This is a genomic window from Streptomyces sp. NPDC001393, assembly GCF_053597455.1.
The window spans coordinates 1-52995 of sequence record NZ_JBSFIH010000004.1; the positions used below are offsets into that span (position 1 = coordinate 1).

The 52995-nt window shown below is 70.8% G+C and carries 66 protein-coding genes, 4 tRNA genes and 1 pseudogene; 32 read left to right on the plus strand and 39 right to left on the minus strand.

Features of this window, described 5'->3' with window-relative positions; translation table 11 throughout:
• Positions 1-435: 435 nt before the first annotated feature.
• The 3 genes from ACWC2T_RS06665 to ACWC2T_RS06675 form a co-directional block, all read right to left on the minus strand.
• Positions 436-1095 carry a LuxR C-terminal-related transcriptional regulator gene (locus ACWC2T_RS06665; protein WP_450669590.1) on the minus strand — a complete coding sequence of 220 codons (660 nt, stop codon included), beginning with the start codon at positions 1093-1095 and terminating at the stop codon, positions 436-438.
• Positions 1096-1230: 135 nt separating this feature from the next.
• Positions 1231-2565, minus strand: coding sequence for a sensor histidine kinase (locus ACWC2T_RS06670; protein WP_450669357.1), 1335 nt, complete (start codon positions 2563-2565; stop codon positions 1231-1233).
• Positions 2566-2799: 234 nt separating this feature from the next.
• Positions 2800-3981: a sensor histidine kinase gene (locus ACWC2T_RS06675; RefSeq protein ID WP_450669358.1), complete on the minus strand. Its 1182-nt coding sequence runs from the start codon at positions 3979-3981 to the stop codon at positions 2800-2802.
• A gap of 202 nt (positions 3982-4183) precedes the next feature.
• On the opposite strand from ACWC2T_RS06675, the gene ACWC2T_RS06680 reads away from it, so the two are divergent.
• The 12 genes from ACWC2T_RS06680 (at position 4184) to ACWC2T_RS06735 (ending at position 15478) form a co-directional block, all read left to right on the plus strand.
• Positions 4184-4603 carry an NADH-quinone oxidoreductase subunit A gene (locus tag ACWC2T_RS06680; RefSeq protein ID WP_450669359.1) on the plus strand — a complete coding sequence of 140 codons (420 nt, stop codon included), beginning with the start codon at positions 4184-4186 and terminating at the stop codon, positions 4601-4603.
• Positions 4594-5196, plus strand: a complete 603-nt coding sequence (locus ACWC2T_RS06685) for an NADH-quinone oxidoreductase subunit B (RefSeq protein ID WP_450669360.1) — start codon at positions 4594-4596, stop codon at positions 5194-5196. The genes ACWC2T_RS06680 and ACWC2T_RS06685 overlap by 10 nt, the downstream gene beginning before the upstream one ends.
• A complete protein-coding gene (locus tag ACWC2T_RS06690; RefSeq protein WP_450669361.1) occupies positions 5193-6593 on the plus strand; it encodes an NADH-quinone oxidoreductase subunit C in 1401 nt (466 codons plus the stop codon). Before ACWC2T_RS06685 ends, ACWC2T_RS06690 begins: the two co-directional genes overlap by 4 nt.
• Positions 6590-7558: a complex I subunit 1/NuoH family protein gene (locus tag ACWC2T_RS06695; protein ID WP_450669362.1), complete on the plus strand. Its 969-nt coding sequence runs from the start codon at positions 6590-6592 to the stop codon at positions 7556-7558. The genes ACWC2T_RS06690 and ACWC2T_RS06695 overlap by 4 nt, the downstream gene beginning before the upstream one ends.
• Complete coding sequence (locus tag ACWC2T_RS06700) at positions 7558-8133, plus strand: NuoI/complex I 23 kDa subunit family protein (protein WP_450669363.1); 576 nt, start codon at positions 7558-7560, stop codon at positions 8131-8133. The genes ACWC2T_RS06695 and ACWC2T_RS06700 overlap by 1 nt, the downstream gene beginning before the upstream one ends.
• A gap of 53 nt (positions 8134-8186) precedes the next feature.
• A complete protein-coding gene (locus ACWC2T_RS06705) occupies positions 8187-8786 on the plus strand; it encodes an NADH-quinone oxidoreductase subunit J family protein (protein ID WP_450669591.1) in 600 nt (199 codons plus the stop codon).
• A complete protein-coding gene (gene nuoK, locus ACWC2T_RS06710) occupies positions 8786-9160 on the plus strand; it encodes an NADH-quinone oxidoreductase subunit NuoK (protein WP_450669364.1) in 375 nt (124 codons plus the stop codon). Before ACWC2T_RS06705 ends, nuoK begins: the two co-directional genes overlap by 1 nt.
• Positions 9157-11172 (plus strand): NADH-quinone oxidoreductase subunit 5 family protein, encoded by a 2016-nt coding sequence (locus ACWC2T_RS06715; protein ID WP_450669365.1) that lies wholly within the window; start codon positions 9157-9159, stop codon positions 11170-11172. The genes nuoK and ACWC2T_RS06715 overlap by 4 nt, the downstream gene beginning before the upstream one ends.
• A 6-nt stretch (positions 11173-11178) precedes the next feature.
• A complete protein-coding gene (locus ACWC2T_RS06720; protein WP_450669366.1) occupies positions 11179-12753 on the plus strand; it encodes an NADH-quinone oxidoreductase subunit M in 1575 nt (524 codons plus the stop codon).
• Positions 12750-14270, plus strand: coding sequence for an NADH-quinone oxidoreductase subunit N (locus ACWC2T_RS06725; RefSeq protein ID WP_450669367.1), 1521 nt, complete (start codon positions 12750-12752; stop codon positions 14268-14270). Before ACWC2T_RS06720 ends, ACWC2T_RS06725 begins: the two co-directional genes overlap by 4 nt.
• Positions 14271-14505: 235 nt before the next feature.
• Positions 14506-15369: a zinc metalloprotease HtpX gene (gene htpX, locus ACWC2T_RS06730; protein WP_450669368.1), complete on the plus strand. Its 864-nt coding sequence runs from the start codon at positions 14506-14508 to the stop codon at positions 15367-15369.
• Between the two features lie 34 nt (positions 15370-15403).
• On the plus strand, positions 15404-15478 hold the full coding sequence (locus ACWC2T_RS06735) for a hypothetical protein (protein WP_450669592.1): 75 nt from the start codon (positions 15404-15406) through the stop codon (positions 15476-15478).
• A gap of 294 nt (positions 15479-15772) precedes the next feature.
• Here the strand turns inward: ACWC2T_RS06735 and ACWC2T_RS06740 are convergent, their stop codons facing one another.
• The 3 genes from ACWC2T_RS06740 to ACWC2T_RS06750 all read right to left on the minus strand — a co-directional run bounded on the left by ACWC2T_RS06740 (position 15773) and on the right by ACWC2T_RS06750 (position 18297).
• Positions 15773-16174: a YccF domain-containing protein gene (locus ACWC2T_RS06740; RefSeq protein ID WP_450669369.1), complete on the minus strand. Its 402-nt coding sequence runs from the start codon at positions 16172-16174 to the stop codon at positions 15773-15775.
• A gap of 178 nt (positions 16175-16352) precedes the next feature.
• Entirely contained in the window at positions 16353-17600 is a 1248-nt protein-coding gene (locus ACWC2T_RS06745) for an APC family permease (RefSeq protein ID WP_450669370.1), read from the minus strand.
• Between the two features lie 208 nt (positions 17601-17808).
• Complete coding sequence (locus ACWC2T_RS06750; RefSeq protein ID WP_166001462.1) at positions 17809-18297, minus strand: YajQ family cyclic di-GMP-binding protein; 489 nt, start codon at positions 18295-18297, stop codon at positions 17809-17811.
• Positions 18298-18543: 246 nt separating this feature from the next.
• Between ACWC2T_RS06750 and ACWC2T_RS06755 the strand changes: the two genes are divergently transcribed.
• Positions 18544-18625, plus strand: a tRNA-Tyr gene (locus ACWC2T_RS06755).
• 154 nt (positions 18626-18779) lie between these two features.
• Here the strand turns inward: ACWC2T_RS06755 and ACWC2T_RS06760 are convergent.
• The 25 genes and pseudogenes from ACWC2T_RS06760 to ACWC2T_RS06880 all read right to left on the minus strand — a co-directional run bounded on the left by ACWC2T_RS06760 (position 18780) and on the right by ACWC2T_RS06880 (position 33537).
• Positions 18780-20144 carry a tyrosine-type recombinase/integrase gene (locus tag ACWC2T_RS06760; protein ID WP_450669371.1) on the minus strand — a complete coding sequence of 455 codons (1365 nt, stop codon included), beginning with the start codon at positions 20142-20144 and terminating at the stop codon, positions 18780-18782.
• Positions 20141-20350 carry a helix-turn-helix transcriptional regulator gene (locus ACWC2T_RS06765; RefSeq protein WP_071373403.1) on the minus strand — a complete coding sequence of 70 codons (210 nt, stop codon included), beginning with the start codon at positions 20348-20350 and terminating at the stop codon, positions 20141-20143. The genes ACWC2T_RS06760 and ACWC2T_RS06765 overlap by 4 nt, the downstream gene beginning before the upstream one ends.
• A gap of 238 nt (positions 20351-20588) precedes the next feature.
• Entirely contained in the window at positions 20589-21956 is a 1368-nt protein-coding gene (locus tag ACWC2T_RS06770; protein WP_450669372.1) for a DNA primase family protein, read from the minus strand.
• Positions 21953-22906: a bifunctional DNA primase/polymerase gene (locus ACWC2T_RS06775; RefSeq protein ID WP_450669373.1), complete on the minus strand. Its 954-nt coding sequence runs from the start codon at positions 22904-22906 to the stop codon at positions 21953-21955. The genes ACWC2T_RS06770 and ACWC2T_RS06775 overlap by 4 nt, the downstream gene beginning before the upstream one ends.
• 88 nt (positions 22907-22994) lie before the next feature.
• Complete coding sequence (locus ACWC2T_RS06780) at positions 22995-23483, minus strand: single-stranded DNA-binding protein (RefSeq protein ID WP_450669374.1); 489 nt, start codon at positions 23481-23483, stop codon at positions 22995-22997.
• A gap of 5 nt (positions 23484-23488) precedes the next feature.
• Positions 23489-23680 (minus strand): hypothetical protein, encoded by a 192-nt coding sequence (locus ACWC2T_RS06785; protein ID WP_450669375.1) that lies wholly within the window; start codon positions 23678-23680, stop codon positions 23489-23491.
• Entirely contained in the window at positions 23677-23931 is a 255-nt protein-coding gene (locus ACWC2T_RS06790; protein WP_450669376.1) for a hypothetical protein, read from the minus strand. The genes ACWC2T_RS06785 and ACWC2T_RS06790 overlap by 4 nt, the downstream gene beginning before the upstream one ends.
• Positions 23928-24095, minus strand: coding sequence for a hypothetical protein (locus ACWC2T_RS06795; protein ID WP_450669377.1), 168 nt, complete (start codon positions 24093-24095; stop codon positions 23928-23930). The genes ACWC2T_RS06790 and ACWC2T_RS06795 overlap by 4 nt, the downstream gene beginning before the upstream one ends.
• Before the next feature lies 1 nt (position 24096).
• Positions 24097-24696, minus strand: a complete 600-nt coding sequence (locus ACWC2T_RS06800; RefSeq protein WP_450669378.1) for a hypothetical protein — start codon at positions 24694-24696, stop codon at positions 24097-24099.
• 13 nt (positions 24697-24709) lie between these two features.
• Positions 24710-24904 carry a hypothetical protein gene (locus ACWC2T_RS06805; protein ID WP_450669379.1) on the minus strand — a complete coding sequence of 65 codons (195 nt, stop codon included), beginning with the start codon at positions 24902-24904 and terminating at the stop codon, positions 24710-24712.
• Positions 24901-25098: a hypothetical protein gene (locus tag ACWC2T_RS06810; protein WP_450669380.1), complete on the minus strand. Its 198-nt coding sequence runs from the start codon at positions 25096-25098 to the stop codon at positions 24901-24903. The genes ACWC2T_RS06805 and ACWC2T_RS06810 overlap by 4 nt, the downstream gene beginning before the upstream one ends.
• A gap of 17 nt (positions 25099-25115) precedes the next feature.
• Positions 25116-25370, minus strand: coding sequence for a hypothetical protein (locus ACWC2T_RS06815; RefSeq protein WP_450669381.1), 255 nt, complete (start codon positions 25368-25370; stop codon positions 25116-25118).
• Between the two features lie 141 nt (positions 25371-25511).
• A complete protein-coding gene (locus ACWC2T_RS06820; protein WP_450669382.1) occupies positions 25512-27752 on the minus strand; it encodes a cell division protein FtsK in 2241 nt (746 codons plus the stop codon).
• A 211-nt stretch (positions 27753-27963) separates the two neighbouring features.
• Positions 27964-28281, minus strand: a complete 318-nt coding sequence (locus ACWC2T_RS06825; protein WP_450669383.1) for a hypothetical protein — start codon at positions 28279-28281, stop codon at positions 27964-27966.
• Between the two features lie 65 nt (positions 28282-28346).
• Positions 28347-28676 carry a hypothetical protein gene (locus ACWC2T_RS06830; protein WP_450669384.1) on the minus strand — a complete coding sequence of 110 codons (330 nt, stop codon included), beginning with the start codon at positions 28674-28676 and terminating at the stop codon, positions 28347-28349.
• Positions 28673-28834 carry a hypothetical protein gene (locus ACWC2T_RS06835; RefSeq protein WP_270086704.1) on the minus strand — a complete coding sequence of 54 codons (162 nt, stop codon included), beginning with the start codon at positions 28832-28834 and terminating at the stop codon, positions 28673-28675. The genes ACWC2T_RS06830 and ACWC2T_RS06835 overlap by 4 nt, the downstream gene beginning before the upstream one ends.
• A gap of 23 nt (positions 28835-28857) precedes the next feature.
• Positions 28858-29355 (minus strand): hypothetical protein, encoded by a 498-nt coding sequence (locus ACWC2T_RS06840; RefSeq protein WP_450669605.1) that lies wholly within the window; start codon positions 29353-29355, stop codon positions 28858-28860.
• A gap of 121 nt (positions 29356-29476) precedes the next feature.
• Positions 29477-29896, minus strand: a pseudogene (locus tag ACWC2T_RS06845) (DNA cytosine methyltransferase); the annotation flags it as partial.
• A complete protein-coding gene (locus ACWC2T_RS06850; protein ID WP_450669385.1) occupies positions 29893-30543 on the minus strand; it encodes a GGDEF domain-containing protein in 651 nt (216 codons plus the stop codon). The gene ACWC2T_RS06850 and the pseudogene ACWC2T_RS06845, both read right to left, overlap by 4 nt.
• A complete protein-coding gene (locus ACWC2T_RS06855) occupies positions 30540-31556 on the minus strand; it encodes a DUF2637 domain-containing protein (RefSeq protein WP_450669386.1) in 1017 nt (338 codons plus the stop codon). Before ACWC2T_RS06855 ends, ACWC2T_RS06850 begins: the two co-directional genes overlap by 4 nt.
• The gene (locus ACWC2T_RS06860; protein ID WP_450669387.1) at positions 31553-31876 is read right to left on the minus strand and encodes a hypothetical protein; all 324 of its coding nucleotides are present in this window, start codon (positions 31874-31876) and stop codon (positions 31553-31555) included. Before ACWC2T_RS06860 ends, ACWC2T_RS06855 begins: the two co-directional genes overlap by 4 nt.
• Positions 31873-32166, minus strand: a complete 294-nt coding sequence (locus ACWC2T_RS06865; RefSeq protein WP_450669388.1) for a hypothetical protein — start codon at positions 32164-32166, stop codon at positions 31873-31875. The genes ACWC2T_RS06860 and ACWC2T_RS06865 overlap by 4 nt, the downstream gene beginning before the upstream one ends.
• A gap of 163 nt (positions 32167-32329) precedes the next feature.
• On the minus strand, positions 32330-32779 hold the full coding sequence (locus ACWC2T_RS06870) for a transcriptional regulator (protein ID WP_450669389.1): 450 nt from the start codon (positions 32777-32779) through the stop codon (positions 32330-32332).
• 5 nt (positions 32780-32784) lie between these two features.
• Positions 32785-33015 (minus strand): hypothetical protein, encoded by a 231-nt coding sequence (locus ACWC2T_RS06875; RefSeq protein ID WP_450669390.1) that lies wholly within the window; start codon positions 33013-33015, stop codon positions 32785-32787.
• Between the two features lie 153 nt (positions 33016-33168).
• Complete coding sequence (locus ACWC2T_RS06880) at positions 33169-33537, minus strand: hypothetical protein (RefSeq protein ID WP_450669391.1); 369 nt, start codon at positions 33535-33537, stop codon at positions 33169-33171.
• Positions 33538-34141: 604 nt separating this feature from the next.
• On the opposite strand from ACWC2T_RS06880, the gene ACWC2T_RS06885 reads away from it, so the two are divergent.
• The 4 genes from ACWC2T_RS06885 to ACWC2T_RS06900 all read left to right on the plus strand — a co-directional run bounded on the left by ACWC2T_RS06885 (position 34142) and on the right by ACWC2T_RS06900 (position 37172).
• Positions 34142-34492: a winged helix-turn-helix domain-containing protein gene (locus ACWC2T_RS06885; protein ID WP_450669593.1), complete on the plus strand. Its 351-nt coding sequence runs from the start codon at positions 34142-34144 to the stop codon at positions 34490-34492.
• 234 nt (positions 34493-34726) lie between these two features.
• Complete coding sequence (locus ACWC2T_RS06890) at positions 34727-35740, plus strand: AAA family ATPase (RefSeq protein ID WP_450669392.1); 1014 nt, start codon at positions 34727-34729, stop codon at positions 35738-35740.
• 11 nt (positions 35741-35751) lie between these two features.
• Entirely contained in the window at positions 35752-36324 is a 573-nt protein-coding gene (locus ACWC2T_RS06895; protein ID WP_450669393.1) for a guanylate kinase, read from the plus strand.
• Positions 36321-37172: a DUF1932 domain-containing protein gene (locus tag ACWC2T_RS06900; RefSeq protein WP_450669394.1), complete on the plus strand. Its 852-nt coding sequence runs from the start codon at positions 36321-36323 to the stop codon at positions 37170-37172. Before ACWC2T_RS06895 ends, ACWC2T_RS06900 begins: the two co-directional genes overlap by 4 nt.
• On the opposite strand, the gene ACWC2T_RS06905 is transcribed toward ACWC2T_RS06900, so the two are convergent.
• Both ACWC2T_RS06905 and ACWC2T_RS06910 read right to left on the minus strand, forming a co-directional pair.
• Positions 37169-37408, minus strand: a complete 240-nt coding sequence (locus tag ACWC2T_RS06905) for a hypothetical protein (RefSeq protein ID WP_071373385.1) — start codon at positions 37406-37408, stop codon at positions 37169-37171. The two genes, ACWC2T_RS06900 and ACWC2T_RS06905, sit on opposite strands and share 4 nt — an antisense overlap.
• A 38-nt stretch (positions 37409-37446) precedes the next feature.
• On the minus strand, positions 37447-38091 hold the full coding sequence (locus ACWC2T_RS06910) for an HAD family hydrolase (protein ID WP_450669395.1): 645 nt from the start codon (positions 38089-38091) through the stop codon (positions 37447-37449).
• Positions 38092-38256: 165 nt separating this feature from the next.
• Between ACWC2T_RS06910 and ACWC2T_RS06915 the strand changes: the two genes are divergently transcribed.
• Positions 38257-38493: a hypothetical protein gene (locus ACWC2T_RS06915; protein WP_450669396.1), complete on the plus strand. Its 237-nt coding sequence runs from the start codon at positions 38257-38259 to the stop codon at positions 38491-38493.
• Between the two features lie 354 nt (positions 38494-38847).
• Here the strand turns inward: ACWC2T_RS06915 and ACWC2T_RS06920 are convergent, their stop codons facing one another.
• The gene (locus ACWC2T_RS06920) at positions 38848-39330 is read right to left on the minus strand and encodes a carboxymuconolactone decarboxylase family protein (protein ID WP_450669397.1); all 483 of its coding nucleotides are present in this window, start codon (positions 39328-39330) and stop codon (positions 38848-38850) included.
• A 174-nt stretch (positions 39331-39504) separates the two neighbouring features.
• Between ACWC2T_RS06920 and ACWC2T_RS06925 the strand changes: the two genes are divergently transcribed.
• From ACWC2T_RS06925 to ACWC2T_RS06935, 3 genes are all read left to right on the plus strand, one after another.
• Entirely contained in the window at positions 39505-39858 is a 354-nt protein-coding gene (locus tag ACWC2T_RS06925) for a DUF6233 domain-containing protein (protein WP_450669398.1), read from the plus strand.
• 44 nt (positions 39859-39902) lie between these two features.
• Positions 39903-40127 (plus strand): hypothetical protein, encoded by a 225-nt coding sequence (locus ACWC2T_RS06930; RefSeq protein WP_351612174.1) that lies wholly within the window; start codon positions 39903-39905, stop codon positions 40125-40127.
• Between the two features lie 66 nt (positions 40128-40193).
• Positions 40194-40406: a hypothetical protein gene (locus ACWC2T_RS06935; protein ID WP_450669399.1), complete on the plus strand. Its 213-nt coding sequence runs from the start codon at positions 40194-40196 to the stop codon at positions 40404-40406.
• Positions 40407-40534: 128 nt separating this feature from the next.
• Here ACWC2T_RS06935 and ACWC2T_RS06940 read toward each other — a convergent pair whose 3' ends face one another.
• Positions 40535-41191 (minus strand): SDR family oxidoreductase, encoded by a 657-nt coding sequence (locus tag ACWC2T_RS06940; RefSeq protein ID WP_450669400.1) that lies wholly within the window; start codon positions 41189-41191, stop codon positions 40535-40537.
• Between the two features lie 327 nt (positions 41192-41518).
• The gene (locus tag ACWC2T_RS06945) at positions 41519-42784 is read right to left on the minus strand and encodes an amidohydrolase family protein (protein ID WP_450669401.1); all 1266 of its coding nucleotides are present in this window, start codon (positions 42782-42784) and stop codon (positions 41519-41521) included.
• 370 nt (positions 42785-43154) lie between these two features.
• Between ACWC2T_RS06945 and ACWC2T_RS06950 the strand changes: the two genes are divergently transcribed.
• The 8 genes from ACWC2T_RS06950 to ACWC2T_RS06985 all read left to right on the plus strand — a co-directional run bounded on the left by ACWC2T_RS06950 (position 43155) and on the right by ACWC2T_RS06985 (position 48274).
• A tRNA-Thr gene (locus ACWC2T_RS06950) sits at positions 43155-43227 on the plus strand.
• A 46-nt stretch (positions 43228-43273) separates the two neighbouring features.
• Positions 43274-43346 (plus strand) — tRNA-Met (locus ACWC2T_RS06955).
• A gap of 90 nt (positions 43347-43436) precedes the next feature.
• Positions 43437-43601, plus strand: a complete 165-nt coding sequence (rpmG, locus tag ACWC2T_RS06960) for a 50S ribosomal protein L33 (protein ID WP_003948671.1) — start codon at positions 43437-43439, stop codon at positions 43599-43601.
• A gap of 186 nt (positions 43602-43787) precedes the next feature.
• A complete protein-coding gene (locus ACWC2T_RS06965; RefSeq protein WP_450669402.1) occupies positions 43788-44240 on the plus strand; it encodes an FAS1-like dehydratase domain-containing protein in 453 nt (150 codons plus the stop codon).
• Positions 44241-44247: 7 nt separating this feature from the next.
• Complete coding sequence (locus ACWC2T_RS06970) at positions 44248-44676, plus strand: MaoC family dehydratase (protein ID WP_388619550.1); 429 nt, start codon at positions 44248-44250, stop codon at positions 44674-44676.
• Positions 44677-44789: 113 nt separating this feature from the next.
• Positions 44790-45359 carry a TetR/AcrR family transcriptional regulator gene (locus ACWC2T_RS06975; protein ID WP_450669403.1) on the plus strand — a complete coding sequence of 190 codons (570 nt, stop codon included), beginning with the start codon at positions 44790-44792 and terminating at the stop codon, positions 45357-45359.
• A gap of 88 nt (positions 45360-45447) precedes the next feature.
• Entirely contained in the window at positions 45448-46944 is a 1497-nt protein-coding gene (locus tag ACWC2T_RS06980) for a DHA2 family efflux MFS transporter permease subunit (protein ID WP_450669404.1), read from the plus strand.
• Between the two features lie 274 nt (positions 46945-47218).
• Complete coding sequence (locus ACWC2T_RS06985; protein ID WP_450669405.1) at positions 47219-48274, plus strand: UDP-N-acetylmuramate dehydrogenase; 1056 nt, start codon at positions 47219-47221, stop codon at positions 48272-48274.
• 19 nt (positions 48275-48293) lie between these two features.
• Here the strand turns inward: ACWC2T_RS06985 and ACWC2T_RS06990 are convergent, their stop codons facing one another.
• Positions 48294-48926, minus strand: coding sequence for an NAD(P)-dependent oxidoreductase (locus ACWC2T_RS06990; protein ID WP_450669406.1), 633 nt, complete (start codon positions 48924-48926; stop codon positions 48294-48296).
• Between the two features lie 105 nt (positions 48927-49031).
• Between ACWC2T_RS06990 and ACWC2T_RS06995 the strand changes: the two genes are divergently transcribed.
• The gene (locus ACWC2T_RS06995; protein WP_450669407.1) at positions 49032-49643 is read left to right on the plus strand and encodes a TetR/AcrR family transcriptional regulator; all 612 of its coding nucleotides are present in this window, start codon (positions 49032-49034) and stop codon (positions 49641-49643) included.
• 153 nt (positions 49644-49796) lie between these two features.
• Here ACWC2T_RS06995 and ACWC2T_RS07000 read toward each other — a convergent pair whose 3' ends face one another.
• Together ACWC2T_RS07000 and ACWC2T_RS07005 are read right to left on the minus strand one after the other, a co-directional pair.
• A complete protein-coding gene (locus tag ACWC2T_RS07000) occupies positions 49797-50837 on the minus strand; it encodes an adenosine deaminase (protein WP_450669408.1) in 1041 nt (346 codons plus the stop codon).
• 147 nt (positions 50838-50984) lie between these two features.
• Positions 50985-52211 carry a pyridoxal phosphate-dependent aminotransferase gene (locus ACWC2T_RS07005; RefSeq protein WP_450669409.1) on the minus strand — a complete coding sequence of 409 codons (1227 nt, stop codon included), beginning with the start codon at positions 52209-52211 and terminating at the stop codon, positions 50985-50987.
• A 262-nt stretch (positions 52212-52473) separates the two neighbouring features.
• On the opposite strand from ACWC2T_RS07005, the gene ACWC2T_RS07010 reads away from it, so the two are divergent.
• Both ACWC2T_RS07010 and secE read left to right on the plus strand, forming a co-directional pair.
• Positions 52474-52546, plus strand: a tRNA-Trp gene (locus ACWC2T_RS07010).
• A 106-nt stretch (positions 52547-52652) separates the two neighbouring features.
• A complete protein-coding gene (gene secE / locus ACWC2T_RS07015) occupies positions 52653-52940 on the plus strand; it encodes a preprotein translocase subunit SecE (protein WP_132857187.1) in 288 nt (95 codons plus the stop codon).
• The last annotated feature ends 55 nt before the right edge of the window (positions 52941-52995 follow it).

The window sequence follows — 52995 nt, forward strand, 5'->3', positions numbered from 1 at the left end:
CCGAGGTGAACCGGTCACCCGTGAGCTGCATACCGTCACCCGAGTCCCCCGCGAACCGGATGATCACCCGGTCCAGGCGCCGCACATCCTTCGCGCCGCCCGGTTTGCGCTGCTCTCCGACGACGGCTCCGTCGGTCTGCTCCGCCTGGCTGCTGACCTGGCTGGTCACTGAACTGGACCTCCTTCGAGGCGGCTGTCCGGGGCGTGGTCGTCCCACGGACCATCCCAGGATCAACCCTACGTCGGTTAGGGTCGCCTTCCCGAGGCCATCCACAGATTGGACGACATCGAGTCGGCCTGTGGCGCTTCGGGTCGGCAGGGCGCTGCGGTGTCAGGGCGGTCCTTTCCCGGTTCGTCCTCCGGTCCTCTGTCCGGGTACCCGTCTTCCCACAGAAGCCGGATCCTCTGACGCCCTGCTGACACAGTGTGTTTTGGTCAGGAGTTCAGATAGGTCAGTACGGCCAGAACACGCCGGTGGTCCCCGTCGCTCGGCGCCAGACCGAGCTTCAGGAAGATGTTGCTGACGTGCTTCTCCACGGCACCGTCGCTGACCACCAGCTGCCGGGCGATCGCCGAGTTCGTGCGCCCCTCCGCCATCAGCCCCAGCACCTCGCGCTCCCGCGGGGTCAGCCCCGCCAGCACGTCCTGCTTGCGGCTGCGGCCGAGCAGCTGCGCGACCACCTCCGGGTCCAGCGCCGTACCGCCCCCGGCCACCCGCACCACCGCGTCCACGAACTCGCGCACCTCGGCGACCCGGTCCTTGAGCAGATAGCCCACCCCCCTGCTGGATCCGGCCAGCAACTCGGTCGCGTAGCGCTCCTCCACGTACTGCGAGAGCACCAGCACACCCAGCCGCGGATGGGCCTTTCGCAGCCGTACGGCCGCCCGGACGCCCTCGTCGGTGTGCGTCGGCGGCATCCGTACGTCCGCCACCACGACGTCGGGCAGCTCGCCCTGTGCGTCCAGGTCGGCGATGGTCTTCACCAGCGCCTCCGCGTCCCCGACGCCCGCCACGACATCGTGCCCGCGGTCGGTCAGCAGCCGGGTCAGGCCCTCCCTGAGCAGCACTGAGTCCTCGGCGATGACCACCCGCACCCTGTCCTCCACGATCTTCCGGCCCCCCCCAAGTCCCCTACACAGGTCCCGTACGGAGGTCCAGCATTCCAGCATTCGGTACGCGCCGCTCGCCGCGTCGGCGCGATTCCGTCGCCGGAGGAGGGCGGCCGGGCGTCAGGTCCGCCAGGGCAGTTCCGCGATCACCCGGGTGGGGCCGCCCGCCGGGGAGTCCACCACGAGGACGCCGTCCACCGCGTCCAGGCGGCCGGCGAGACCGGCCAGACCCGAGCCGCGGGAGACGTCCGCGCCGCCGACGCCGTCGTCCATCACCTGCAGCATCAGCCGGTCCTCGGTGCGCCACACGTCCACCGAGGCGGAGCGGGCCCGGCTGTGCTTGCTGATGTTCTGCAGCAGCTCGGAGACGGTGAAGTAGGCGATGCCCTCGATGGCCGGTGCCGGTCGGGCCGGCAGATCGACCTCCACCCGCACCGGTACCGTGCAGCGGGAGGCGACCGAGGACAGGGCCGCGTCCAGGCCCCGGTCGGTCAGCACGGCCGGATGGATGCCGCGGGCGAGGTCGCGCAGCTCCTGCAGTGCCGTCTTCACCTCGCCGTGCGCCTCGTCCACCATCCGCGCCGCCGCCTGCGGGTCCTCCCGGAGCTTCTCCTTGGCCAGCCCCAGGTCCATGGCCAGGTTGACCAGCCGCGCCTGGGCGCCGTCGTGCAGGTCCCGCTCGATGCGCCGCAGATCGGCGGCGGCCGCGTCGACCACCACCCCGCGGTCCGACTCCAGCTCCACCACCCGCGCCGACAGCGGCGACGGCCCCAGCAGGCCCCGCACCAGCAGCCCGTCCACCGTCGTCAGGGCCCGTACGATCCACGGCGTGGCCAGCGTGAACAGCAGCCCGACCAGCGAGGTCACGGTGATCTCGAAGGGGTTGTCGAGATAGACGCTGTGGTGCTCGTCGCCGTACAGCTGAAGCCCGCCCTGGCCGCCGTACATCGGGAAGACCCAGAACCACAGCGGGTAGGTCAGCAGCATCCAGCCGAGCGGCCACAGGGTCACCGCAACCGTGAACGAGAACACGGCCCACGGGAACTGCACCAGCGCGTACAGCAGGTTCCGCCAGGAGGTGCCGCTCTTGAGCACCGCGCCCATCCAGGCCGGCGCGCCCGGCTTGCGCACCCGCAGCGGCTCCGGCTCGGCCACCTCCAGCCGCAGCAGCCCGCGCGCCCGCGCCCGCTCCAGCGCGCCGAAGCCGCGACAGCCGGCGAGCGCCGCCGCGAGCACCGGAACGCCGAGGAAGGTCACCAGCAGGCCCGAGCCGAGCGACGCCATGGTCACCGTCCAGGTGAACAGCACGATCGAGATCGGCAGGCTCAGCAGGACATAGCCGAACTCACGCCAGCTGCGCGCCTCGAACGGCGCCCGCAGGGCGGGGGGGAGCTGAAAGCCGGTGCGGGTCCGTTCGTCCCCCCGCCCGTATCCGTGTCCGTACTCCATGGCCATCGATCTCGTCCCGTTCTCGTCGTGTGAGCGGCGGTTCAGCTTCTCGTCGTGTGAGCGGCGGTTCAGCCGTGTTCCCAGGGTCGTGCGCCGGGTGTTTCCGGGCCATGGAGGTCGTCGGCGTCTTGGGGCGGGGGTTTTCCCCACCATGGCCTCCGGCGGGTTGGCCGTTCTGTTTTCGGTGCCGGTGGTTTCTTGGTGCCGTCGGTTGCCGGTACTTGCGTGAGGAGCCGTTGGCTACTCCGTGCGGTTCCGCCACGGCAGCTCCGCCGTGACCACCGTCGGGCCGCCGGGCGGTGAGTCCAGTACGAACAGGCCGTCCACCGCGCCCAGTCGGTCCGCGAGGCCGCGCATGCCGGTGCCGCCCTCGAGGCGGGCGCCGCCCCGGCCGTCGTCCCGGACCTGGATGAGCAGCCGGTCCTCGGTGCGCCACACGTCCACCGAGGCGGAGCGGGCCCGGCTGTGCTTGCTGATGTTCTGCAGCAGCTCGGAGACGGTGAAGTAGGCGATGCCCTCGATGGCCGGGGCGGGCCGTTCCGGCAGGTCGACGGTCACCTTCACCGGCACCGTGCAGCGGGTGGCGACCGAGGACAGGGCCGCGTCCACGCCCCGGTCGGTCAGTACGGCCGGGTGGATGCCGCGGGCGAGGTCGCGCAGCTCCTGCAGGGCCAGCTTCACCTCGCCGTGCGCCTCCTCCACCATCGCCGCCGCCGAGTCGGGATCCTCCAGCAGCTTCTCCTTGGCCAGACCGAGCCCCATGGCCAGGTTGACCAGCCGCGCCTGGGCGCCGTCGTGCAGGTCCCGCTCGATGCGCCGCAGATCGGCGGCGGCCGTGTCGACCACCACCCCGCGGTCCGACTCCAGCTCGGCGATCCGGCGCTCCAGCTCGTCCGAGGGCGACAGCAGCCCGCGCACCATGAAGCGGTCCACGTTCGCCAGACCCCGCGCCAGATACGGCAGCACCGGCCACAGCACGAACAACGAGGTCAGCACGGTGCAGAAGGTGAGGATGCCCCAGGGCAGCCGGATGAGGTCGTACAGCAGCGTCCGCCAGCCCACCGGGTCCTTCAGCGCCATCCACACCCGCTGCGCCGGCCCGCCGCTCCTCGCGAGCGGCAGCGGTGTCGGCTCCTCCACCCGCACCCCGAGCAGCCACCGCGCGCGGGCTCGCTCCAGCTTCCCCAGCTGCCGGGAGCCCAGCAGGCCGAGGGCCAGCAGCGGCAGGCCGACGACGGTGATCGTCAGGGCTCCGCCGACGGACAGCGCAGTGATCGCGTAGACGAAGCCGAACACCGTCACCGGCAGGTTCAGCAGGAGATACAGGATCTCCTTCCACGTGTGCGCGTCGTACGCCGGCCGTATCGGCGGCAGCCGGTCGGGGCCGTCGGCCCGGCCGACGGCGGAGCTGGTAGCGGTCATACCGGTCAGCCTGCCGTGCCCGGCACCCTCCGCGCCATGCGGTATGCCGCCCTCCGCCGACGGGGGAAAACCCCACCCCGCACACGTCGCCCGTCGCCGTCACCTGTCTCACGGCGTGACTGGCTGCTTACCAGCTCTTTATCAGGGCCTAGACTCCCGTGCGTACAGATCGTCGAATGGTGTCAGGGAGCGAGGTCGGACGGTGCGGGAGACGTTGGGGGACTCGACGGCCGCCGCGGCGCACGTCATCGCGGACGGTTACTTCCGGTCCTACTCGGTGGTGGGCCTGCTCGCCCTCGTCGGCGTGCTGTTCGTCGCGGTCGCGTTCGGCGCGGGCCGGCTGCTGCGCCCGGTCGTGCCGACCCCCGAGAAACTCCTGACCTACGAGTGCGGCGTCGACCCCGTCGGCGAGGGCTGGGCCCACACCCAGGTCCGCTACTACGTCTACGCTTTCCTGTACGTGATCTTCGCGATCGACTCGATCTTCCTCTTCCCCTGGGCGACGGTCTTCGCCGCCCCCGGCTACGGCGCGACGACGCTTGTGGAGATGTTCGTCTTCCTCGGCTTCCTCGCCGTGGGCCTGCTGTACGCATACAAGAAGGGCGTCCTGGCATGGACGTGAACCCGGAGCCCGTGTACCTGCCGGAGCCGAAGCGGCTGGGTGCCCTGGCCCGCCTGGCCCCCGAGCCGATGAAGGTGGTCCTGAACTGGGGTCGCCGCTACTCGCTCTGGGTCTTCAACTTCGGCCTCGCCTGCTGCGCGATCGAGTTCATCGCCGCGTCGATGGCCCGCCACGACTTCATCCGCCTCGGCGTGATCCCGTTCGCCCCCGGTCCCCGCCAGGCCGACCTGATGGTGGTGTCGGGCACGGTCACGGACAAGATGGCCCCGGCCGTGAAGCGCCTGTACGAGCAGATGCCCGAGCCGAAGTACGTCATCTCCTTCGGCGCCTGCTCCAACTGCGGCGGCCCGTACTGGGACTCGTACTCGGTGACGAAGGGCGTCGACCAGATCATCCCGGTGGACGTGTACGTCCCCGGCTGCCCGCCGCGCCCCGAGGCGCTGCTCCAGGGCATCCTCAAGCTCCAGGAGAAGATCGCCCGCGAGTCGCTGGGGGAGCGGTACGGCGCCGGTTCCGCCCGGCCGTCCGCGGCCGCCCTGACCAGCGACCTGGTGAAGCCGCCTGCCCCCGCCGGTGAGGGGGACACCCGATGAGCACCGTCGGCTGGCTGCCCGCCCCGGTCGAGGACCTCTTCGGTACGGACGCCACGGCCGAGGCGTCGTACGACCTCCTGACCGTGGACGTACCCCCGTCCTCCTGGCTCACCGCCCTGGAGACGGCCCGTACGACCCTGGGCTGCACCTACTTCGACTGGCTGAGCGCGGTCGACGAACCGGGCACGGGTTTCCGCGTCTGTGCCCACGTCGTCGCCCTGGGCCCGGTCCGCCGCCTCCTCGTCCGTACGACCGTCCCGCACGAGGCACCGACGCTGCCCTCCGCCGTCGGCGTCTACGCGGGCGCCGCCTGGCACGAGCGCGAGACCCACGAGATGTTCGGCGTGGTGTTCGAGGGGCACCCTGGTCTTGAGCACCTGCTCCTCCCGGAGACCTTCGAGGGGCACCCGCTGCGCAAGGACTTCGTCCTCGCCGCGCGCGTCGCCAAGGCCTGGCCCGGCGCGAAGGAGCCCGGCGAATCCGAGCACGGCGGCCCGAAGCGCCGCCAGATGCTCCCTCCGGGCGTCCCGGACCCCAACGAGTGGGGCCCCCTGAAGGGCCAGCTGCCCCCTGCCCCGGCCCGTCCGGCGCGCGGCGCGGCCCGCGCGGCGGGCGAGCGTCCGGCAGCCCGCGCGGGCGCGGCCGGGGACCGTCCGGTACGGCGGACCCGCACGGCGGCGGAGGGCTCGGCGAGCCAGACCGCCGAGACCGCTGCCGCTACCGGAGGTGCCGGGGCTGCCGGTCCTGCTGAAGGCGCCGGGGCTGTGGGTGCTGCTGGTGCCCGGCCGCGGCGGATGCGGAGCGCGAGCGAGGGCTCGGTGAGCCAGACGCCGGCACCTCAGGACGCGGCCGAGCTGAAGCGGACCGCTGCCGAGGGTGAGGCGACCCGTGCCGCGGCGGCGGAGGGTCCGGCTGCCGAGGCCTCCGTGGCCCACGAGCCCGGCCCCGCCCCGGCCCGTCCGCGCCGCGCCCGCAGCGCCTCGGAGGGCTCGGCCACACAGCGAGCCGGGACTCCGGAACCGACGGCACCGGCTGCTGGAGAGCCGACGGCACCGGCTACGGATGAGGGAGCCGCACCTGCTCCCCGTGAGTCGGCGGTGCCGGACAGCGCGGCGCGCCCCGCCCGCCGGAGCACGGCCCCACGCAGCTCGGACGCACCGTGGCACCACGCCCGCCCGGCCTTCGAGGAGCCCGAACAGGCCCCGCCGACGCCGGAACCGGGCCCGATGGCACCTGAACAGGGCCCGACGGCACCCGAACAGGCGCCGGAGGAACCGGAGCGGACCGACGCCGACCCCGGCACTCCCGACGGGCCCCACCAGAACCCCGACGCCGACCCCGACCCGGGGTCCAACCCCCACCCCAACGACGACAACCCCGCAGGAGGCCCGCAGTGAACGGCGTGTGGGACGTCGCCCTGCGACTCGTCGTCGTGTTCGTCGTCTTCCTCACCTTCCCGCTGATCGTCGGCCAGACCGAGCACAAGGTGATGGCGCACATGCAGGGCCGCCTCGGCCCGATGTACGCCGGCGGCTTCCACGGCTGGGCCCAGCTCATCGCGGACGGCGTGAAGTTCGCGCAGAAGGAGGACGTGGTCCCGGCCGGCGCCGACCGCCGCGTCTTCCAGTTGGCCCCGGCCGTGGCCCTGCTGCCGTACCTCCTCGTGTTGCTCGCCATCCCGATCGGCCCGAGCAAGGGGGCCGTCGGCCAGGTCCTCGACGCGGGCGTGTTCTTCGTGCTCGCGGTGATGGGCGTCGGCGTGCTCGGCTCGCTCATGGCCGGCTGGGCCAGCGCGAACAAGTTCTCCCTGCTCGGCGGCCTGCGCACGGCCGCCCAGCTGCTCGCCTACGAACTGCCGATGCTGCTCGCCGCCGCCTCGGTTGCCATGGCGGCGGGAACCGTCTCCCTGCCTGGCATCCTGCACGCCTTCCACTGGTGGTGGGTGCCCTGGCAGATCACCGGCGCGGTGGTCTTCTTCGTCGCCGGACTCGCCGAGCTGCAGCGTCCGCCGTTCGACATGCCCGTCGCCGACTCGGAGATCATCTTCGGCGCGTACACGGAGTACACCGGACTGCGGTTCGCCCTCTTCCTCCTCGCCGAGTACGCCGGGATCGTCGTCCTGTGCGGCCTGACCACCGTCCTCTTCCTGGGCGGCTGGCACGGCCCCTGGGGTCACGACGGCCTGGGCTGGCTGTGGACCCTGCTGAAGACCGCGATCCTCGCCTTCCTCGTCATCTGGCTCCGCGTCACCTACCCGCGGTTGCGCGAGGACCAGCTCCAGAAGCTGTCCTGGACCCTCCTCGTGCCCCTTTCCCTCGCCCAGATCGCCCTCACCGGCATCGTCAAGGTGGTGATCTCCTGATGGCTGAGTCCCTCCCGCCCACCCGGCCCCGCATTCCCGGCTCCGGCCTCGCCAAGGGCCTGGCTGTCACCCTCCGCACGATGACGAGGAAGCACGTCACCGAGCAGTACCCGGACGCCCTGCCGGAACTGCCGCCCCGCACCCGCGGTGTGATCGGCCTGTTCGAGGAGAACTGCACGGTCTGCATGCTCTGCGCCCGCGAGTGCCCGGACTGGTGCATCTACATCGACTCCCACAAGGAGACGGTCCCGCCGGCCGCCCCCGGCGGTCGCGAGCGCAGCCGCAACGTCCTCGACCGGTTCGCCATCGACTTCTCCCTGTGCATGTACTGCGGTATCTGCATCGAGGTGTGTCCCTTCGACGCGCTGTTCTGGTCCCCGGAGTTCGAGTACGCCGAGACCGACATCCGCGACCTCACCCACGAGCGGGACAAGCTCCGCGAGTGGATGTGGACCGTCCCGGCCCCGCCGGCCCTGGACCCCGCCGCCGAGGAGCCCAAGGAGATCGCCGCCGCCCGCAAGACCGCCGAGAAACTGGCGGCCGCGCAGGCCGAACCAGGGGAGGGCGCGTCGTGACCCTCGCCTCAACCCTTGCCTCGACCCTGGGCCCGGCCGCGGGTCACTCCGGCGTGCCTCTTGCCGCGGCCGCGCACGGCTTCCTGTCCCCGACCGGCGTCGAGATCGCCTTCCTCCTGGTCGGGCTGGTCACCTTCGGCGCCGCGCTGGTCACCGTCACCACCCGGCAGCTGGTGCACGCCGCCCTGTGGCTGGTGGTCGCGCTCGGCGGTCTCGCCGTGGAGTACCTGCTGCTCACGGCCGAGTTCATCGCCTGGGTGCAGGTCCTGATCTACGTCGGTTCCGTCGTCGTCCTCCTCCTGTTCGGGCTGATGCTCACCAAGGCCCCCATCGGCCGCTCCCCGGACGCCGACTCCGGTAACCGCTGGGCCGCCCTGACTGTCGCGGTCGCCGCCGCCGTCGCCCTGGTCTGGGTGGTCGTCGACGCCTTCCGCACCACCTGGATCGACCTGAGCGGGCCGGCCGCCGGCTCCACCCGGGTCACCGGCGAGAGCCTGTTCCGGAACTGGGTGCTGCCCTTCGAGGCCCTGTCCGTGCTGCTCCTCGCGGCCCTGGTCGGCGCGATCGTCCTGTCCCGCAAGGCGAAGGCAGACACGAACGCCGCCTCCGGGGCCGACGCGGCCACCGAAGCCGAGAAGGAAGGCGCCCGCTGATGCACCTCGCCTACCCGGCCGTACTCTCCGCCCTCCTGTTCTGCACCGGCCTGTACGGCGTCCTCGCCCGCCGCAACGCGATCCTGGTCCTGATGTCGGTCGAGCTGATGCTCAACGCCGTCAACCTCAACCTCGTCGCCTTCGACGTCTGGCTCAGCCGGGCCGCGAAGGAGACCCTGCACTCCGGCCAGGCGCTGACCCTGTTCACCATCACCATCGCCGCCGCCGAGATCGGCATCGGCCTGGCGATCGTGCTCGCCGTCTACCGCAACCGCGGCACCTCCGACATCGACAAGCTCCGCGACACCGCCGAGGGACCCGGCACCGAGGCACCGGACTCCTCCGCGGCCGAGAAGGCTGAGGCCACCGCGTGACCACGACCACCCTCGCCGTCCTCGTCCCCCTACTGCCGTTCCTCGGCGCCGCGGCCGGACTGCTGCTCGGCCGCATCGCGCCCGGGTTCGTCCGCCCGCTCGCCGTGCTGCCGCCGCTGGCCTCGCTCGTCCTGGCCGCACTCGTCGCCGCACGCCAGGGCGGTGGTCAGGCCATCACCGCCCACACCGAGCTGACGCCCACCGGCTCGGTCCCGATCGACCTGGCCCTGTACGTCGACGGCTTCGCCGCGCTCGTCGCGGTCCTGGTCGCGTTCGTCGCGGCCTGCGTGCAGATCTACTCGACCGGCTATCTCCGCGACGACCCGCGCTACCCCTCGTACGCCGCCCTCGTCTCCCTGTTCACCTCCGCGATGCTGCTGGTCGTCTATTCCGGCGACCTGATCGTGCTGCTGGTCGGCTGGGAAGTCATGGGCATCTGCTCCTACTTCCTGGTCGGCCACTACTGGGAGACCCCCGAGGCCCGCGCCGCCTCCCTGAAGGCCTTCCTGGTCACCAAGCTCGGCGACGTGCCGTTCCTCATCGGCCTGTTCGCGCTCGCCACCGACGCCGGCTCGTTCCGGATCACGCGTGTCCTCGGCGCCGTCGCGAGCGGCAACCTGCACCACCCGACCGTCGTCGCCCTGCTGCTCCTCGCGGGTGTCGCGGGCAAGTCGGCGCAGTTCCCGCTGCACACCTGGCTCCCGGACGCGATGGCGGGCCCCACGCCCGTCTCGGCGCTGATCCACGCCGCGACGATGGTCGCCGCCGGTGTCTACTTCATCGCCCGTCTCCTTCCGGTGTTCGAGGCCTCCCGGGCCGCGATGGTCGTCCTCGCCGTCATGGCCGCCGTCACGATGGTGGGCTCCGGCCTCGCCGCGCTCGCCCAGGACGACATCAAGCGCGTCCTCGCCTACTCGACCATCGGCCAGCTCGGCTACATGACCGGTGCCCTCGCCGTCGGCGACCGCGGTGCCGCCGTCTTCCACCTCCTGTCCCACGGCGCCTTCAAGGCGCTGCTGTTCCTCGCGGCCGGCGTGATCATCCACGCCGCCGGCACCAACTCGCTGGCCGCCATGTCCCGCATGCACGGCCTGCGCGACCGCGTCCCGGACGCGTTCTGGACGATGACCGTGGCGCTCCTCGCGCTCGCCGCGATCCCGCCGTTCAGCGGCTTCTTCTCCAAGGAGTCCGTCCTCGGCGCCGCCGAGCACGTGGTCGACGGCCACCCGGACCACGCCCCCTGCGCCGCTGGCTGGATCGTCCTCGTCGCCGGGCTGGTCACCGCCCTCCTCACCGCCGCCTACGCGACCCGGCTGTGGCTGCTGGCCTTCCGCGGCCGGGGCGCCGAGGCCCCCGACCACGGGCGGCAGCCGCTGACGATGACCGTGGTGCTGTGGGTCCTCGCCGTGCCGTCCCTCGCCTTCGGCGGGCTCGCCTACCGGGCGCTGCCCGGCTGGTTCGACGGCCGCGACCTGACCCCGACCCTGCTCACCTCCATCCTCGGCACGGGCCTCGCCCTGGTCGGCGGGCTGCTCACCTACGGCGCCTGGCAGCGCACCAGCGCACTCGCCGCCCGGGTCCCGGCGGCACCCGCGCCCTCCTTCGAGTGGGAGCACCTCCAGGGCGAGGCTGCCGCGCACCCGGAGGGCGACGCGAGCCTGGTCGAGGCCCATGCCCTCGCCGACCACGGGCCGGCCGACCTCGCCCACGCGCCCGACCCCGGCCGGCTGCTCCTCGGACCGCTCCATCGGCACGCGGCCGCCGGCTTCCACCTGGACGCCGTGTACGCGGCGCTGTTCGTCCGCCCGGTCCAGGCCGGAGCGAGTCTCGTCCGGTTCCTCGACCGTGAGGTCGTCGACACCTACGTACAGGGCGCGGCCGCCCTGCCCCGGCTGCTCGGGGCCGCCGTACGGCGGGCGCAGACCGGCAATGTGCAGACCTATGTGAGCGCGCTGCTCGCCGGCACCGTCGTCCTGGCGGTCGCCGTCGTCCTCGTCGCCACGGGAGCGTGAGCAGGCGTGATCGATATCAACGAGTCCGTGATGCAGTTCCTTCTGGCATTCGTCGTCGTCGGCCCGCTCCTCGGCGCCGTCGCCGCCCTCCTCCCGGCCCCGCCCGGACTGAAGGGGAAGTCGCCCGAGCAGGCCGTGCTGCGGCACGGTGTGACCGTGACCGGCGCGATCCTCATCGCCGCGATCGCCCTGGCGCTCGGCTTCGACCACGGCCATCCGTCGAAGATGCAGGCCACGACCGACATCAGCTGGATCCCCGCACTCGACGTGCGGATCCACCTCGGCATCGACGGCATCTCGCTCCCCCTCCTCGTGCTGACCGCGCTGCTGACCTTCCTCTGCGCGCTGTACTCCTACTTCAAGCCGCCCGCGGACGGCTCCCCGAAGGCGTTCGTCGCACTGCTGCTCCTGCTCGAGTCCGGCACCCTCGCCACTTTCGCCGTCCTCGACCTGCTGCTGTTCTTCCTCGCGTTCGAGATGGTGCTCATCCCGATGTACTTCCTCATCGCCCGCTGGGGCGGCGAGGGCCGGACCCGGTCCGCGTGGAAGTTCATCCTGTTCACGCTGCTCGGCTCCGTCGTCATGCTGCTCGGCCTGCTCCTGATCGGGATCAAGGCGGGTACGTTCGACATGGTGGCACTCGCCACTGACAATGGCCGGTCCCTGACCGCGTCCGTGCAGGTCATCGCCGTTCTGGCGATCGGGATCGGGCTCGCGGTGAAGTCGCCGATGTGGCCGCTGCACAGCTGGCTTCCCGACGCCCACACCGCCGCGCCGACCGTCGGCTCGGTCCTGCTGGCCGGCGTCCTGCTGAAGATGGGTACGTACGGGTTCGTCCGGATTCTGCTGCCGGTGGCGCCGCACGGCTTCCACACCTTCGCGCCGTACCTCGCCGCGTTCGCCGTGGTCGGGATCATCTACGGATCCCTGGCCTGCCTGGCCCTCGCCAAGCGCGGCGCCAAGGGCGACCTCAAGCGGCTGATCGCCTACTCCTCCGTCGGCCACATGGGCTTCGTCCTGCTGGGCATCGCCACCATGACGCCGACCGGCGTCAACGGCGCCCTGTTCGCCAACATCGCCCACGGCCTCATCACCGGCCTGCTGTTCTTCCTGGTCGGCGCGCTGAAGGACCGCACCGGCACGACGGACCTCGACACCCTTGCAGAGGAGACCGGCCTCGCCCTGTACGGCAAGGCCCCGCGCCTCGGCGGCCTGCTCGCCTTCGGCGCGGTCGCCTCCCTCGGCCTGCCCGGGCTCGCCGGGTTCTGGGGCGAGATGCTGGCGCTGTTCGGCGCGTTCAAGCCCGCCGGCGACCTCAGCCGGCCGGCCTTCCTCACCTTCATGGCGATCGGCGCGTTCGGCACCCTGCTGACCGCCGCGTACATGCTGATCGTGGTCCGCCGCGTCTGCATGGGCGGCGGGCAACAGGAGGTCCCGAAGCTCGCCGACGTGCGCGGCTACGAGTTCGCCGCCTGGACCCCGCTCGTCGCCCTCACCGTCGTCGCCGGACTGTGGCCGAGGGCGCTGCTCGGCCTGACCGACCCGGCCGTGCACCAGCTCCTCGCAGGAGGCACCCGATGAGCGCCCAGCCCCTCGCCGAGTCGCTGGTCCAGTCCGTCGACTGGCTCGCCGTCGCCCCGCCGACCATCGCCGCCGCGGTCGGACTCGTCGTTCTGGTCGCCGACCTGTTCCTGCCCGAGGCCCGCAAGGCCGTCCTCGGCTGGGTCTCGGTCGCCGGGCTGGCCGTGGCCGCGCTGATGCTCCTGCCCCTGCTGGGCGGCGAGCGCAGCACCTTCTGCGTGAACGGCGGTGGTACGCGCGCGTGCAGCTACACAGCCGACCACTTCGCGCTCGTCATCCAGTTCCTCGTCCTCGGCGGCGCGCTCCTCGCGGCCCTGCTCTCCGTCACGAACCTCAGGGACGACCAGCGGCGCGTCCCGCCCGGCGAGTTCTGGTTCCTGCTGCTGTCCTCCGCGGCCGGTGCCGCCCTGCTCCCCGCCTCCCGCGACCTGGCCACCCTGATCGTCGCCCTGGAGGTCGCCTCCCTGCCCGCCTTCGCCCTCGTCGGCATCCGGCACGGCGACGAGCGGTCCTCCGAGGCCGCCCTGAAGTTCTTCCTGTCCTCGGTGACGGCCACCGCGGTCAGCCTGATGGGCATCAGTTTCGTCTACGCCTCCACCGGCACCCTCTACCTCACCCAGGTCGCCCAGCGCCTGCCCCACGTCGGCGGACAGTTGCACACGCTCGCCCAGGCGGGTGTCGTCCTCACCCTGATCGGCTTCGCCTTCAAGACGGCCGCCGTCCCGTTCCACTTCTGGGTGCCCGACACCTACGTCGGCGCGCCGCTGCCCGTCGCCGCCTACCTGTCGGTCGTCGGCAAGGCGGTCGGCTTCTCCGGCCTGATCCTCGTCACCGTCGTCGCGTTCCCGTCGTACTCCGACGTCTGGGGCCCCGCGCTCGCCGTGCTGGCCGCCCTCACCATGACCGTCGGCAATGTCGGCGCCCTGCGCCAGCAGGCCACGCGCGCGTACAGCGCCGTACGACTGCTCGCCTGGTCCTCCGTCGGCCAGGCGGGCTACCTGCTGGTGCCGATCGCCGCCGCCGGCTACGCCAAGGACGCGCAGAAGGCGATCGGTTCGACGGTCGCGTACGCGCTCATGTACGCCGCCGTGAACCTCGGCGCGTTCGCGGTGGCCGCCCTGGTGGGCCGCAGCCGGGCCCTGAACCGGATCTCCGACTACCGCGGCCTGTACGCCGCCAACCCGCTCACCGCGCTCCTGCTGGCCTTCTTCCTGCTCTGCCTTGCCGGGCTGCCGCCGGGCGTGATCGGGCTGTTCGCCAAGGTCACCGTGTTCTCGGCGGCCGTGGACGCGGGCCTCGGCTGGCTCGCCGTCGTCATGGCCGTCAACGTGGTGATCGCCCTGTTCTACTACCTGCAGTGGACGGCCCTGCTGTTCCGCGCCCCCGAAGGCGAGCCCGCGCGGCACCATGTCCCGGCCCCCCTCACGGCCGCCCTCGCCCTCACCGGCGTACTCGGCGTCGCCCTGTCCGGAGCACCCCAGCTGGTCCTCCGCTTCGCGGCCACCGGGCTGTTCTGAGACCCGGTCACACGCGCGTGAGGCCCCCCGGCCTCCACGCGCGCGTGGCCGAACGCGCCCCACTCGCCCGGCCGTAAGCACCCCGCTCACCCGGCCGTACGTACCCCCTCACCCGTACGGCCCGACGCGCACCCGCACCCACCAGGGAACTCCCAGCCGCCGCCTGGCGTTGTCACAGACGGGAGGGTCCACTGGACCAAAGTGTTCCCCAGCTGCACGATTTGGAGGGCGCACGGTGCACCGCCGGCACAACGGGCTCAGGACCGCAGTACTCCTCGGGGGACTGTCCGCACTCATCATCGTCATCGGCAGTTTCTTCGGCCGCACGGGTCTGGTCGTCGCGGTCCTGGTGGCCCTCGGCACGAACGCGTACGCGTACTGGAACAGCGACAAGCTGGCGCTCCGCGCGATGCGCGCCCGCCCGGTCAGCGAGTTCGAGGCCCCGGCGCTGTACCGCATGGTCCGCGAGCTGTCCACGCAGGCCCGCCAGCCCATGCCCCGTCTGTACATCTCGCCCACGGAGGCCCCCAACGCCTTCGCCACGGGCCGCAACCCGCGCAACGCGGCCGTGTGCTGCACCGAGGGCATCCTGCGCCTGCTGGACGAGCGCGAGCTGCGGGGCGTGATCGGCCATGAGCTCAGTCACGTCTACAACCGGGACATCCTCATCTCCTCGGTGGCCGGCGCCCTCGCCTCGGTGATCATGTTCCTGGTGAACTTCGCCTGGCTGATCCCGGTCGGCCGCTCGGACGACGACGACGGCCCGGGCCTGCTCGGCATGCTCCTGATCATGATCCTGGGCCCGCTCGCCGCCAGCCTCATCCAGCTGGCCATCAGCCGCTCCCGGGAGTACGAGGCGGACGCCTCCGGAGCCCAGCTCACCGGCGACCCGCTGGCCCTCGCCAGTGCCCTGCGCAAGCTGGAGGTCGGTACCCAGCAGCTCCCGCTGCCCCCCGAGCCGCGGCTCGAGACCGCGAGCCACATGATGATCGCGAACCCGTTCCGCGCGGGACAGGGGCTGACCAGGATGTTCTCCACGCACCCGCCGATGGCGGAGCGCATCGCCCGGCTGGAGCAGATGGCAGGCCGCAACCGGTGAGGCCCCGCCGCTGGACCGGCTGCTGACCGGTGGTGTGGCGCTCAGCGGAGATCTCGTCCTGTCCATCGCCGACATCGATTCCATCGCGAGGACGACATCGATCTCGTGAGGATCTCGCTGCGCGCCGTGGTGGTGGCCGTCCGGGAGCAGCTCGACGAGCAGTGGGCGACGTTCGCGCCCCCGCGGCAGGCGCTCCCAGGACACGGTGGCTCCAGTGACGAGTCCCCGCTGACCGCCCGCCCCGATCGGCTGCGCGAGGTCGCGGACCGGGCGTTCTCGCTGCCCGCCCGCCCGGATGGCCGAACTGCGCGACCGCTACGGCCTCATCCTGGCCGACCTCAACATCGACCGCGGGCCGCTGGGGACGCTGCTGCCGCCCTGACCAGCGGTTGGCGCAGCGGCGTCAGCGCCCGGCGAACCCCCGGTCCGACGGAACCACCTCACGCCCGAGCGGCATCAGCGAGATCGGGATGAGCTTCAGGTTCGCCCAGCCGAAGGGGATCCCGATGATCGACAGGAACAGGGGGATGCTCGTGATCAGGTGCCCCAGGGCCAGCCACCATCCCGCGAAGATCACCCAGATCACGTTGCCGATGAAGGACCCCGCCCCCGCGTCCGGCCGTTCCACGGTCGTCCGGCCGAACGGCCACAGGACGAAGCCGGCGATGCGCAGCGACGCGATGCCGAACGGGATGGTGACGATCAGGACGAAACAGATCAGGGCAGCGATGACATAACCGATCGCCATCCAGAAGCCGCACAGGATGAGCCACAGGATGTTGAGCAGCAGGTTGAACACCTTCATGATCGGTACCTCTCCGGGTCGCTCCGTCGGCATGCCTGCTGCCACAAGTATCAGTGCGTCAGGCGTTCCCGCAGATCCGCAGCAACCTTGTGGCCTGATCGGGAACGTACAGAGAACGTACGGAAACGATCCCGCTCGGCAACGATCCCGTTCGACGTCACCCGGTACGCCGCCGACGTCACCCGGTACGCCGCGCCCACCGTCGTACGGCGTAGGCCGCCGCGCCCACCGCGAGCACACCCGCTCCCACCGCCACCGAGACGGCGGGCAGCGCGAACGCCAGCGTGGCGCAGCCCAGCAGGCCGACCACGGGCACCACGCGGGCCGGCACGGCCGGACTCAGGGTCCACGCGGAGGCGTTCGCGACGGCGTAGTAGGCGAGCACGCCGAAGGAGGAGAAGCCGATCGCGCCGCGCACGTCGACCGTCGCGGCCAGTACGGCGACCACCGCGCCCACCGCGAGCTCCGCCCGGTGCGGCACCTGGAAACGCGGGTGCACGGCCGCCAGCGGCCCCGGCAGATGCCCGTCCCGGGCCATGGCGAGTGTCGTACGGGACACGCCAAGGATCAGCGACAGCAGCGAGCCGAGCGCCGCCACCGCCGCGCCGGCCCGCACCACCGGGACGAGCCCCGGCAGGCCGGCCGTCCGTACCGCGTCGGCCAGCGGCGCCGCCGAGTGCCCGAGCCGGTCCGCACCGAGGACGGCGAGCACCGCGACGGCCACGCACGCGTACACCACAAGTGCGATCCCCAGGGCCAGCGGAATGGCACGCGGGATCGTGCGCGCCGGATCCCGTACCTCCTCCCCGAGGGTCGCGATCCGCGCGTACCCGGCGAACGCGAAGAACAGCAGCCCCGCCGCCTGGAGGACCCCGCCCGCGCCCGACGACAGCCCGATGTCCAGCCGCCCGGTGCCGGCTCGCCCTGCGGCCAGGCATCCGACCACCACGGCTGTGAGGACGGCCAGCACCACCGCCACGATCACCCGCGTCAGCCACGCCGACTTCTGGATCCCGCCGTAGTTCACGGCCGTCAGGGCGACCACGGCCGCGACCGCCACCGCGTGCGCCTGACCCGGCCAGACGTAGGCGCCCACGGTGAGCGCCATGGCCGCGCAGGACGCCGTCTTGCCGACCACGAAGGCCCAGCCCGCGAGATAGCCCCAGAAAGGGCCCAGCCGTTCCCGTCCGTACACGTACGTCCCGCCGGAGGCCGGATGACGCGCGGCGAGCCGGGCCGACGACATGGCGTTGCAGTAGGCCACCACGGCCGCGAGCGCCAGCCCGGGCAGCAGCCCCGATCCGGCCGCGCGCGCGGCCGGCCCCAGGGCCGAGAACACACCGGCCCCGACCATCGAACCGAGGCCGACGACCACGGCGTCCCGCACGCCGAGGGTGCGGCGCAGTGCGGTGCCGGTGGATGTCATGCGCCGCACCCTAGTGACCGCCGCAACCGGGTGGTGGACCGGTGGCGTCCTTCATGTCAACAGGCCGGGAACATACGGTCGACAGGGCGCGCACGCGCGCGACGGCAGCAGGGAGGGGCGGGCACCGCTCGGGGGCGCCCGTCCCTCCCTGCTGTCGCGGCTGTCGGCCGCTGTCCTGCAGCTGTCCCGCAGGACGTGCTGGTGGGTCCTACCGGTAGTTCACGAACTGCAGCGCGAAGTCGAAGTCCTTGCCCTTCAGCAGCGCGATCACGGCCTGCAGGTCGTCCCGGCTCTTGGAGGAGACGCGCAGCTCGTCACCCTGGACCTGGGCCTTCACGCCCTTCGGGCCCTCGTCGCGAATGATCTTCGCCACCTTCTTCGCGTTCTCCTGGGAGATGCCCTCCTGGATCGACGCGAAGATCTTGTACTCCTTGCCGGACAGCTGGGGCTCGCCCGCGTCCAGGGCCTTCAGCGAGATACCGCGCTTGATCAGCTTGGACTGGAAGACGTCGAGGACGGCCTTCACCCGGTCCTCGGAGTTCGCCTCCATGAGGATCTTGTCCCCGGACCACGAGATCGAGGCACCCACGCCCTTGAAGTCGTAGCGCTGCGAGATCTCCTTGGCGGCCTGGTTGAGGGCGTTGTCGACCTCCTGCCGCTCGACCTTCGAGACGATGTCGAAACTGGAGTCGGCCATGTCCTGTGGCTCCTTGTATCGGGGTGCTTATCGGTGCGAATCGGTGCGTATCGGGTGCATGCCGGCGTGCACGGCGGCGGCCGCCGGGCCCGGCATGACACCGGGCCGCATCCGCACCAGCCTAGCCATCCCGCGAGCCGAGGGGCGGAGATCAATCGGGTGGCGAAGCACCCCTGTGTATCGGGTATTGTTTACGTCGTCGCCAGGGAGCGCCGCCGAAAAGCGGTTCGATCTGGTGGTCACCCCGGCGGTGTGCCCGAGCGGCCAAAGGGAGCAGACTGTAAATCTGCCGGCTCAGCCTTCCCAGGTTCGAATCCTGGCGCCGCCACACGGGAACGAGAGCCCCGTGACCTGCGTAAACAGCAGGTCACGGGGCCCTTGTCGTACCCCCGGGTGATCAGCGGGACTGTCTCACGCTGTCTCGCGTTCGAACGCCGCATCTCGATGTGTGTGGACGGAGCGTGGACGGGATTTATGGCCCGTCACCCGGCCTGCCTCAAGCGGGCAGAGATCTTGGCGTTCGCCGCCTCGTCTCCGTCCTTGAGGAACTTGGCGTACACCCGGAAGAGCACCGCCACGCTGTGGCCGGCGCGCTCCGCTACGAGCTGAGGCTCCACCCCGGAGCTGAGCCAGGTGGACACCGCAGCGTGGCGAAGGTCATACGGGCGCTTGGCCAATACCGACTCGAACTCCCCAAGGGTCAGGGCCCGCGAGCGAGCCTCAGCCCAGACCTCCCCATAGCCCGTGTCCTGGACCAACCCGCCACGCATGGTCTGGAACACGCGGCCGTCCGGGGCGGTGTCGTACGCGGTGAGGTGCCACCTCAGCAGGGCGACCAGCTCGGGCGGGATCGGCACGTGGCGGACGGCTCGCCGGGGCCGATGCTTGAGCCCCCGCTTGTCGTGCGCCTCACCGCTGTCCGTCCAGGCGGCGCCGGACCGGGGGCGAGTTTCCCTCAGTCGGAGTAGCCCCCACCCGCGCCGGGGCAGGTCGCAGTCACGACGCCTCAAACCGATGACTTCGGCCGGCCGCGCCGCCGCGTAGTAGATGCAGCCGAAGAGCGCCACTAGTCGGCGGCCACGCGGGCTCTGATCCCGTACGGCGGCCAGCAGCTTGGCCGCCTGTTCGGGGTTCGGTACGCACTCGGGGTCGACTTCCTCTACTACCTGCTCCGGCGCCTTCCACTTGAGGCGGATAAGCGGGTTGTCGGCGAGGAGTTCGGCCTCTACGGCGTATTCCAGCGAGTTGTAGAAGATCGCGCGCTTTCGGCTGATGGTTCCTGCCGCTGCGGTTGTCCCGTCCAGCTTCAGGGACACGGCGTTGAGAGCGGCCCGTGCCAGCAGGAGATCCGACAGGGCAGACGTGGGTAGCGACTTGCGCTTGAACCACTCCAGCACCTTGGCCACGTCGGCGGGGGTCTCCTCGGTCCAGCGGTTTTTGTTGAATGCCCAGCTGTACAGGGCCTGCCGCACGACTCTGGCGTTCGGCATGCCCTTGGTGTCCTTCACGAACACGGGTGTCACCGTCGCCATCGCTTCGGCCAGCGTGCGGCGTGTGGAGGCGGGGGAGTGGTCCCACTTCATGTCGATGTAGTTGCGGGCGTGGTCATACCACGAGATGTCCCGCTCCTTCACGACCATGGACTTCGGCAATCCGCTGTCCACGTCGAACGGCTCGCCCTCGCGGGCCGCGGTAATGAGCTGGGCCCGGCGACTCTCCGCCAGGCCCAGGGTGAGGAACGACTCCGCGTGTGGGTTGGTGCCCACCTTCCAGCGGACTTGATAGGGCTTCCGGTATTCGCGCTTGCGGATCGCCCAGATCTTGACGGTGTAGCTCCACTCAGTCACGCGGCTTCCAATTCATCCTTGAAGGCGTCCAGGACACTGCGGCGTAGGCAGATGCGGCCGGACGGCGTACGCCGGGCCTCCGGCGCGTAGCCGTGGTTGCGCCACCGGTACCAAGTGGCGCGGCTGATACGGAGTTCTTCCAGTGCCTCACTCAGGGGCACCAGTTCGTCTTTCGGCGTGCGGCGCTTACGGGTCGGGGTGCTCATGCGGTGTTCTCTCCTCGGGCGAGAGGACCGGGCGGGGTGTGGTTGGCGTCACAATGCTGTGGGTCGCGGCCCATCGCGGCCCAAGGCTGTGACCTGCGGCTTTGTGGCGGTGTTGTGCGGCCCATCGCGGCCCACGGCGTGGAAACGGTGGGCCGCGATGGGCTGGTGGTGAGGTGTGGGAAAAGCACAGCTCAGGCGGGGTGGGCCGCGATGGGCCGCGACCCGGCGGATTGTGGGCTCAACCGGCGAGGGTGATTCCGTTGTAGGTGGCAATCCGCTCGCCTGAGGGGGCGCGGGGGCGGGTGCGGTTGAGCTGGGGGATGACGGACAGGAGGTTGCGGCCGAAGAGCTGTTTCGTGCCGGAGCGGACGCCGTTGTCCTCGGCCCACTCCCGCCAGACCGCCCACAGGTCGTCCACGGCGACGGTGCACGCGGGGCCGGTCGTGCAGCGCTCGCGGACGAAGGCGGACGTGGGTGAGGCGGAGTCCCGCATGGTGGTGACCGCTTCCCGGCTGGAAGCGGGTTCGGTGAGCCGGCCGGTACGCTGAAGCCGCGCGAGTCCTTCCAGGGCCCAGTTCAGAATCCCGGGCATCTCGGCGGTGAGGCGGTCGGTGAGGGTGGGGTCTTCCTTGCCCAGCCACGACACCCGCATGCTGAGAAGGACGAACCGGTTCGCGATGACGCCGGAGGAGTCGCCGAAGTGCGGCAGTTCGTTGGACAGGATCATCAGCCGGGACGGCAGCTTGCCGGTCCACTGCTCGCGGAACTTGCGGTCCACGTCGATGGTGTCGTCACCGGAGATGGTCAACAGCCGCTCCACCACCTGGCTGTTGTCGTTGCCGGACAGCCGGGCGTCGGAGATGATCGCCAGCGATTTCCCGATCAGGGTCGACATTCCGAAGTTCGTGCCCAGTCCGGCCAGCGTCGGCCCGGCAAGGTTCTCTTTGCCGACCAGCGCTTTCAGCACGCGCGCGATGGTGCCCTTGCCTGAGCGGGAGGGGCCCACGATGAGCAGGATCTTTTGCAGGTCGGTGCGGCCGGACAGGACGTAGCCGAACCACTCCTGAAGCGCGGTGATCGCGTCGGCGTCGTCGGGCCAGATCTGCGCCAGGAACCGTTCCCAGGCTGGCGCCGTGGCGTCGGGGTCGTAGGCGAAGGGGACGGAGACGAGGTTGAAGAAGCCGGGGGTGTGCGGCAGAAGGTGCCGGTCACGGATCCGGAGCAGCCCGTTCTCGCACGCCACGATCGGTCCGCCGTCTTGCTGGCCGTCGAGCCATGCGGGGGCGTCGGTGTCAGCGGCCAGGAGTGTGATGGCCCCGAGCGCGTCGAGGAGGTTGCTGATCTTCTGCTTGGTCGGTGCCCAGTCGCGTTCCTCGGGCTGCCCATCCTTGCCGGGCGCCTGGTAGACCACGTGCTCAAGGCGCTCGTACATGTGGGCCCGCACCTGTGCGTCGTCCAACTCGCGCCAACTGGTGCCGGTCCAGCGCATCCACGAGCCGCGCCAGCGCCGGCGGGTCAGGTGTCCGTCCTCGGTCTGCCAGTCCGGCAGGATGCGCCGGGCGACGGCGAGCGGGTTCGAGGGGGCAGGCAGTTCCTCGGCGGTCATGCGGCGTGCTCCCTGCCGGTGGCGAGGCCGTTGGCGACGGCTCGTTGCGCGTACGGCTCGGGGACGCCGACGGCGACGGCCGCGGCCACGATCTGTTGCCCGATGGCGTCCAGGCCGCAGGGGCCGGGGCACTGGGTGTGCTGGGAGGCCAGGAACCGGGCCACGCCGAATGCCTGTGATCCGGCCCCGGATTCGGTGTGGGCGGTGACCATGGCGAGGCCGCGTTCCAGGCCGGTGCGGATGTAGCGCTCGGTGTGGCGGCATCCGTGGGCCACGGACCGTTCCCACGTGGCGCGCGGGTCGGAGGAAGAGGCCACCCCGGCGCGGGCGGGGGTGGCCTCTTCCCTCACCACCAGGGCGCGGACGGCGGACGGCAGGGCCGTCATGGTGCCGGTGCCGGGTCCGAGCCAGCGGGCGTAGACCATGCGCGATTTGATGTCCACGCCGGGCCGTACGGCGTTGGCGGACTGCATGGTCCCCAGGTAGAGCCAGTGCTCGCCGCGTGTGGTGGGAACGGTCCGGGTGGCAGGGAGCGTCTGGCGTGCCCAGGTAACGGCGCGGGCGTTGTCCAGGTCCACGACGGTGAGCCCGCATCCGGCGGGGTGGTAGCCGACCACTCCGGCCGCACGCCATGCCGTAGCCCACGCGGGGGAGGTGATCACGCGGGGGTCGGTGGTTGCGGCTGCCCAGGCGTGGCACGGGGCGGGGCAGCGGCAGGTCCCTGCGCTCTTCATGTTGGGTCGGCCGCCGCAGGTACCGCGGATGCAGGCGCGGCAGTTGCCGAACGGTCCCTTGCCCTCCCGCAGGGGCAGCACCGGCACGCCCGCTTCTGCCAGGGCCAGGGCGGTGCGCAGGCGCTCACCGGCGCCGGGCGGGAGGCGGAAGGGGGCGCGGCTCGTCTGGGTGGTATGGGCCGAAGGGCCCTCGCCGAATGCCGCGTGTTGGGTCATGCTGGGGGTCTCCTGATTCTCTGCGGAGGGACTGGAGAACCGGGGCGGGCGCAGGCTTGTGGTGAGACGGCGCCCGCCCCGGGCGTATTTAGAACGGCGGCTCGTCGCCCTGCCGCCGGTCGCCGGCGGGGGCGGGCGTGCCCCACCCGCCGGAGGCGGGAGCCGCGGTGTTCCACGGGTCGGTAGCCGGGGCGGAGGTGGCGCCCTTGCGCTGGACGCGTTCGACCTTGGCCGTGGCGAACTGAAGCGAAGGGCCGATGTCGTCGACTTCCAGGCCGAGCATCGAGCGGTTCTCTCCCTGCTCGTTCTGCCAGTTGTGCTGACGCAGGCGACCGGTGACGACCACGCGCATTCCCTTGGCTAGCGTCTCGGCGATGTGCTGGGCCAGGTCGCGCCATGCGGTGCAGCGCAGGAACATCGCGGTGCCGTCCTGCCACTGACCGGAGGTCTTGTCGTAGCTGCGCGGGGTGGAGGCGACGGAGAACTTCGCCATGGCCACGCCGCTGGGGGTGAAGCGGAGTTCGGGGTCATCGGTGAGGTTGCCGACGACGGTGAGCGGGGTCTCTCCCACGGACATGTGGATCACTCGCTTTCGGTGTGGGCGGGGCTGGTGCTGGAGTCGCGGTGGTCGGCGGTGACGTACAGCCGGATGCGCCGGCCGTCACGGGTGGGGTACCGGCGTGCCGGGCCGGTGGCGAACGCGGCGGCCAGTGCCTGACTGACGCGGTCGGCGTCGTCCGGCAGGCAGATGACGCGGATCTCGAACACGGTCATCGCTTCGCGCAGTTGGGGTAGGAAGGGCCGGGAGGGCAGCGGTCGTAGTCCCCGAAGGAGACCTGGAACTCCTTCCGGCTGCCGTCAGCGGTACGCACGGTCAGGAAGTACTGGCGGCTCTTGGTCGCCGACGACCAGCGGTCGGCTCTGTCGACGACGACGCCCGGCGGTCCATCGGGCAGTGAGCAACCGGCGAGCAGTGCCAGCGTCGTCGCGGCCATGGCGGCGGCGGCCGAAGCCCGGCAGATCACGCGGCACTCTCCTGCGTGATCTCCGTCTCGGCGGCCATGTCGTCGATCTGCAAGAGGAGGTCTCCGAGCTGGCGGCGGGTGATGTCGCGGCTGTAGGTCGCGGGCAACCCGTCGTTGTCCCAGCGCAGTTCGACGGTGGTGATCTCGTCGGGGTCGATGTCCACGTCAGCGCTCCTTGCTCATGTCGAGGGCGGGCAGTTCGGGCAGTCCCGCGGCTTCCAGGGCGGTGGGGTCGAAGCCGGGCAGCGCGGATCGGCTGATGAGCGCCTGGGCGAGTTGCTCGGCATAGGCGCCGGCGCGGGCCACCTCAATCTGTGTGGTGCCGCGTATGGTCTCGACGCGCTCGATGTGGGCGTGTTCCTCGCGCCGCTCGCTCACATGCCGCTCGTGGTCGAGGGCGTCGCGCCGGTCCTGGCGCCAGTGGCGGGCGGCGAAGCAGTAGGCGAGCACGGTGGCCAGCGCCCACAGCAGCAGCGGCAGGGACAGACCGTCGGAGTATCCGGCGACGCCCGCCAGGGCGAGGCTGCCGGAGACGGCGTATCCGGTGGCCGCGAGCACGGGCTCGCCCGCACGGGCCAGGGAGGCGCCGGCCGTTGCCGCTCCGGCGGCGAGGACAGCCATGAGGGCGGCGTTGCCGACTGAGTGTTCGGCACCGTTGGCGTTCCAGATCCGGGCCAGCGCGAGCACGGTCGTGGTGGCGAAGGCGGGCGCGGCCTTGGGCGCGGCGGTGATAGCCCAGTGCCGCACGACGATGGGTTCGTTCACGGGATGTCTCCGGTCAGTGGCCGAGCTGGGACAGGAACCGGGCGAAGGACGCCACCAGGTCGTGAATCGGGCCGTAGGCGCCGGTCCCGGCGGTGAAGAACCCGAACAGGAACAGCAGCACCGCGGCACCCGCGCCGGTCGCCCTGGTCTTGACGGCGACGGCGGAGGCGAGACCGAAGAGCAGCACGGCCGAGAAGGTGAGGATCATCGGCCCGCCTCCGGGCGCGAGCCGAGGTGGGCGACGCGGGCGCGCACCTCCGCGACGAGGCACCGGAGTTCATCAACGGTAACCGTCGTCGCGCCGGACAGAGAGCGTTCGGTGCGGGCCAGGTTGCGGAGGTCCGCGGCTTCGTCGTGGACGATGACGATCGGAGGCGTGGTGGGCTCGGGGTTGTGGCTCACGGGTGGTCCCTTCGTGGTCAGTCGGCGGTGCCGGCGCGGTAGATGCGGGCCCAGCGGTTGTAGAGCCAGCGGCCGGCGCGGATGCGCTTGCCGGTGGCGTGGCAGCGGCGGCAGTCCTTGCCGCGCTTGAGTCGTCCCTTGCGGTCGGTCTTGAGCTGGTGGCCCATGCCGCGGCACTTGCGGCAGTTGCCGAACGGCGAGGCCGCACACAGCCCGCCGTAACTCAGGGTGACTATGAACAGGCAGGCGATAGCAAGGAAGATGGGGGTCATGAGGGGCCCTTCCAGGCGGTTTTTAGGGGTTTCCGCAGGTGGGGTGCTATCCGCTAGAACACAGGTGGGGGTGTGTTTGGGGTGCTAGCGGGGGTGCTACCGGTAGCAGGTGTGGGTGCTACCGGTAGCACCGTGCCGGGCCTATGCGGCGCCCGGGCTTTCGTTACGCTCCGCAATCGCCTTCATGAGGTCGGCGCGGACGATGCCCCGGCGGGTGGTGCGGGTGCCGTCGTCGGTCGTCCCCGCCACGTCGCGGGTGCGGATGTGGTGCGGCTTGAGCGCGGATGTGACGTTTTCGCCCTTCCAGCCGCCGTAGACGTCGGGCCGAAGTTCGGTGAGGCGGGCGGCGATCCGCTCGTTCCACACCCGCTCCTCGGCTTCCGGCACCACGACGGCGATGTCGGCGAGCAGGTCGTAGGCCGGGCCCGTGACCTCTTCGGGGGCTTCCCCGAGCGCGTAGCCGGACAGCAGTCCGGCCTTTTCACGGACCCGGCGGGCGCGGGCGCCGATGGCGTCGGCGCCGGGGGCGTCCACGTAGACGGAGGAGACGATCCGGGCGTCGGAGCCTTCACCGACGAAGTAGTGAATGCCCTTGTCGCCCCAGGCGAACATGGTCGCCCGGATCCCGCGCTTGTACGCGGACGTCCCGAGCACCATGTCGTTCTCGGTCTGGCCCATGACCTTCAGGCACCAGCGGGCCGACGCGTTCGCGGAGATGCCGGTGGGCAGCGACTTGGCGTCCGGCCGCTGGGTGGCCAGCAACACGACGATGCCGGTGGCCGGACCCCGCTTGACCAGGTCCGTGATGACCTCCTCGAACTCCTTGCCGTGGTCGGGGTGCTCGAACAGCACCTGGCACTCATCCACCCCGACCACGATCGGGTGCAGCCCAAGCGAGCGCTTGTCGGCGAGAGCGCTGGTCACCTTGTTCTCGGGGCAGATGTCCCGGGGCAGGGAGCGGATCACCTTCACGCGGCGGCGCAGTTCCTCGCGCAGGGAGCGGAAGTCACCGAGCGCGTAGAGGATCGCCTCGTCGTCGTCGCCGGCGGCGTGCCGGTGCGAGACGTTGTTGCCGACCGGGTCCAGGTCGCCGGTGCCCTTCATGTCGTAGCTGTGCACCTCGGCGCGCGGGTCCAGCGCGGCGATGAGCAGCAGCAGACGCAGAAGGAAGGTCTTGCCCATGCGCGGGATGGCGCCGATGACGCCCGCGATGTACATGAGCGTGATCTCGACCCAGCGTCCGCGCTGGTCGGTGCCGAACGCGACCGGCTTGAACAGGTCGACCGTCCCGGACTTGGCCAGCGGCCAAGCGGGCTTCCTGGCCTGGTTCATGTCCTGGTCGCCCACCCACAGCACCAGGTGCCCGGTGTGCTCGTCGGGCACGGCTTCGGGCCACACGCACCCCAGCGGGCGGCGCAGGCCGGAGGCGAGCCGGTCGCGGCGCTCGATGACGTCGGTCACCGTGACCCCGTAGGGGAGGTTGCCCTCCGCCCGCCAGCCGGGGCCGTCGCGGGTGATCGGGGCGGTGAACTCGAACCCGTCCCGCCCCTTGCCCTGCGCCTGGTTGATCGCCGGGATGCCGAGCGATCCCAGGGCGCGCAGCACGATGTCACTGGTGAGCTTGGTCGCCTTGGGCACCTCCACAGCCCTGTGGATGACCGGGGCGTCCGGTCGGCGGCCGACGAACCCGAGCGCCATCACGACCGCGCTCACCGACACCGCCTGAAGCCACTCGGGGGCCAGCACGTACATGGCCAGTGCGGCACCGGTGCCGACGAACAGGGCGAGCACAGTGACCAGGGTGCGCAGTCGGACCCGGCCATCGCGCTGCCGCGACAGCTTCAGGTACTCGGCTGCGTCCTCGCGGCGCACGGCGGCGAGGCGGACCGGCTCGCCCTCGCGGTCGGCCGCCCACCGCATCGTGCCGCCGATGAACCGGGCGGCACCGGTCGGGGCCTGGAGAGTGAGGCGGGCGGCGTAGACCGGGGCCCGCAGCGCGTGGTACCCGGCGGTGTGCGCGTAGTGCCGGGCCACCCAGGCGGACGCGGTCTTGAGTTCCGCCACCGACCGCAGCCACTCCGGGACGACCGCCCGGCGCCGGGCTCCGGCGAGCCGACCGAGGTAGCCCGGACCGGTCGCGGTCGGGGTCGGCTGGTCGACCATCACGGTCGTTGTCGGGTCGGCCGACTCAGTACCCGACCGATCCGCGCCGGAGTCGGCCGACTGGTTGGTGTCGGGTCGGGTGGTCGAGTCGGGCGACTCGGCGCGGGCCGACCGAGCCTTGTCGAGGTCGACCACCTCTCCCCCGGAGTCGGGGCGGGAGTCGGCGGCCATCTCGGCTTCGAGCCGGTTGAAGAGTTCGTTGTCGTCGGGGTGGTTCACTGAAGTTCCTTCCACTTTCGGGTGTGAGGGAGAGCGGGCCCGGCCGACGCTGTAGGAGGTGGGCGGCCGGGCCCGTACGAGGAGCGTCAGCCCGAACGGGCCGGACGCGGCCACACGATGTGTGTGGGTTGTGCTGCGGGGCTGAGCGTGCGCGTCTGGGACCGGAAGCGATCCGGCGCCATGCGCGCTTCAGGCAGCCCGCGTGTGCTGGTCACCACCACCCGGACGACTTCTTGGCGGCCTTGGCGGTGGCGGCCTCGTGCACGATCCGCTGCCGCTCGCGCTCAAGCGCGGTGATCTCCGCGGACAGCCGTGTCTCGGCGGTGGCCCACGCGGTCTCCAGCTTCCGTTCGGCGCGCGCCGGGCTGTTGCCGCGCACGACCTTGTAGGAGCCGCCGGCCAGTGCGGCCAGGACGGCGCGCCGCTCGCGGCCGTTCAGCGGCCACATCTCGCGCTGCTGGACGGCCTTGAGCTTGCGGGTGGTCTGCTGGATCTCGCGGTCCAGGCGGCGGGTGTCGGGCTTGGCCATGGTCAACTCCTCCTCGGGGTGATGAGTCGTCCGGCGGGCGCGCAGCCCGCCGGGAGCAGATGGGGTCACAGGTCGAACAGGCCCGGCGCGTCGCCTACCGGGGCCGTGGCGCGGGCACGGCGGGCGGCGGCGGTGTGGCAGTCCGGGCACCAGGCGCGCAGCTCGTCGGCGGGGAGGCGGGCGGCGGCGACGTCGGAAGCGAGCGAGTTGGCGGGTGCGGCCATCAGCCGCACCAGGCGCCCGTGCTTGCTGGTGTAGTGGTCGTGCTCGTGCGGGCACCGGCCGTCACCCTTGGCGTGGGGGTTGCCGCACTCACCTGCGCACTGGCAGCGGTAGCCGGCGGCTTCCATCACCGTGCGGAAGAGCGCGGCGCCGACGATGGGCTGTGACTTCACGCCGCTGCCCTCCCCCATGCCGGAGGTTCGGACCGGCTGAGCAGGAGGCGCAGGGCGGCAACGGCCTGGGGAGGCACCACGCCGTTGCCGAGCGCCTTGAGCTGCGCGGTGCGGGACAGGCCGGGGACGGCGGTGACGTGGCCGTCGTCCAGGGCCATGAGCCATTCGACGAACGGCGGGTTCAGCCGTCCCAGATCGTCAGTTGGCCCGGGGGCGGGGCGGCCGATGACTTGCGCCCACCTCTCGATCGCGGCGGCGTACTCGCCCCAATCTGGTGGGCCGCCGACGGCAGCGTGAGGTCCCCCTTGCTGCCGCGCTGGTTCGGGCCGCCCTTCTCCCCGTCCGTCGCACGCGGGGTCGGCAGCAGCGAGCCCACCTCGGCGGCCAGGCTCTTGCCGTGCGTCCCGGCTTCCTGCGACGGCGACCGCTTGGTCTGCCGGTTCTCGTTCGCCGACGCCCGCGGGGTGGGCAGCAGTGCCCCGCTGAACGTCAGGTCCGTCAGCGTCGGTGAGCTGCTGCGAGGGTTCGGCGCCGTCGCCTGACGGGAACCCTTGGAGTCCCCGACCAACGGCGTCGGCAGCAGGGAGACGACGTGCCGCAGGTTCATCCCGCCCTGTGCCGCGTGCCCCGCCCCCGTCGCCTCCGAGGTCGACGGCGTCGGCAGCAGCGAGCCGACCACGGTGGGCAGTTGCCCGCGCTGCCCACCGCCCCGCCAGTCCCGGGCCGCCGGAGTCGGCAGGCCAGGCGTAGAAGAACAGGCGGTTGCGCCGGTGGGCGGCGCCGATGTCGCTCGCGCGTACACAGCACCAGTCCGCATCGAACCCGAGGGCGGCAAGGTCGCCAAGGACGGTGTCGAATCCGAGGGAAAGGTGGCCTGCGACGTTTTCAAAGACCGCGAGGCGGGGTCGTAGAACCCCAAGGGCGCGGGCGATGTGCGGCCAGAGGTGCCGGGCATCCTTGGTTCCCTTCCGTTTGCCCGCGGTGCTGAACGGCTGGCACGGGTAGCCGCCGATGTAGATGTCGACCGGTTCGACGCCGTGCCAGTCCAGGGCGGTGATGTCCCCGAGGTTGGGCACCTGGGGGTGGTGGTGGGCGAGGATGAGCGAGGCGCCGGGGTCGTTGTCCGCCACCCACGCCAGCTCCCCGCCGAACACGGCCTGGACGGCGATGTCCAGGCCGCCATACCCGGTGCACACCGAGCCGATCCGCGGGGCGTTCACGCTGCCACCCCCACAACCGGGGTGTCCGTGCGGGCGCCGGTCCGGCCGGCGCGGCGACCGGTGACCGTGGCGAACAGACGGCCGAGCCCCGCGCGCCGGGTCCCGGCACGGGCCTGCTTGGCCGCGTACATCGCCTCATCCGCCCGCCGCAGCAGCCCGGACAGGTCATCGGCGGGAAAGTCCGCAACCCGCACCCACCCGAGAGAGACCGTGGTGCGGACGGCCGGGTCCTGGCCGTCGACCGGCCGGGCCAGCACGCCATGCAGCACGGCGAGCAGATCCCCGGCGGTGCCGTGGTCGTCGATGAGGACGGCGGCGAACTCATCGCCCCCGAGCCGTCCGGCGACCCCGGAGCGGCCGACGTGGTGGGCGAGCCGGTCGGCGGTCGCCTTCAACAGCGCGTCCCCGGCGGCGTGCCCGTAGGTGTCGTTGATGTGCTTGAACTTGTCGACGTCGGCGAGGACGACGACCGCGCGCGGGTCCCTGAGCAGGGTTGCGGCGCGGCGGGTGAAGCCCTCGCGGGTACGTAACCCGGTGAGCGGGTCACGCCGGGCGGTGTTCAGGCAGCCTCGCAGCCACCACACGTGAACCGACCAACCGGCGGCCAGAGGAAGCGTGGACAGCAGGACCGTGGCCAGGGTGTTCACGCGGCCACCCCCTCAGGGGCGCTCTCCGCCTCGTCGGCCGGGGCGGGGGCGGCGTACAGGGGATAGCTCGCGGCCCGCTCGTCGAGCAGGGCGTCACGCACCTGCCGGGCGGGGGCGGAGCCGCAGTGCAGCGCCTTACGCAGTGCTTCGGCGTTGATCTCGGCGTTCGTCCAGTCGGCCGTGATCGTGCGCGCCTCGGCGAGCAGTTCGGCCGGCGTGCGCTGCGGTGCGGTGGCCTTTTCCCTGGCCTGCCGCCTGCGGGGCGGCTTGGGCGCCTCACGCTTCGGCTCCGCCGGGGCCTGCTCCGGCTCCGGCCTCGGGTCGGGCTTGACCTCGGCGGCGACGGGGGCGAGTTCTCCTAGTCGCAGCAGGACGCGTTCGCGGCGCGGGGTCTGACGGCGCCAGGCGCGGCCGTAACGCTCACGCAAGTCCGCGCGGGCCAGCAGCCGTTCCTTCTCCAGCGCGAGGGCGTCGGTGTAGGAGGTGACCTCCCACAGCGTCATCCGACGCCAGAGAGCGAACGTGGAGCCCGGGGCCAGCAGCCAGCGAGAGAACCGGATCTTCTCCATGCGCCGTCCGGTGACAGCGCCGATGCGGACGCCGTAGACGTGGGCGCCGATCTCGGAAAAGACCACCCACAGCAGCGGCATCGTGCCGTGCGCCACCCTGGCGGACAGGGAGTGCCCGGCGGCGACGTTCAGCCAGCAGGTGACCAGGGTGAGGACCCAGGGCACGAACCGCACCCACGCCAATGCCATGTCCAGCCGGATCAACAGCAGGTTGGCCAGCGTGAACACCGGAATGGCCACGTCGATGGCGATGGGCAGGATGTGAGGCTGAGTGAAGCCCCAACGGGCTGCGGCGAGGGACACCGCGTCGAAGGACGAGATCAGTCCCAGGGCGCCGACAGCAGCGGCGGCGAGCGCGCCGACTCCGGCAAGGCCCATCTCCGGCTTCGTCAGCGGCGGCACGGCCGGACGTTCGACGGTCTGTGTCGTCTCGGGGGTGGTCATGCCCCACCCCCGTCCGCAGCGGGCACGTCGGTGTAGCCGATCAGGTGCAGCTCTGCACCCGCGTAGTCGGTCGACGCCTTCAGCACGCGCGTCGTGCCGTCGCTCTGCATCCTGTGCGTCACCTTCTGCGGCGGCACGGCCAGGGCCTCCCGCCATGCCTCGAACGCGTGCAGACCCTCGTGGAACCGCAGGGTCAGCCCCTCGGGGTAGATGGGGGACAGGTCGACGCCCGGGGCGGGCAGGTGCCCGAAGTCAGCGGCCAGCAGCCGCAGCACCCGCAGGGGAGCAGCCAGCCCATCCAGCGTCAGCGGCTCGGTCATGCCGCCGCTCCCTTCCGGGAGGGCCGCCGGCGCCCGGCCGGGCGGATCAGCGGGACGACGTTGAACAGCTCCGGAGCGTGCGCCTCGATCACCCCGGCGACGACGCGGGACACGTCGTCCGGGAGGTCGGGGTTCTCGGCGAGGATGTCGCGGGCAGCGTCCAGCCGGGCCGCGCGCTCCTCGTCGGTCTCGCCCTCCACCCCGAGCCACAGTTCAGCCGGGGTGCCAAGGGCCAGTTCGATGAAGTCGTTGACGGAGACGGCCTGATGACCGCCGATGTACGTGCGCATTGGAGGCTCCTGATCGGAGGGACTGGGAGCCGGAGGGGCCGCAGGCGTGTGGTGAGACGGCGGCCATTCCGGAGTCCCCTGCCGCGAGCGCGGCGGGGAGAGTGCCCCGGGCCGGATTCGATCCGGCGCCCTCACGGCGGGATGCCGGGGCGGTGGTGCAGGGTCAGACGGTGGCGATGATCAGCGCGGCGACCAGCAGCCAGAGGTGGTGAAAGGACTGGTCAAGGGCGTAGGCGCCGGTCCCGATGTGCGGGTTGTCGTCGTGGCCGGCACGCGGCGCACCGAGCCGGTAGAACTCGCCCTTGCCGGTCACCTTGGCCAGCCACGCGAGCGTGCTGCGGCGGTCGGCCCACCAGTGCGTCACGGCGTCTACGGCGAGCCCGACGGCCGTGCCCAGCGCGGACAGATGCAGGTCCAGCAGCCACACGACTGGAAGCAGGACAGCGACCTTGGTTGCGGTCAGGGTGGCGACGTGCCGGGCGTCTGCGAGGCGGCCGACCCAGCCGGGACGGCCCTTGTGCGCGGACTGGTGGGAAGTCTGCACCCAGTGATCACCCACGCTGTGGGCGGCGTACAGGGCAACGAACACAGCGGCGAAGGTGGCAGCATGCACAGCGGTCACCGGCTCGCGTCGCGGGACTGGACGAGCTGAATGGCCAGCCGGGCGAAGTGCGCGACGCCATCGAAGTCCGCGAACGTCACGCCGTGGATCTCAGCCGACTGGATCATGTCGCGAAGTACCGAAGCGGCGTCGGCCTTCTGCCTGGCGGTCGGCCGGTAGCCGGGGGCGAACTCCAGCGCGGCCGACGCGATGCGGTGACCAATGTCGTTGAGGTCGTTCTGTTTCACGGGTTTTCCTCAGTTCGGAGGGACATGGAGCCGGAGCAGCCGCAGGCGTGTGGTGAGACGACGACTGCTCCGGGAGAACGCGAGCCGCAACGCGGCCAGGGGAGACACCCCGGCGCGGAGCGGCAGACGGTGGTGATGACCAGCGCGACGGGGTCAGACGTGGACCCGTCGGGGCCGGTTAAATAGGTTGATCAGGGCGCCGGTCACGGCGGTGAACGAGGTGATGGCCACGAAGGTGACCATCGACCAGTTGGCGCCCAAGCCGCGCACGTAGACGCAGTTGGCGACGGCGGACGTGATGCCGAGCAGGAAGAACAGCAGGGTGGCTACGGCGCGGCCGGTGGTCATCGGCTTGAAGCCGCGAGCCACCATCTCGATGTCCTGTGGCCTGACCGGCCGCAGCGTGTTGCCGTTCATCTGGACGTCGACCACGTTGCCGACGCGGTGGCTGGCGATGCCGGCCACCGTGCCCAGTGCCTTGGTGCTGCGGATACGGACGACGTCACCGATGGCGAGCAGCATGAAAGGTTCCCCCTCAAAAGTTGTTGTGGACACCGGGGCTCCGGCTCCTCTCAACCCCGTCCGTACGGGATCGCTCCGCAGAGCGTTCGGACGGACAGGGCGAGCAACCGGCGCGGCGCTAGCCGCCGCGATTCGGTAGAGGGTGACCGGTTGGCCGCCGCACTCTGAGGTGCTCACGGACCGGGAATGGAACGGCGCCGCCGTGCCGGTCGATCACGGCCGCGCCCATCGCTTTCGTCGGCTCACAGCCACTCCTTCAGACCGCTGAACAGGGGATACGCACTGCAAGGGGGGACCATGTCCCCACTCTCCGGCCGTTGCTCGCGGTCACCGGGCCACCTCGCCAGTACGGGCCGAAACCCTGTTGTGCCTGGCCTTTAGCGGGATTGCAGCGTCCCCGCCCTGTGCATTCGTGCAGGTCAAACGGGTTGTGTAAGCGCTCCGTCCCTTTCGGGGCTGAGCCGCTCGTTCAACTCCGCCTCAGAGTGCACTGTGAGGCAGAGTGCGTCAAGTCCCCTCGCGGAACAAGCAGCGTGGGGCGCTGGTTCTACCTCTGCGACTTGGGCACTATGAGGCAGAGACCGTGACGAAACTTGGGGTGCAGATGGTCGAGTGGACCGGCAGGTTTGCCTACAAGCAGGTGGCCGATGACCTGCGGCGACGTATCGCGGCTGGCGAGTTCGCCGAGACCGGACAGCTCCCGTCGCTTGCGCAACTTCAAGACAAATACGGCGCCACAGTCACCGTGGCCCGTGCCGCTATCAACCAGCTGAAGGCGGACGGCCTTGCGGTGAGTCACCAAGGTAAAGGCGCCTTCCTGACGCCCAACGCCGGCCGTGCTGCGCAACTCGCCGACCCGGCTGCGGCGGTAACCGAACTGCGCGAGGAAGTTGAGAAGCTGCGGAGTGAGGTCGGGGACCTGCGGCGGCGCGTCGCAGTCCTGGAAGGGGACTGACCTTCCATCGAGCCGGGTGCCGGGCCGGACGGCCGTGTCGCGGGGCATCTGAACCTCCTCGTTCGGTGTGTGCTCAAGTTCACCGCCGAGGCGCGAAAACCGGTATCACGTCCCGCTACCTGAGAAAATCCAAGCGGTTTTATACATCCGCTTACACATGCGCTATCACGAATTTCCACAGCACTAGTCGGGCCGCTACACTCGCGACTCCGACCAGCTATCTAGGAGGGGCAGATGGCTCGGAAGCACCCAGACTGGAAGCCCGATCTTCTGCGAATGCATCGCGAGGAAATAGGGCTCACCCTGGAAGACACGGGGGAAAAGCTTCGCGAAATTGCGGAGCGTCACGGCTTCAAGATTGCCGCAAACTTCCAGACGATCTGGGGCCACGAAAAGGGTTCGGTATTTCCCGGTCCACATTATCGCCGGGCGTACTGCCGCCTCTATCGTCGCAACGAGGCTCAACTCGGCTTCCGCAAAGCACTGCCCGGAGAGGATGCCCCCGTGGAATCCGTGCCGGCGCCCGCTTCCGCCGAGCGAAAGCTCCCCGACCAATCGGACGCAGTACGTAAAGCCCTGAGCAGCATCCACGAAGGCACAGACGACGTGGACAGCGAGGCTCTGCTCAATCGAGTGGTCAACGCATGGAACTCCACAGCAGGGGCAAGCACTGACGGCCCACCCATGATCCTGGTCGGAGGGTACGCCGGATCAGGTAAGTCGGAGTTCGCGAAATTTCTTGGCCGGCTTACCGGCTGGCCGATCCTTGACAAGGACTCACTCACGCGTCCACTGGTCGACCAGCTTCTAGTCTCGTTGGGAGGCGAGGCGCACGACCGCAGTTCGAAGCTGTACCTTGAGAAGGTCCGCCCCCTGGAATATCGCTGCCTCATGGAGGCCGCATGGGACAACTTGGATTGCGGAATCCCCGTAATCCTCGACGCCCCGTTCATCAAAGAGTTTTCCCAAGCCGACTGGATGCAGCGTCTCCAGAACCGTTGCCGGTCCAAGCGGGTCTCGCTCGCGACCATATGGGTTGAGTGCGACATTGAATCGATGCGTGAGTACATCGAGTTCCGGGGCGCGGCCCGCGATGCTTGGAAGATGGAGGCGTGGGAGGAATACGCGGCAGGGCTCAACGTGGAGTTCCGTCCGCAGGGCCCGCACTTCGTTGTCGACAACCGGCTTGGAGCCGCCGTGGCCCTGGTCGATGAGGCTCGTGACGTGCTGAGTGGAGGCGGACTGTGAGCCCGTCAGGCGTGATCCTGTACGGCCCCCCCGGCTCGGGGAAGGACACCATCACCTCTGAGCTAACCCAGCTACGGCCTGAGTTCGCGCTCTTCGAGCGGCTCAAGGCCGGGCCCGGCCGTACGATCGGGTACCGGCTCACAACGCCGGACCACATTGAGGAGCTGTCCCGAGCCGGGGAACTCCTCTACAGGAACGCCCGATACGACGCTGAGTACGCCATCGACCGGCAGGGCGTCGCGGCCCTGGTCGAGGATGGCCGCGTACCTGTGCTCCACATGGGCCAGGTCGTCGGCGCCACGGCCGTGGCGGCGTTTCCTCTGCACTGGGTTCGGGTGCTCCTGTGGTGCCCCCTGGCTACCACGGAATCGCGTTCCATCGGCCGCGGAGACAAGGACGTCGATGCCCGCGTGAAGGTCTGGCACGAGACCAGGGAAGACCTTTTGGCACACGAATCCGAGCCGTGGACCCTCACCCTCCGGACCGATGTGCTCAGCCCAAGCGAGTCGGCCCGCGCCATCGTCGAAGCACTCTCGCAGAGTGCGCCGGCCGAACCGCGGAACATTCGGGAGCTTGTCGGGTGACGGTCCTTGGCATCCTGCATCCGGGCAGCATGGGCGCCGGCGTCGCCGCTCAGGCACGGCAGTCCGGCGCAGAGGTTCTCTGGTGCTCTGCCGGACGCAGCCCGGAAACGGCGCACCGAGCCGAGCAGTATGGGCTATCGGCCGTTGGTGGGCTCTCGGAGATGGCTGACCGAGCGGACGTCATCCTGAGCCTGTGCCCGCCCGCCGCTGCGGAAGACGTTGCGCGTTCCGTCGCCGCATGCTCGTACTCCGGGACGTACGTCGACGGGAACGCTGTCTCCCCCGCGACAATGACGAGGATCAGCAACATCATGCGACCGTCGGGGGCAACGGTCGTTGACGGCTCTGTGATCGGTTCTCCGCCGTCGGCGTCGAAGAGCCCGCGCCTGTACCTCTCGGGGCCGAGCGAGGCTGTGTCGAGGGTAGCCAAGCTCTTCGACGGGAGCGCCGTCCAGTCGCGGTCTCTAGACGGCGGCGTCGGGCAGGCATCCGCCCTGAAGCTGTCATACAGCAGCTACCAAAAGGCGAGCCGTGTTCTCGCCGCCGTCGCATACGCGCTCGCCAGTGACTACGGGGTGGAGGCGGAGCTACTCGACATCGCTCAGGGGCGTACGACGAGCTACCTGGCGGAGACGGGCTACTTCCCAAAGATCGCGGCTCGGTCCTGGCGTTGGGGCCCCGAGATGAGGGAGGCGGCACAAGCGCTCGCAGAGGTCGGTTTGCCCCCTGAGCTAGCTGACGCTGCCGCCACTGTCATGGAGCGCTGGGAGGGCCTCAAGGACACCTCGCCCGCACTCGCTCAGGTACTCGCGGAGCTACACGCCGCCCCGCCCGGCGGGCCGGTCTAAGGCCCCTCCACATCCTTCCGGCTGGACACCGCAGCCCGCGCGATCACCGACAACGTCAGCTCTCGCTCCTTGTCGATGACGAGCCAGCCCTTATCTAGGAGGGACTGGAGGAGAAGGCGGACCTCATCGCCCAGCTCCTCCGCCAAGTCATCATCCGTGGGGGAGAGGCCAGACTGGAGGAGGGAAGCCACATGGAAGACCAAGGCCTCCTCTTCCGCGGTGATGTTGAAGTCCATGCACTGAAGTTAGGCGAGTGTCCTGGTTGCGGCACGGCCTAGCGGGTCAACCTCCGTAGCATCGCGATGGCCTCCGCGGCACTCGACACGATGATGTCGGGCTCCCGGGGGCCATCGCCCCATTCCCGGCCGCTGGCCACCCAGGCGGTCCGCAGTCCGGCCGTCTGCGCCCCCGCTACGTCCGTCGCGGGGCTGTCGCCCACCATCCACCCTCCGGCGCTCAGCGGAACGCCACAGGCCGCGGCGGCGGCCTCAAAGAGGGCGCGCTCTGGCTTTCGTGCTCCAACACCTTCCGAGATGGTGACCCCGTCGAAGAGCCCGGCGAGCCCCGCCCTGTCGAGCTTGGCCTGCTGGATATCGACCGCTCCATTTGTCGCAATCCCCAGCTTCCATCCGTCGCTCCGGAGTGCTTGGAGACCTTCCAGGACCCCGGGAAAGCAGTGCACCGACCGAGCCACTCCGTCGACGTACTCACGCCACAGGTCCTCGGCGCCATCGGTGAGCCGTAGGACGTCTCGCAGGTAGACGAAGTCCTCGGGGTACGCCCGGTCTCGCAGCCTGGCAGTCACGAGCACAGCGGCCTGACCCGGCAGTCCACGGGAGCGAGCGAAGCCACCCGCCCACGCATCCAAGCCGCCCTGCCGATCGATCAGGGTGTTGTCGAGGTCGAAGAGTGCCAGCACACGACGGACGCTACGCGACGACTACTGAGCCAGATCAGCAAATGCCATGCGCGGGGATCACCGGTCAGCTGTCATGGAACGGACCGAACCCGTTTGGAGGGAAACGTGCCTCAGAGTCACGAGGGAATCCTCGTTCCAGTGCAGCGGGACGTAGGAAGGTGGAGCATGCAGTGGCAGCTCAATTGCCCTGCGTGCGGGATCGCGGAAGCGGAGCAGGGGCAGGTCGGCGCCGACCACGAGGCGGTCACGGTGCAGCCCGACCGCGACAGCGGCGGGAGCCCGCTTGGAACCAGAGGCGGATACGTCAGCGTGGAACTGACCTGCGCGGCAGGTCACGGCTTTGACTTCATCGTGAGCAACCACAAAGGGGCCGAGTTCGTTGGGGTAGTCGCTCGCACCTGATCTCGGTGTCCTGGTCTTTGTCCAGTGAACCGAGGGCCACCACCGTGCACCGCCGTACGCGCACCCCCTGTGACCAGCCCTGTGAACCTCTGCGAACGGCCCTGTTACGGCCATATGCGCAGTTGTCGGAGGCGTAGGCGCCTGGCGCGCTATGGACGAGGTGTGGACGACTGAAGGCGACTCTGGCGCCGCACCGTCTGTTTCCGCAGGTCAGTGACGCCCCGGATGCGCGATCTTGGGCGGACTGTAAATCTGCCGGCTCAGCCTTCCCAGGTTCGAATCCTGGCGCCGCCACACGGAAACGAGAGCCCCGTGACCTGCGAGAGCAGGTCACGGGGCTCTCGTCGTCGACCGTCAGTGGAACTTGGCGGCCATGCCCGCCTCGTAGTCACCGGCGGGCTGCTGGGTGATGACGTTTCCGCGGTTGAAGGCGTTGATGACGGCGATCTGGGCCACCAGGTCGGCGAGCTGGTTCTCGTCGTAGTACTTGGCCGCGTTCGCCCAGACCTCGTCCGGGACGCCGCCGGCCGCGTCGGCGATGCGGGTGCCCTGCTCCGTCAGCTCCAGCGCCGCGCGCTCGGCGTCGGTGAAGACCTTGGCCTCCCTCCAGGCGGCGACCAGATGGAGGCGTACGGCGGTCTCGCCGGCCGCGGCGGCTTCCTTGGTGTGCATGTCGATGCATCCGGCACAGCCGTTGATCTGGCTGGCGCGGAGCATCATCAGTTCGCGCGTCGAGGCCGGCACGGTCGACTCCGAGAGTGCCCTGCCCGCGGCGATGAGGTGCTTGAGGGCCTTGGCGGCGACCGGGGCGGCCATGATGTTCAGACGAGCTTCCACGGTGTACTCCTGGGTGGTTGCCGATGCGTACGCCCTCTTGGACAGAGCGGCCCCGCGCGCTGTGACAGGGGCGAAGGGTGACCTGCGTCTCAGTGGTCGAGACCGTTTCATGCGGACCTGTTCGGCCGCCTCCCTCTGGTCGCACTTCCGGGTCTCTTCACTAGAATCGAACGTGTGAACGATGACCGTCCGCTGACGCGTCTCGACATGCTGCGTTTCGCGCGCCGCGTCGTCGAACATCAGGCCGCGCGGCAGCTCGCCCTGATGGACCGGTGGATCGCGGACGAGGAACGCCGGGAGGCCGAGAGGCAGAGCCGCCTCGCCACCCGGCAGGCCGCTCCGGACTGGCTGATCGAGCGCGGCCTGAACGGTCGCACCGCGGTGTACGTCCACGTCGGCGGCTGTACGAGCGCGGGCGGGCGGGCCAAGGGGGTCGGCCGGGACCAGGCCGTGCGTGCACTTACCGAGGAAGGGATCGCCGCATGCCCGCTGTGCCGCCCCGACACCGCGCTGGGAATACTGGAATGACCGGCCCGGGTGCGGGCCCGACCGGTCCGGACGATGCTGGAGCCATGGCCGGGAAACGACCCATCATCGTGCACCTGCCGTCCCCGACCGGCGGCCGCCGGGTCCGGGTGGACGGCGAGATCCTCGGCCTGGCGCACAACGTCGGGGACCTGGTGGAGTTCCTGCGCCGCGCGGGGCTGGAGATCGAGCCGGAGCAGGTGGCCGACTCGCCGCTGATCGACTGGCGCGGGGTGGGCCCCGACCGCTGGGAAGCCGAGACCCGCACCTGACAGCGGTGTCGCGTCAGCACCTGACAGCAGTGTCGCGTCAGCGCCGACGCGGGGCACACTGACGGCATGTCCTCCCGACGCAGAACCTGTCCTGTGTGCCGCCGCGACATCGCCGTCGTGGCGGGCCGCTACGCGCGGCACGATCCGCCGGGGGCGCGGGAGAAGGGGGAGCTCGTCTCCTGCGCCGGGTCCCGGCAGCAGGCGCAACTCGGAGCTGTCCAGCCGGCGTTGGACGGATACGCCGTGCCGGAGTTTCCCGGTCAGCTGCCTCTGTTCTGAGTCATGAGGGGGGTGGAGGGCGCAGGATCGTGTGTGGGGAGGGCGGCGGGAGACCTGACGGGTCGACAGGTCGACTGTGCTGAAAGGGCGGTCGTGGACTCTGCCCGTTCAACGACCGGTGTCCCGCCTCAGTTCCCGGCCACCGACTTCACCGCCACGGACACCGGCGTCGATCCGCTGATCAGCTCCAGCGTCAGCCCGGTCGTCGCCGGAGTGTCCACCAACTCCGCGAGTACGGCCGCGACATCGTCCCGCGGGACGGAACCGCGTCCGGTGTGCGCCTCCAGGCGGACCTGACCGGTACCGGCGTCGTCCGTCAGCGAACCGGGGCGCAGGATCGTCCAGTCCAGGGCCTCCTGACGGGTGACGTACGCGTCCGCCTCGCCCTTGGCACGCAGATACGCGTCGAAGACGCCGTCGCCCTGGTGCGCGGGATCGGCGCCCATCGAGGACACGACCAGGAAACGGCGCACACGCGCGCGTACGGCTGCGTCCGCGAACAGCACCGCTGCGCCCCTGTCCACCGTCTCCTTGCGGGCCGCCCCGCTGCCCGGGCCCGCGCCGGCCGCGAACACCGCCGCGTCGGCGCCCTGCAGGTGCGCCGCGACCTCCTCCAGCGAGGCGGACTCCAGGTCGAGCAGCACCGGCTCGGCACCGGCAGCCCGCAGATCGTCGCCCTGTTCGGACCTGCGAATGATCCCCGCGACCTCATCTCCGCGCGCGGAGAGCAGGCGTTCCAGCCGCAGCGCGATCTGACCATGACCACCAGCGATGACAATGCGCATGAATCCGACCGTACGCCGGACGGGGCGCATCCGCCGCACGAGTTAATCGGCGTGGCGCAACCGCGCCGGGCGCACGCCCACGGCACGCGCGGGCACGCGTCCATGGGTGCAACGAAGGGTGCGCACGGACACGCTTCCACGGGCGCCATGAGCGCAGTGCCGGGCGCCCACGGGCACGCATCCACCGGCACGCGCGGCGCGCGCCTGGGCGTGCGTTCACGCGCGCCTGGGCGCGCGTTCATTGGCTCACCCCGGGCGCTCAAGGGCACCCGCCCGCGGCAACACCCGCCTACGCGCTCCCGGGCGCCGACCCTGGGCCGCGCCCCCTCACGACAACTCGCCCCGCCCCTGGCGCGGCAACCCGAGTTCCGCCGTGGCCGCCGAGTTGCAGTACTCGCGCACCGCGCTCGTGCGGGCCACCACTCGGCCCCGGTGGATCACGATCCGGCTGTAGGCCAGGGACAGGGCGCCGGCCAGCCGGTTGCCGCGGACGGCGAGGAGGTCCGCCGGGAATCCGGCCTCCACACGCACCTCCGGCAGGCCCAGCGTCGCGCGGGCCGAGGCGCTGACGGCGGAGTAGGCGTCCTCCGGGCGCAGGCCGTGAGCGGAGGCGAGGAGGTAGGCGGCCTCCAGGGGGTCACCGCGGCCGACGGGGTTGGAGGCATCGCGTAGGGCGCCGCTGCCGGCCGACACACGGACACCAGCCGCGCGCAGCAGCCGTACCGGAGCGGCGCCGCGGCGGTCGGTGCCGCAGCAGCCACCCTGGGGCAGGCAGACGACCGTCACGCCGGCCGCCGCGAGCTGGTCCGCGGCGCGGGAGGCGGCCTCGCCGGGCAGGCGCGCAAGTCCGGCGCACGGCCCGATCGTCACGCCGGGTCGCAGGCCCCCGGCCATGGACGCGAGCCGGGACAACCGGGCCGGGTCGGAGGCGTCCGTGTGCAGGTCCACCGGGCAGCCGTGCTCGGAGGCGACCTCCAGGACCGCTTCCACATAGCCCGTGGGATCGGGGTCCAGGTCGGGGCAGCCGCCCACCACGGAGGCGCCCATCTTGACCGCGTCGCGCAGCATCGACAGCCCGTCGGCCCCGGCCACCCCGGTCAGCAGCCGTGGCATGGCCACCGTCGTCAGCTCGGCGAGCCCCCGCAGCGAGCGCCGCGCCTGCAGGACGGCGCCCAGCGCGCCGAGCCCCTGCACATCGCCCACGCGCACGTGCGCGCGTGTTGCCGTCGCACCGTGCCCGAGCTGCAGCAGGGTCGCCTCCGTCGCCCGGCGCTGCACGTCCTCGGGGGCGTACGACACCGGGCCGGGGCGTTCGGCGGACAGTGCGGTGTCTCCGTGGGCGTGCGGTTCGGCCGGGGCCGGCAGGAGCAGATAGCCGCTCAGGTCCACGCGCGCGGCGCCCGTCCGGGCAGGGCCCGGCGCCAGACTGCCGGCCGTGCCCACCGCCTCGATGCGCCCGCCGCCCAGCCGTACGTCCACCGTCCGGCCGTCGGTGAGCCGCGCACCGCACAGCAGCAGGGCGGCCGGGTCGGACTGGCCCGAGGATCCCGAGGAGTTCGACGGCGGGTGCGGCTGCGGCTGGCTGTCTGGCATCGCGCTCCAGGATCGGGGCCGGGGGCTCGGGCGGGCCCGCGTGAGACACCGGGGCCTGGGCCCCAAGATCACGCAGAGCGAGTCGAGCCTAGGGTGGCGAGCCGCGCCGGGTGCGCAGGAGCGCAATAGTCGTACCGGTTGCTCCGCCCTTGGCAGTACACGTGTCGCCCACCCGCGTGGCCCCGCGCCCTCGTACGGCGCCCACCTCGCGTGGCCCCCGCTCTCCCCGGCGAACGCCCACGCGCGCGTGCCCGCATGAGCCCTCCCTGCGATGCGTGAGGTCGCTGCGAGCCCTGGGATGGGGTTGCCGCGGGCCGCCGGATACGGATTTGGGTGAACGGCGGCGGACCGTGTAATGTCTTCATCGCTCGCCCCAATAGCTCAGTCGGCAGAGCGTCTCCATGGTAAGGAGAAGGTCAACGGTTCGATTCCGTTTTGGGGCTCTGGTGTGAGAGGTTCCCGTCGAAAGACGGGGTCCGATCGCATCGCAGCGGTGTAGCTCAGTCGGTAGAGCAAGCGGCTCATAATCGCTGTGTCACCGGTTCAAGTCCGGTCACCGCTACTGACAGTAGCCGATTGCGGGGTCGGTCCTTCGATCGGCTACTCTTTCTTGCGTTGAATTAGTCCACCCGTTCGTCTTAGGAGCACTCACGTGGCTGCCACCGACGTCCGCCCGAAGATCACGCTGGCCTGCGTGGAGTGCAAGGAGCGGAACTACATCACCAAGAAGAACCGGCGTAACAACCCGGATCGTCTTGAGATGAAGAAGCACTGCCCTCGCTGCAACGCGCACACCGCGCACCGCGAGACGCGATAAACAGGCTCGTCCGCGAGGCCGTCCCCTTCCGAGGGGGCGGCCTCGCGGCGTTTCACCGCCTCACCGGCGCCTCGACCCACCGGCGCTTCAGCGGCCGGGCCCCTACCCGCGTCCCCCTGCGCATTCCCTGGGCGGGATTCCGGCTAATTTGGGGCCATCACAGCAGACATCAGGAGGTGCCGGGCCATGGCGCTCGACCAGTCCTTCGTTGGACGGACCTACCCGCCCACCGCGCCCTACGAGGTGGGCCGGGAGAAGATCCGCGAGTTCGCCGAGGCGGTGGGCGAGACCAACCCGGTCTACACGGACCCGGAGGCCGCGAAGGCGTTCGGTCATTCCGATGTGATCGCCCCGCCGACGTTCGTGTTCGCCATCACCTTCCCGGCCGCGGGACAGATCATCGAGGACCCGCAGCTCGGTCTCGACTACAGCCGCGTGGTGCACGGCGACCAGAAGTTCGCCTACAGCCGCCCGGTGCGCGCCGGCGACCGGCTCACGGTCACCTCCACCATCGAGGGGATCAAGTCCCTCGCGGGCAACGACATCCTGGACATCCGCGGTGAGGTGCACGACGAGGCGGGCGAGCACGTCGTGACCGCCTGGACCAAGCTCGTGGCCCGCGCGGCCGAGGAGGCGTGAGGACCTGATGACGGCGAAGATCGCGTACGACGACGTCGAGGTCGGCACCGAGCTGCCGGCGCAGACCTTCCCCGTGACCCGCGCCACGCTCGTGCGCTACGCGGGTGCCTCCGGGGACTTCAACCCGATCCACTGGAACGAGAAGTTCGCCAAGGAGGTCGGCCTGCCGGACGTCATCGCGCACGGCATGTTCACCATGGCCGAGGCGATCCGCGTGGTCACCGACTGGACCGGGGACCCGGGCGCGGTCGTGGAGTACGGCGTCCGCTTCACCAAGCCCGTCGTCGTGCCCAACGACGACCAGGGCGCGCTGATCGAGGTCAGCGGCAAGGTCGCGGCCAAGCTGGACGACAACACCGTGCGCGTGGACCTCACGGCGACGAGCGACGGCCAGAAGGTGCTGGGCATGTCCCGGGCGGTCGTACGGCTCGCCTGACGGCTCCACCGGAACCGCCGCGTAAGGGGCGTCCCCCTGGTGGGGCGCCCCTTACGCGCGTCTGGGTGCCAGAGGGCTTGCCAAGTTAGTGATTGAGTACTAACTTACTTCTCGTGGTCAGGATGAGCGCAGAAGAGCGACGCGAGAGTGTCATTCGCGCGGCGATCGCCGAATTCGCGAGGAAGGGCTACTACGGCACTTCCACCGAGGCGATCGCGGCGCGCGTCGGGGTCTCGCAGCCGTACCTCTTCCGCCTCTTCGCCGGCAAGAAGGCGATCTTCGCCGCCGCGTCGCTGCGGTGTGTCGAGGACACCTGCCGGGTCTTCGAGGAGGCCGCCAGGGGGCTGGAGGGCGAGGAGGCCCTGCACGCCATGGCGGACGCCTATGTGCAGCTGATCACGGAGCAGCCCGAAAAACTCCAGATGCAGATGCAGACGTACATCACCGTCGCGGCCGTCGAGGCGGAGGGTGACCACGAGTTCGGGGAGGCCGTACGGGCCGCCTGGATGAAGCTCTGGGACACCGTCCACCTGCCGCTCGGGGCGGACGACGGCGAGACGACGACCTTCCTGGCCTACGGAATGCTCATCAACACCCTCACGGCCATGGGGTTTCCGTCCGAACACCGGGTCTGGCGGGGGATCGACACGCCGTCCCGGGTTGTCGGCCGGCTGGAGCAGTAGCCGAACGGGGTGGTTGGCCCGCTCCTTTTTCATGCCCGCGAAAGTTAGTCATCAATAACTAACAAGAAGATCGCTCACTGGGGGAGAGATGTCACAGCAGACCGCGACGAGCGCGGGCCGCGCAAGCGCCGCCTGGGCCCTCGTCATCACCAGCGTCGCCGGCTTCATGGCGGCCCTCGACAACCTCGTCGTCACCACCGCCCTGCCCTCCATCCGCAAGGACCTCGGCGGCGCCCTGGACGACCTCGAGTGGACCGTCAGCGCCTACACGCTCACCTTCGCCGTCCTGCTGATGTTCGGTGCGGCGCTCGGCGACCGCTTCGGGCGCCGCAGGCTCTTCATCGCGGGACTCGCCGTCTTCACCGGCGCCTCCGCCGCCGCGGCCATGGCCCCCGGCATCGACTCCCTGATCGCCGCCCGTGCGGTCCAGGGCGTCGGCGCGGCCGTGATGATGCCGCTCACGCTGACCCTGCTGACCGCGGCCGTGCCCGCCGCCAGGCGCGGGATGATGTACGGCATCTGGGGCGCCGTCAACGGACTCGCCGTAGCCTCCGGCCCGCTCATCGGCGGCAGCCTCACCGAGCACGTCTCCTGGCACTGGATCTTCTGGCTGAACGTGCCGCTCGGGCTGATCACGCTGCCGCTCGCCCGTCTCCGCCTCGCCGAGTCCCACGGCACCGGCGCCCGGCTCGACGTCCCCGGCACCCTGCTCGCCAGCGGCGGCCTGTTCGGGATCGTCTACGGCCTGGTCCGCGGCCCCGCCGACGGCTGGACCGACACCGTGGTCCTCACCGCGCTGTTCGCGGGCGGTGCCCTGCTGACCGGGTTCGTCCTGTACAGCTCCCGCGCGGCCAACCCCATGCTGCCCATGCGGCTGTTCCGCTCCCGCGCCTTCTCCGGCATCAACGCGGCCAGCCTGCTGATGTTCGTCGGCATGTTCGGCTCGATCTTCCTGCTCAGCCAGTACATGCAGGGCGTGCTCGGCTACTCGCCCACCGAGGCCGGACTCAGGATGCTTCCCTGGACCGGCATGCCGATGCTCGTCGCGCCGATCGCCGGGATCCTCTCCGACCGCATCGGCGGCCGCCCGGTCGTCGCCGCGGGCCTGTTCCTGCAGGCCGCCGGTCTCGGCTACATGGCCGCCGTGGCCACCACGGACGCCTCCTACGCCGCCCAGCTGCCCGCCCTGGTCATCAGCGGGGTCGGCATGGCCCTGTACTTCGCGCCGGCCGCCAACCTGGTGATGTCCAGCGTCCGCCCGCAGGAGCAGGGCATCGCCTCCGGCGCCAACAACGCGCTGCGCGAGGTGGGCGGCGCGCTCGGTATCGCGGTGATGTCGTCGATCTTCTCCGCGCAGGGCGGCTACGACAGCGCCCAGAGCTTCGTCGACGGCCTGCGGCCCGCCCTGGTCACCGGCTCGGCGGTGGTCGCCCTCGCCGCGGTCGCGGCCCTGGTGATCCCGTCCCGGCGCAGCGCCGCCCGCCTCGCCACGGGGGACGGACGGACACCGGCGACTTCCCCGGAGACCGCTGCCACCGAGGCTCCTGCCCCGGCGGCCGTCGCTCTGGAGGGCACCGCCCGCTGAGTGCCGACCCGGACCCGCCCCCCCGCTTCCTCGCCCGCACCCCTGGGAGTCCGCCGACGCACTGAAGGCCTTCGCCCACCCGGTGCCCAGTACGCGCGCGTGGCCTTCGAAGGAGGCCACGCGCGCGTGTATGTGTACGTGTGTCAGGTGTCCACGCGCGCGTACCTGCCTGTCAGCGCGTGCGGGTCGGCCGGGGAGCACACCGCACGCACCCCAAGGGGGCCCGCCCAGCGCGGATGCCGGGCTGTCCGAGCCGTCTCGTAGTCTTGGGCCCGTGCAGGTACTCCACGACGCCCCTCTTGCCCCGTTGACCACCTTCCGGCTGGGCGGTCCCGCGACGCGGCTGGTCACTGCGGTGACCGACGCCGAGGTGATCGCCGCCGTCCGTGAGGCCGACGACAGCGGGACCCCGCTGCTGGTCATCGGCGGCGGATCGAACCTGGTCATCGGCGACAAGGGCTTCGACGGCACCGCCCTGCGCATCGCCACGCGCGGTGTCGAGCTGCGCGGCACGACGCTGGAGCTCGCGGCCGGCGAGGTGTGGACGGACGCCGTCGCCCGCACGGTCGAGGCCGGGCTCGCCGGCATCGAGTGCCTGGCCGGCATCCCCGGGTCCGCGGGCGCCACGCCGATCCAGAACGTCGGCGCCTACGGCCAGGAGGTCTCCTCCACCATCACCGAGGTCATCGCCTACGACCGACGCGCCGGCGAGACCGTCACGCTGACGAACGAGGAGTGCGCCTTCTCGTACCGCCACAGCCGCTTCAAGGCCGACCCCGAGCGCTATGTCGTGCTGCGGGTCCGCTTCGAGCTGGAGGACGCGGACGGGCTGTCCGCACCCGTGAAGTACGCCGAGGTCGCTCGCGCGCTCGGCGTCGAGCAGGGCGAGCGGGTGCCGCTCGCCACCGCGCGCGACACCGTGCTGAAGCTGCGCAGCGGCAAGGGCATGGTGCTCGACCCCGAGGACCACGACACCTGGTCCGCCGGATCCTTCTTCACCAACCCGATCCTCACCGACGAGCAGTTCGCCGCGTTCCACGCGCGCGTGCGTGAGCGGCTGGGCGACGGCGTGGCGCCGCCCGCCTACCCCGCGGGGGAGGGCCGTACGAAGACCTCGGCGGCCTGGCTGATCGACAAGGCGGGCTTCACCAAGGGCTACGGCAGCGGACCCGCCCGCATCTCCACCAAGCACACCCTCGCCCTCACCAACCGGGGCGCCGCCACCACCGAAGACCTGCTGACCCTGGCCCGCGAGGTGGTCGCCGGGGTCCGCGAGGCCTTCGGGATCACGCTCGTCAACGAGCCGGTGACGGTCGGCGTCAGCCTCTGACGGCACGAACAGCAGTGGGCTAGTACGCCACCCCCACCCCCTGCTGCACCGTCGCCTGGTCGTCGATCATCGCCAGCATCGCGTGCGCGACGTCGGCGCGCGCGATGAAGCGGCCGTTGCGCGGGAAGCCGCCGACGACGGTGCGGTAGCGGCCGGTGAGGGGCTTGTTGTGCAGACGCGGCGGCCGTACGGACGTCCAGTCCGTGTCGCTGCGGGCCAGCTCGGCCTCCATCCCGCGCAGGTCGGCGTAGATGTCCTTGAGGATCGCCGACACCAGGCCCCGCGCGGCACGGTCCAGCGCGCCGTCGCCCTCGGGGGCGGGGCCGACGGGACCGGCGCTGACCACGAGCAGCCGTCGTACGCCCTCGGCCTCCATGGCGCCCAGGACCGTACGGGTCAGCCGGGTGGCGACCCCGGCGTCCTTGCGGCTGCGCGCGCCCAGGCCGGAGAGGACCGCGTCCCGGCCCCTGACGGCCGTGCGCAGCTCCTCGGGGTCGGTGAGGTCGGCGCGGAACACCTCCAGCGCGTCCCCTGCGACATCGAGCCGGGCCGGATCGCGGACCACGGCCGTCACCCGGTGGCCGGCGCCGAGCGCCTGCCGCACGAGCTCCCGGCCGATGCCGCCGGTGGCGCCGAAAACGGTGAGGTTCATGAGTGTGCTCCCGTGCTCGGGGCTGGTGGGTGAGTGTTCACTCACCCTGCTTCCCCCTAGAGTGGGTAAGCACTCACTCACTCGTCAAGCCCGATTGGACGCCCCATGGAGCCGAAGCCGGCGCGTGTCCGCATCCTCGACGCCGCCCACGAGCTCATGCTCACCGTCGGCCTCGCCCGCGCCACCACCAAGGAGATCGCCCGCGCGGCCGGCTGCTCCGAAGCGGCTCTCTACAAGTACTTCGACAGCAAGGAGGAGCTGTTCGTGCGCGTGCTCGCCGAGCGTCTGCCCCGGCTCACGCCCCTGCTGAACAGCCTCGCCGCCGAACCGGGACAGGGCACTCTGGAGGGCAACCTCACCGAGATCGCCCGCCAGGCAGCCCTCTTCTACGAGCAGAGCTTCCCGATCGCCGCCTCCCTGTACGCCGAGACCCAGCTCAAACGGCGGCACGACGACGCCCTGCGCACGCTCGGCTCCGGCCCGCACCGGCCCATCCAGGACCTGGACGCGTATCTGCGCGCCGAGCAGGCCGTCGGCCGCGTCCGCGCCGACGCCGACACCTTCGCGGCCGCCTCCCTGCTGCTGGGCGCCTGCGCGCAGCGCGCCTTCGCCTACGACGCGACCGACACGGGGGAGCGGCCGTCGGTCGACGCGTTCGCCGCGCGGCTCGCGAAGACACTGCTGGGCGGAATCGCCGTTGCACGGGCCTCCGCCTGAGCCTCACGCCGGGGCCGTGACGAACGCCACCGGGAACGCCGGGACCACGGCCGTATGCGGCTGAGGCTGCGCGAGTTCCGGCCCCGCACCGGACCACACGCATACCGGGTCGTCCAGCCTCGGCCTGCAAGGCATATCCGCCCTACGCCCACTTCAGGCGGCCGGACGGGCCAGCCAGTCGTCCACGCCGGCCAGCAGCCGTGCCCTGACGTCGTCCGGGGCGGCCGAACCCCGCACCGACTGGCGGGCCAGCTCGGCGAGTTCGGCGTCGGAGAAGCCGTGCGCGTGCCGGGCGATCTCGTACTGGGCGGCCAGTCGGGAGCCGAACAGCAGCGGGTCGTCGGCGCCGAGGGCCATGGGCACGCCGGCGTCGAAGAACGTCCGCAGCGGCACGTCCTCGGGCTTCTCGTACACGCCGAGGGCCACGTTCGAAGCGGGGCACACCTCGCAGGTCACGCCCCGGTCGGCCAGCCGCTTCAGCAGCCGCGGGTCCTCGGCCGCGCGCACCCCGTGCCCGATCCGGGAGGCGTGCAGGTCGTCCAGGCAGTCGCGCACCGAGGCCGGGCCGGTCAGCTCGCCGCCGTGCGGGGCCGACAGCAGACCGCCCTCGCGCGCGATGTGGAAGGCCCGGTCGAAGTCCCGGGCCATGCCCCGCCGCTCGTCGTTGGAGAGCCCGAAACCGACCACGCCCCGGTCCGCGTACCGCACCGCGAGGCGAGCCAGCGTACGGGCGTCCAGCGGGTGCTTCATGCGGTTGGCGGCGACCAGCACCCGCATGCCGAGCCCGGTCTCCCGGGACGTCGTCTCCACCGCGTCCAGGATGATCTCCAGCGCGGGAATCAGCCCGCCCAGCCGGGGCGCGTACGACGTCGGGTCCACCTGGATCTCCAGCCAGCCCGAACCGTCCTTCAGGTCCTCCTCGGCGGCCTCCCGGACCAGCCGCCGGATGTCCTCCGGTTCGCGCAGGCAGGAGCGCGCCGCGTCGTACAGCCGCTGGAAGCGGAACCAGCCGCGCTCGTCCGTGGCCCGCAGCTTCGGCGGTTCGCCGCTGGTCAGCGCTTCCGTCAGGGCCTCGGGCAGACGTACGCCGTACTTGTCGGCCAGTTCCAGGACGGTTCCCGGCCGCATCGAACCGGTGAAGTGCAGGTGCAGATGGGCTTTCGGCAGCTCAGAGAGATCACGTACACGCTCCATCCCAGGATCCTGCCGTACGCACCTGTCACACCGGTAGCCGTTTCCCCGTACGTGGTCTTGCTCGCACAAACGAACAGGGGCACCCCGAGCATTCAGGGGTGCCCCTGTCCAAAAATGGACCAGAAAACGGACCAGAAACGGACCGGCTCAGGCCTTGGCCTCCGCCAGCAGCTTCTGGATGCGGCTCACGCCCTCGACGAGGTCCTCGTCGCCCAGCGCGTACGACAGCCGCAGATAGCCCGGCGTGCCGAAGGCCTCGCCCGGGACGACCGCGACCTCGGCCTCCTCCAGGATCAGCGCGGCCAGCTCGACGGTGTCCTGCGGGCGCTTGCCGCGGATCTCCCGGCCGAGCAGGGCCTTGACCGACGGGTAGGCGTAGAAGGCGCCCTCGGGCTCGGGGCAGACCACGCCGTCGATCTCGTTGAGCATCCGCACGATGGTCTTGCGGCGCCGGTCGAAGGCCTCGCGCATCTTCGCCACGGCCTGAAGGTCACCGGAGACGGCGGCCAGGGCGGCCACCTGGGCCACGTTGGAGACGTTCGAGGTGGCGTGCGACTGCAGGTTCGTGGCGGCCTTGACGACGTCCTTCGGGCCGATGACCCAGCCCACGCGCCAGCCCGTCATGGCGTACGTCTTCGCCACACCGTTGACGACGATGCACTTGTCGCGCAGCTCGGGCAGCAGCGCCGGCAGGGACACCGCGGCGGCGTCGCCGTAGACCAGGTGCTCGTAGATCTCGTCGGTGAGCACCCACAGGCCGTGCTCCACGGCCCAGCGGCCGATCGCCTCGGTCTCGGCCTCCGTGTAGACCGCGCCGGTCGGGTTGGAGGGGGAGACGAAGAGCACGACCTTCGTCTTCTCGGTGCGCGCCGCCTCCAGCTGCTCGACCGAGACGCGGTAGCCGGTCGTCTCGTCGGCCACGACCTCCACCGGGACACCGCCGGCCAGGCGGATCGACTCCGGGTACGTCGTCCAGTACGGCGCCGGGACGATGACCTCGTCGCCCGGGTCGAGGATCGCGGCGAACGCCTCGTAGATGGCCTGCTTGCCGCCGTTGGTGACGAGGATCTGCGAGACGTCGGGCTCCCAGCCGGAGTCGCGCAGGGTCTTCGCGGCGATGGCGGCCTTCAGCTCGGGCAGGCCGCCGGCCGGCGTGTAGCGGTGGTACTTGGGGTTCTTGCAGGCCTCTACGGCCGCCTCGACGATGTAGTCCGGGGTTGGGAAGTCGGGCTCACCGGCGCCGAAGCCGATCACCGGACGCCCGGCGGCCTTCAGGGCCTTGGCCTTGGCGTCCACGGCGAGGGTGGCGGACTCGGAGATCGCGCCGACTCGGGCGGAGACCCGGCGCTCGGTGGGTGGGGTTGCAGCGCTCATGGAGCCCATCGTTCCAGACCGGAAATGTCCCCGGCACACGGGTTTCACAGACTGAACAAGGAGGAGTCGGGACGTGAACACGGGTCCGAATCCGGGCCCCGGCCAGGACGATCTTTGGTCAAGTGGCCCCGGACGGGCACTTTCTGTTCGACGCCGGGCCGCGGACCACGTACACTCTCACCTCGTTGGCCTTCAGAAGCCGCTGCCGAAACCGGTGCACACCGCGCACCCGTCCGGATGCGGTACGTTGGGGGGCACACAAAGGGTCGTAGCTCAATTGGTAGAGCACCGGTCTCCAAAACCGGCGGTTGGGGGTTCAAGTCCCTCCGGCCCTGCTACACACACCGCCAGGATGTGTGCGCATGTACGTACAGCAATGCACCGCCGTGCGGCTCAGAAACCGGGCGCGGCACGGCCACGACCCGGGACCAGGTGAGGACAATGACGGACGCCGTGGGCTCCATCGACACGCCTGACGCCCAGGATGAAGTGCAGGAGTCCAAGAAGAAGGCCCGCAAGGGCGGCAAGCGCGCCAAGAAGGGCCCGCTGAAGCGCCTCGCCACCTTCTACCGCCAGATCATCGCGGAGCTCCGCAAGGTCGTCTGGCCGACGCGCAACCAGCTGACGTCGTACACCACCGTGGTGATCTTCTTTGTCGCCATCATGATCGCGCTGGTGACCGTGATTGACTATGGGCTCAACCACGCGGCCAAGTACGTCTTCGGCTGAGCCAAGAGCGAAGGGCGCCGTGGCACCGGCGCCCGTTTTCGCATGTTCCACCCCT

What these genes read in the sequence shown, in the direction of transcription:
- ACWC2T_RS06775 (WP_450669373.1), bottom strand. Translation starts at nt 22,906, where the DNA reads ATGACCCAACACGCGGCATTCGGCGAGGGCCCTTCGGCCCATACCACC.
- ACWC2T_RS06905 (WP_071373385.1), bottom strand. Translation starts at nt 37,408, where the DNA reads ATGGACTTCAACATCACCGCGGAAGAGGAGGCCTTGGTCTTCCATGTG.
- ACWC2T_RS06930 (WP_351612174.1), top strand. Translation starts at nt 39,903, where the DNA reads ATGGCCGGGAAACGACCCATCATCGTGCACCTGCCGTCCCCGACCGGC.
- ACWC2T_RS06785 (WP_450669375.1), bottom strand. Translation starts at nt 23,680, where the DNA reads ATGACCGTGTTCGAGATCCGCGTCATCTGCCTGCCGGACGACGCCGAC.
- ACWC2T_RS06865 (WP_450669388.1), bottom strand. Translation starts at nt 32,166, where the DNA reads ATGCGCACGTACATCGGCGGTCATCAGGCCGTCTCCGTCAACGACTTC.
- ACWC2T_RS06745 (WP_450669370.1), bottom strand. Translation starts at nt 17,600, where the DNA reads ATGACATCCACCGGCACCGCACTGCGCCGCACCCTCGGCGTGCGGGAC.
- ACWC2T_RS06770 (WP_450669372.1), bottom strand. Translation starts at nt 21,956, where the DNA reads ATGACCGCCGAGGAACTGCCTGCCCCCTCGAACCCGCTCGCCGTCGCC.
- secE (WP_132857187.1), top strand. Translation starts at nt 52,653, where the DNA reads ATGACGGACGCCGTGGGCTCCATCGACACGCCTGACGCCCAGGATGAA.
- ACWC2T_RS06965 (WP_450669402.1), top strand. Translation starts at nt 43,788, where the DNA reads ATGGCGCTCGACCAGTCCTTCGTTGGACGGACCTACCCGCCCACCGCG.
- ACWC2T_RS07000 (WP_450669408.1), bottom strand. Translation starts at nt 50,837, where the DNA reads ATGGAGCGTGTACGTGATCTCTCTGAGCTGCCGAAAGCCCATCTGCAC.
- ACWC2T_RS06765 (WP_071373403.1), bottom strand. Translation starts at nt 20,350, where the DNA reads ATGAGCACCCCGACCCGTAAGCGCCGCACGCCGAAAGACGAACTGGTG.
- ACWC2T_RS06990 (WP_450669406.1), bottom strand. Translation starts at nt 48,926, where the DNA reads ATGAACCTCACCGTTTTCGGCGCCACCGGCGGCATCGGCCGGGAGCTC.
- ACWC2T_RS06935 (WP_450669399.1), top strand. Translation starts at nt 40,194, where the DNA reads ATGTCCTCCCGACGCAGAACCTGTCCTGTGTGCCGCCGCGACATCGCC.
- ACWC2T_RS06700 (WP_450669363.1), top strand. Translation starts at nt 7,558, where the DNA reads ATGGCTGAGTCCCTCCCGCCCACCCGGCCCCGCATTCCCGGCTCCGGC.
- ACWC2T_RS06805 (WP_450669379.1), bottom strand. Translation starts at nt 24,904, where the DNA reads ATGATCCTCACCTTCTCGGCCGTGCTGCTCTTCGGTCTCGCCTCCGCC.
- ACWC2T_RS06940 (WP_450669400.1), bottom strand. Translation starts at nt 41,191, where the DNA reads ATGCGCATTGTCATCGCTGGTGGTCATGGTCAGATCGCGCTGCGGCTG.
- ACWC2T_RS06860 (WP_450669387.1), bottom strand. Translation starts at nt 31,876, where the DNA reads ATGACCGAGCCGCTGACGCTGGATGGGCTGGCTGCTCCCCTGCGGGTG.
- ACWC2T_RS06690 (WP_450669361.1), top strand. Translation starts at nt 5,193, where the DNA reads ATGAGCACCGTCGGCTGGCTGCCCGCCCCGGTCGAGGACCTCTTCGGT.
- ACWC2T_RS06995 (WP_450669407.1), top strand. Translation starts at nt 49,032, where the DNA reads ATGGAGCCGAAGCCGGCGCGTGTCCGCATCCTCGACGCCGCCCACGAG.
- ACWC2T_RS06945 (WP_450669401.1), bottom strand. Translation starts at nt 42,784, where the DNA reads ATGCCAGACAGCCAGCCGCAGCCGCACCCGCCGTCGAACTCCTCGGGA.
- ACWC2T_RS06815 (WP_450669381.1), bottom strand. Translation starts at nt 25,370, where the DNA reads ATGACCCCCATCTTCCTTGCTATCGCCTGCCTGTTCATAGTCACCCTG.
- ACWC2T_RS06740 (WP_450669369.1), bottom strand. Translation starts at nt 16,174, where the DNA reads ATGAAGGTGTTCAACCTGCTGCTCAACATCCTGTGGCTCATCCTGTGC.
- ACWC2T_RS06890 (WP_450669392.1), top strand. Translation starts at nt 34,727, where the DNA reads ATGGCTCGGAAGCACCCAGACTGGAAGCCCGATCTTCTGCGAATGCAT.
- ACWC2T_RS06885 (WP_450669593.1), top strand. Translation starts at nt 34,142, where the DNA reads ATGGTCGAGTGGACCGGCAGGTTTGCCTACAAGCAGGTGGCCGATGAC.
- ACWC2T_RS06880 (WP_450669391.1), bottom strand. Translation starts at nt 33,537, where the DNA reads ATGCTGCTCGCCATCGGTGACGTCGTCCGTATCCGCAGCACCAAGGCA.
- ACWC2T_RS06750 (WP_166001462.1), bottom strand. Translation starts at nt 18,297, where the DNA reads ATGGCCGACTCCAGTTTCGACATCGTCTCGAAGGTCGAGCGGCAGGAG.
- ACWC2T_RS06835 (WP_270086704.1), bottom strand. Translation starts at nt 28,834, where the DNA reads ATGGCCCTGGACGACGGCCACGTCACCGCCGTCCCCGGCCTGTCCCGC.
- ACWC2T_RS06980 (WP_450669404.1), top strand. Translation starts at nt 45,448, where the DNA reads ATGTCACAGCAGACCGCGACGAGCGCGGGCCGCGCAAGCGCCGCCTGG.
- nuoK (WP_450669364.1), top strand. Translation starts at nt 8,786, where the DNA reads ATGCACCTCGCCTACCCGGCCGTACTCTCCGCCCTCCTGTTCTGCACC.
- ACWC2T_RS06685 (WP_450669360.1), top strand. Translation starts at nt 4,594, where the DNA reads ATGGACGTGAACCCGGAGCCCGTGTACCTGCCGGAGCCGAAGCGGCTG.
- ACWC2T_RS06675 (WP_450669358.1), bottom strand. Translation starts at nt 3,981, where the DNA reads ATGACCGCTACCAGCTCCGCCGTCGGCCGGGCCGACGGCCCCGACCGG.
- ACWC2T_RS06780 (WP_450669374.1), bottom strand. Translation starts at nt 23,483, where the DNA reads ATGTCCGTGGGAGAGACCCCGCTCACCGTCGTCGGCAACCTCACCGAT.
- ACWC2T_RS06970 (WP_388619550.1), top strand. Translation starts at nt 44,248, where the DNA reads ATGACGGCGAAGATCGCGTACGACGACGTCGAGGTCGGCACCGAGCTG.
- ACWC2T_RS06855 (WP_450669386.1), bottom strand. Translation starts at nt 31,556, where the DNA reads ATGACCACCCCCGAGACGACACAGACCGTCGAACGTCCGGCCGTGCCG.
- ACWC2T_RS06825 (WP_450669383.1), bottom strand. Translation starts at nt 28,281, where the DNA reads ATGGCCAAGCCCGACACCCGCCGCCTGGACCGCGAGATCCAGCAGACC.
- ACWC2T_RS07005 (WP_450669409.1), bottom strand. Translation starts at nt 52,211, where the DNA reads ATGAGCGCTGCAACCCCACCCACCGAGCGCCGGGTCTCCGCCCGAGTC.
- ACWC2T_RS06725 (WP_450669367.1), top strand. Translation starts at nt 12,750, where the DNA reads ATGAGCGCCCAGCCCCTCGCCGAGTCGCTGGTCCAGTCCGTCGACTGG.
- ACWC2T_RS06670 (WP_450669357.1), bottom strand. Translation starts at nt 2,565, where the DNA reads ATGGCCATGGAGTACGGACACGGATACGGGCGGGGGGACGAACGGACC.
- ACWC2T_RS06915 (WP_450669396.1), top strand. Translation starts at nt 38,257, where the DNA reads ATGCAGTGGCAGCTCAATTGCCCTGCGTGCGGGATCGCGGAAGCGGAG.